Source organism: Microcoleus sp. D2_18a_D3, assembly GCF_036702455.1.
In the GTDB taxonomy this organism is placed as follows: Bacteria; Cyanobacteriota; Cyanobacteriia; order Cyanobacteriales; family Microcoleaceae; genus Microcoleus.
The window spans coordinates 1-57,671 of record NZ_JAUBTK010000029.1 but is presented as its reverse complement, the minus strand read 5'-3'; the positions used below and the strand labels follow the sequence as shown (position 1 = coordinate 57,671).

General features: G+C 46.0%; 55 protein-coding genes (1 of these 55 running past the window's edge). 30 read left to right on the top strand and 25 right to left on the bottom strand.

Annotation, left to right across the window (positions count from 1 at the left end):
* The 3 genes from QUB06_RS15705 to rpsB all read right to left on the bottom strand — a co-directional run.
* A protein-coding gene (locus QUB06_RS15705) for a hypothetical protein (RefSeq protein ID WP_333389688.1) crosses the window boundary here: on the bottom strand, positions 1-294 show its beginning. It extends 642 nt beyond the left edge of the window; 294 of the gene's 936 nt are visible here — the first part of the coding sequence; its start codon is at positions 292-294; its stop codon lies beyond the left edge, outside the window.
* Positions 295-605: 311 nt separating this feature from the next.
* Positions 606-1,265: a translation elongation factor Ts gene (gene tsf, locus QUB06_RS15700; protein WP_333081940.1), complete on the bottom strand. Its 660-nt coding sequence runs from the start codon at positions 1,263-1,265 to the stop codon at positions 606-608.
* Positions 1,266-1,718: 453 nt separating this feature from the next.
* The gene (gene rpsB / locus QUB06_RS15695; RefSeq protein WP_333436048.1) at positions 1,719-2,549 is read right to left on the bottom strand and encodes a 30S ribosomal protein S2; all 831 of its coding nucleotides are present in this window, start codon (positions 2,547-2,549) and stop codon (positions 1,719-1,721) included.
* Between the two features lie 436 nt (positions 2,550-2,985).
* Between rpsB and QUB06_RS15690 the strand changes: the two genes are divergently transcribed.
* From QUB06_RS15690 to QUB06_RS15670, 5 genes are all read left to right on the top strand, one after another.
* Entirely contained in the window at positions 2,986-5,190 is a 2,205-nt protein-coding gene (locus QUB06_RS15690; protein ID WP_333436047.1) for a cation:proton antiporter domain-containing protein, read from the top strand.
* Between the two features lie 158 nt (positions 5,191-5,348).
* A complete protein-coding gene (locus tag QUB06_RS15685; RefSeq protein ID WP_333436046.1) occupies positions 5,349-5,852 on the top strand; it encodes a hypothetical protein in 504 nt (167 codons plus the stop codon).
* A gap of 41 nt (positions 5,853-5,893) precedes the next feature.
* On the top strand, positions 5,894-6,016 hold the full coding sequence (locus tag QUB06_RS15680; protein WP_333436045.1) for a hypothetical protein: 123 nt from the start codon (positions 5,894-5,896) through the stop codon (positions 6,014-6,016).
* Positions 6,017-6,121: 105 nt separating this feature from the next.
* Complete coding sequence (locus QUB06_RS15675) at positions 6,122-6,748, top strand: DUF3038 domain-containing protein (protein WP_333436044.1); 627 nt, start codon at positions 6,122-6,124, stop codon at positions 6,746-6,748.
* 3 nt (positions 6,749-6,751) lie between these two features.
* The gene (locus QUB06_RS15670) at positions 6,752-7,924 is read left to right on the top strand and encodes a DUF4335 domain-containing protein (protein ID WP_333436043.1); all 1,173 of its coding nucleotides are present in this window, start codon (positions 6,752-6,754) and stop codon (positions 7,922-7,924) included.
* A 362-nt stretch (positions 7,925-8,286) separates the two neighbouring features.
* On the opposite strand, the gene QUB06_RS15665 is transcribed toward QUB06_RS15670, so the two are convergent.
* On the bottom strand, positions 8,287-10,326 hold the full coding sequence (locus QUB06_RS15665; RefSeq protein WP_333436042.1) for an abortive infection protein: 2,040 nt from the start codon (positions 10,324-10,326) through the stop codon (positions 8,287-8,289).
* Between the two features lie 44 nt (positions 10,327-10,370).
* The gene (locus tag QUB06_RS15660) at positions 10,371-11,042 is read right to left on the bottom strand and encodes a hypothetical protein (RefSeq protein WP_333108427.1); all 672 of its coding nucleotides are present in this window, start codon (positions 11,040-11,042) and stop codon (positions 10,371-10,373) included.
* Between the two features lie 240 nt (positions 11,043-11,282).
* Here QUB06_RS15660 and QUB06_RS15655 point away from each other — a divergent pair, with 240 nt between their 5' ends.
* Positions 11,283-12,218 (top strand): OmpA family protein, encoded by a 936-nt coding sequence (locus tag QUB06_RS15655; RefSeq protein ID WP_333436041.1) that lies wholly within the window; start codon positions 11,283-11,285, stop codon positions 12,216-12,218.
* A 417-nt stretch (positions 12,219-12,635) separates the two neighbouring features.
* Here the strand turns inward: QUB06_RS15655 and QUB06_RS15650 are convergent, their stop codons facing one another.
* Positions 12,636-13,748, bottom strand: coding sequence for an AI-2E family transporter (locus QUB06_RS15650; protein WP_333436040.1), 1,113 nt, complete (start codon positions 13,746-13,748; stop codon positions 12,636-12,638).
* Between the two features lie 94 nt (positions 13,749-13,842).
* On the opposite strand from QUB06_RS15650, the gene QUB06_RS15645 reads away from it, so the two are divergent.
* Together QUB06_RS15645 and QUB06_RS15640 are read left to right on the top strand one after the other, a co-directional pair.
* The gene (locus tag QUB06_RS15645) at positions 13,843-14,157 is read left to right on the top strand and encodes a helix-turn-helix transcriptional regulator (RefSeq protein WP_333436039.1); all 315 of its coding nucleotides are present in this window, start codon (positions 13,843-13,845) and stop codon (positions 14,155-14,157) included.
* A gap of 24 nt (positions 14,158-14,181) precedes the next feature.
* Positions 14,182-15,138 (top strand): alpha/beta fold hydrolase, encoded by a 957-nt coding sequence (locus tag QUB06_RS15640; protein WP_333436038.1) that lies wholly within the window; start codon positions 14,182-14,184, stop codon positions 15,136-15,138.
* A gap of 40 nt (positions 15,139-15,178) precedes the next feature.
* Here QUB06_RS15640 and QUB06_RS15635 read toward each other — a convergent pair whose 3' ends face one another.
* Both QUB06_RS15635 and QUB06_RS15630 read right to left on the bottom strand, forming a co-directional pair.
* Positions 15,179-15,463 carry a type II toxin-antitoxin system mRNA interferase toxin, RelE/StbE family gene (locus tag QUB06_RS15635; protein ID WP_333436037.1) on the bottom strand — a complete coding sequence of 95 codons (285 nt, stop codon included), beginning with the start codon at positions 15,461-15,463 and terminating at the stop codon, positions 15,179-15,181.
* On the bottom strand, positions 15,460-15,687 hold the full coding sequence (locus tag QUB06_RS15630; protein ID WP_333429534.1) for a hypothetical protein: 228 nt from the start codon (positions 15,685-15,687) through the stop codon (positions 15,460-15,462). Before QUB06_RS15630 ends, QUB06_RS15635 begins: the two co-directional genes overlap by 4 nt.
* A 113-nt stretch (positions 15,688-15,800) precedes the next feature.
* On the opposite strand from QUB06_RS15630, the gene QUB06_RS15625 reads away from it, so the two are divergent.
* Positions 15,801-15,992, top strand: a complete 192-nt coding sequence (locus tag QUB06_RS15625) for a DUF433 domain-containing protein (protein ID WP_333436036.1) — start codon at positions 15,801-15,803, stop codon at positions 15,990-15,992.
* A 50-nt stretch (positions 15,993-16,042) separates the two neighbouring features.
* Here QUB06_RS15625 and cysS read toward each other — a convergent pair whose 3' ends face one another.
* A complete protein-coding gene (gene cysS / locus QUB06_RS15620) occupies positions 16,043-17,599 on the bottom strand; it encodes a cysteine--tRNA ligase (protein WP_333436035.1) in 1,557 nt (518 codons plus the stop codon).
* A 96-nt stretch (positions 17,600-17,695) separates the two neighbouring features.
* On the bottom strand, positions 17,696-17,818 hold the full coding sequence (locus QUB06_RS15615; protein WP_333436034.1) for a hypothetical protein: 123 nt from the start codon (positions 17,816-17,818) through the stop codon (positions 17,696-17,698).
* 203 nt (positions 17,819-18,021) lie between these two features.
* Here QUB06_RS15615 and QUB06_RS15610 point away from each other — a divergent pair, with 203 nt between their 5' ends.
* The 14 genes from QUB06_RS15610 to QUB06_RS15545 all read left to right on the top strand — a co-directional run bounded on the left by QUB06_RS15610 (position 18,022) and on the right by QUB06_RS15545 (position 36,098).
* Positions 18,022-18,297 (top strand): hypothetical protein, encoded by a 276-nt coding sequence (locus tag QUB06_RS15610; RefSeq protein ID WP_333436033.1) that lies wholly within the window; start codon positions 18,022-18,024, stop codon positions 18,295-18,297.
* Positions 18,298-18,382: 85 nt separating this feature from the next.
* Positions 18,383-19,777, top strand: coding sequence for a DUF4912 domain-containing protein (locus QUB06_RS15605; RefSeq protein ID WP_333436032.1), 1,395 nt, complete (start codon positions 18,383-18,385; stop codon positions 19,775-19,777).
* Positions 19,778-20,140: 363 nt separating this feature from the next.
* Positions 20,141-20,275, top strand: coding sequence for a hypothetical protein (locus QUB06_RS15600; RefSeq protein WP_333436031.1), 135 nt, complete (start codon positions 20,141-20,143; stop codon positions 20,273-20,275).
* 181 nt (positions 20,276-20,456) lie between these two features.
* On the top strand, positions 20,457-21,773 hold the full coding sequence (locus tag QUB06_RS15595) for an ABC transporter substrate-binding protein (RefSeq protein ID WP_333436030.1): 1,317 nt from the start codon (positions 20,457-20,459) through the stop codon (positions 21,771-21,773).
* A gap of 224 nt (positions 21,774-21,997) precedes the next feature.
* Positions 21,998-22,906, top strand: a complete 909-nt coding sequence (locus QUB06_RS15590) for a sugar ABC transporter permease (protein WP_333436029.1) — start codon at positions 21,998-22,000, stop codon at positions 22,904-22,906.
* Between the two features lie 71 nt (positions 22,907-22,977).
* Entirely contained in the window at positions 22,978-23,841 is an 864-nt protein-coding gene (locus tag QUB06_RS15585) for a carbohydrate ABC transporter permease (protein WP_333436028.1), read from the top strand.
* 146 nt (positions 23,842-23,987) lie between these two features.
* Positions 23,988-25,070 carry an ABC transporter ATP-binding protein gene (locus QUB06_RS15580; RefSeq protein WP_333436027.1) on the top strand — a complete coding sequence of 361 codons (1,083 nt, stop codon included), beginning with the start codon at positions 23,988-23,990 and terminating at the stop codon, positions 25,068-25,070.
* A 333-nt stretch (positions 25,071-25,403) separates the two neighbouring features.
* Positions 25,404-25,754, top strand: a complete 351-nt coding sequence (locus QUB06_RS15575; protein ID WP_333436026.1) for a hypothetical protein — start codon at positions 25,404-25,406, stop codon at positions 25,752-25,754.
* A gap of 370 nt (positions 25,755-26,124) precedes the next feature.
* Positions 26,125-26,562, top strand: coding sequence for a DUF3574 domain-containing protein (locus QUB06_RS15570; RefSeq protein WP_333436025.1), 438 nt, complete (start codon positions 26,125-26,127; stop codon positions 26,560-26,562).
* A 162-nt stretch (positions 26,563-26,724) separates the two neighbouring features.
* Positions 26,725-26,928: a hypothetical protein gene (locus QUB06_RS15565; RefSeq protein WP_333436024.1), complete on the top strand. Its 204-nt coding sequence runs from the start codon at positions 26,725-26,727 to the stop codon at positions 26,926-26,928.
* Between the two features lie 331 nt (positions 26,929-27,259).
* On the top strand, positions 27,260-27,769 hold the full coding sequence (locus QUB06_RS15560) for a hypothetical protein (protein WP_333436023.1): 510 nt from the start codon (positions 27,260-27,262) through the stop codon (positions 27,767-27,769).
* Positions 27,770-27,988: 219 nt separating this feature from the next.
* On the top strand, positions 27,989-30,013 hold the full coding sequence (locus QUB06_RS15555; protein WP_333436022.1) for an ABC transporter ATP-binding protein: 2,025 nt from the start codon (positions 27,989-27,991) through the stop codon (positions 30,011-30,013).
* Positions 30,014-30,647: 634 nt separating this feature from the next.
* Entirely contained in the window at positions 30,648-34,598 is a 3,951-nt protein-coding gene (locus tag QUB06_RS15550) for a GAF domain-containing protein (protein ID WP_333436021.1), read from the top strand.
* A 201-nt stretch (positions 34,599-34,799) separates the two neighbouring features.
* The gene (locus QUB06_RS15545; protein ID WP_333436020.1) at positions 34,800-36,098 is read left to right on the top strand and encodes a cytochrome P450; all 1,299 of its coding nucleotides are present in this window, start codon (positions 34,800-34,802) and stop codon (positions 36,096-36,098) included.
* Positions 36,099-36,329: 231 nt separating this feature from the next.
* Here QUB06_RS15545 and QUB06_RS15540 read toward each other — a convergent pair whose 3' ends face one another.
* Positions 36,330-36,935: a chorismate lyase gene (locus tag QUB06_RS15540; protein ID WP_190738647.1), complete on the bottom strand. Its 606-nt coding sequence runs from the start codon at positions 36,933-36,935 to the stop codon at positions 36,330-36,332.
* A 210-nt stretch (positions 36,936-37,145) separates the two neighbouring features.
* Here QUB06_RS15540 and tnpB point away from each other — a divergent pair, with 210 nt between their 5' ends.
* Positions 37,146-38,339: an IS200/IS605 family element RNA-guided endonuclease TnpB gene (gene tnpB / locus QUB06_RS15535; RefSeq protein WP_333436019.1), complete on the top strand. Its 1,194-nt coding sequence runs from the start codon at positions 37,146-37,148 to the stop codon at positions 38,337-38,339.
* Here the strand turns inward: tnpB and QUB06_RS15530 are convergent.
* The gene (locus tag QUB06_RS15530) at positions 38,323-38,547 is read right to left on the bottom strand and encodes a hypothetical protein (RefSeq protein ID WP_333436018.1); all 225 of its coding nucleotides are present in this window, start codon (positions 38,545-38,547) and stop codon (positions 38,323-38,325) included. The genes tnpB and QUB06_RS15530 overlap by 17 nt on opposite strands.
* Positions 38,548-38,550: 3 nt before the next feature.
* Here QUB06_RS15530 and QUB06_RS15525 point away from each other — a divergent pair, with 3 nt between their 5' ends.
* Positions 38,551-40,170: an NAD(P)/FAD-dependent oxidoreductase gene (locus QUB06_RS15525; protein ID WP_333436017.1), complete on the top strand. Its 1,620-nt coding sequence runs from the start codon at positions 38,551-38,553 to the stop codon at positions 40,168-40,170.
* Between the two features lie 62 nt (positions 40,171-40,232).
* Here QUB06_RS15525 and QUB06_RS15520 read toward each other — a convergent pair whose 3' ends face one another.
* A complete protein-coding gene (locus QUB06_RS15520) occupies positions 40,233-40,784 on the bottom strand; it encodes an acireductone dioxygenase (RefSeq protein ID WP_333436016.1) in 552 nt (183 codons plus the stop codon).
* A 224-nt stretch (positions 40,785-41,008) separates the two neighbouring features.
* On the opposite strand from QUB06_RS15520, the gene QUB06_RS15515 reads away from it, so the two are divergent.
* From QUB06_RS15515 to QUB06_RS15500, 4 genes are all read left to right on the top strand, one after another.
* The gene (locus QUB06_RS15515) at positions 41,009-41,974 is read left to right on the top strand and encodes a M48 family metallopeptidase (RefSeq protein ID WP_333436059.1); all 966 of its coding nucleotides are present in this window, start codon (positions 41,009-41,011) and stop codon (positions 41,972-41,974) included.
* Positions 41,975-42,199: 225 nt separating this feature from the next.
* Positions 42,200-42,625 carry a DUF4359 domain-containing protein gene (locus tag QUB06_RS15510; protein ID WP_333436015.1) on the top strand — a complete coding sequence of 142 codons (426 nt, stop codon included), beginning with the start codon at positions 42,200-42,202 and terminating at the stop codon, positions 42,623-42,625.
* 227 nt (positions 42,626-42,852) lie between these two features.
* Complete coding sequence (locus QUB06_RS15505) at positions 42,853-43,419, top strand: TerD family protein (RefSeq protein ID WP_333436014.1); 567 nt, start codon at positions 42,853-42,855, stop codon at positions 43,417-43,419.
* A gap of 409 nt (positions 43,420-43,828) precedes the next feature.
* Positions 43,829-45,802, top strand: coding sequence for a TerD family protein (locus QUB06_RS15500; protein ID WP_333436013.1), 1,974 nt, complete (start codon positions 43,829-43,831; stop codon positions 45,800-45,802).
* Between the two features lie 73 nt (positions 45,803-45,875).
* Here QUB06_RS15500 and hpsP read toward each other — a convergent pair whose 3' ends face one another.
* The 8 genes from hpsP to hisH form a co-directional block, all read right to left on the bottom strand.
* Positions 45,876-47,168 carry a hormogonium polysaccharide biosynthesis glycosyltransferase HpsP gene (hpsP, locus tag QUB06_RS15495; RefSeq protein ID WP_333436012.1) on the bottom strand — a complete coding sequence of 431 codons (1,293 nt, stop codon included), beginning with the start codon at positions 47,166-47,168 and terminating at the stop codon, positions 45,876-45,878.
* Positions 47,169-47,215: 47 nt separating this feature from the next.
* Entirely contained in the window at positions 47,216-47,395 is a 180-nt protein-coding gene (locus tag QUB06_RS15490; RefSeq protein WP_333436011.1) for a hypothetical protein, read from the bottom strand.
* A complete protein-coding gene (locus tag QUB06_RS15485; RefSeq protein WP_333097914.1) occupies positions 47,392-47,739 on the bottom strand; it encodes a hypothetical protein in 348 nt (115 codons plus the stop codon). Before QUB06_RS15485 ends, QUB06_RS15490 begins: the two co-directional genes overlap by 4 nt.
* A gap of 44 nt (positions 47,740-47,783) precedes the next feature.
* Positions 47,784-48,953, bottom strand: coding sequence for a hormogonium polysaccharide biosynthesis glycosyltransferase HpsO (gene hpsO, locus QUB06_RS15480; RefSeq protein ID WP_333436010.1), 1,170 nt, complete (start codon positions 48,951-48,953; stop codon positions 47,784-47,786).
* Between the two features lie 129 nt (positions 48,954-49,082).
* Entirely contained in the window at positions 49,083-50,057 is a 975-nt protein-coding gene (hpsN, locus tag QUB06_RS15475) for a hormogonium polysaccharide biosynthesis glycosyltransferase HpsN (protein WP_333436009.1), read from the bottom strand.
* Positions 50,058-50,243: 186 nt separating this feature from the next.
* Positions 50,244-51,704 carry a phosphoglucosamine mutase gene (glmM, locus tag QUB06_RS15470; protein ID WP_333436008.1) on the bottom strand — a complete coding sequence of 487 codons (1,461 nt, stop codon included), beginning with the start codon at positions 51,702-51,704 and terminating at the stop codon, positions 50,244-50,246.
* 256 nt (positions 51,705-51,960) lie between these two features.
* On the bottom strand, positions 51,961-52,503 hold the full coding sequence (gene rsmD / locus QUB06_RS15465; RefSeq protein WP_333436007.1) for a 16S rRNA (guanine(966)-N(2))-methyltransferase RsmD: 543 nt from the start codon (positions 52,501-52,503) through the stop codon (positions 51,961-51,963).
* 163 nt (positions 52,504-52,666) lie between these two features.
* The gene (gene hisH / locus QUB06_RS15460; RefSeq protein WP_333436006.1) at positions 52,667-53,302 is read right to left on the bottom strand and encodes an imidazole glycerol phosphate synthase subunit HisH; all 636 of its coding nucleotides are present in this window, start codon (positions 53,300-53,302) and stop codon (positions 52,667-52,669) included.
* Between hisH and QUB06_RS15455 the strand changes: the two genes are divergently transcribed.
* Complete coding sequence (locus QUB06_RS15455; protein ID WP_445251388.1) at positions 53,292-53,855, top strand: pyroglutamyl-peptidase I family protein; 564 nt, start codon at positions 53,292-53,294, stop codon at positions 53,853-53,855. The two genes, hisH and QUB06_RS15455, sit on opposite strands and share 11 nt — an antisense overlap.
* A 49-nt stretch (positions 53,856-53,904) precedes the next feature.
* Here the strand turns inward: QUB06_RS15455 and QUB06_RS15450 are convergent, their stop codons facing one another.
* The 4 genes from QUB06_RS15450 to lgt form a co-directional block, all read right to left on the bottom strand.
* Entirely contained in the window at positions 53,905-54,387 is a 483-nt protein-coding gene (locus QUB06_RS15450) for a flavin reductase family protein (RefSeq protein ID WP_333436005.1), read from the bottom strand.
* 152 nt (positions 54,388-54,539) lie between these two features.
* Positions 54,540-55,376, bottom strand: coding sequence for a dienelactone hydrolase family protein (locus QUB06_RS15445; protein ID WP_333436004.1), 837 nt, complete (start codon positions 55,374-55,376; stop codon positions 54,540-54,542).
* 196 nt (positions 55,377-55,572) lie between these two features.
* On the bottom strand, positions 55,573-56,379 hold the full coding sequence (gene cobM / locus QUB06_RS15440) for a precorrin-4 C(11)-methyltransferase (protein ID WP_333436003.1): 807 nt from the start codon (positions 56,377-56,379) through the stop codon (positions 55,573-55,575).
* Positions 56,380-56,499: 120 nt separating this feature from the next.
* Positions 56,500-57,393 (bottom strand): prolipoprotein diacylglyceryl transferase, encoded by an 894-nt coding sequence (gene lgt / locus QUB06_RS15435; RefSeq protein ID WP_333436002.1) that lies wholly within the window; start codon positions 57,391-57,393, stop codon positions 56,500-56,502.
* Positions 57,394-57,671: the final 278 nt, after the last annotated feature.

The following is a 57,671-nucleotide window of genomic DNA, read 5'->3' as shown; positions in this document are numbered from 1 at the left end:
TTCATCTGCTTGTGATTCAGTCACCAGCGATCGCAATTTTTCCTCCGACGCCGCAGCCAAAGCCCTTACAGACTGCTGCATTTTTTGCCGCGCCTCGAAGGACAACTTGAGAAACGACTCCGGTACTGCTTGAGTGCAAAGGTGATAGCAAGCCAAAATTAACTGCTGCCGCACCGCTTGTCCCAACGCAGTTAAATAACCTTCGTAGGTACTGCTAAACTCCAACTTCAAGGCTGCTAAAGCCTCTTCGAGTCCTGCCAAATCTTGCTCTATTCGCTCTCTTGGTCGCACCATATCTCTCGTATAAAATTAAAATAGGACTTATATCATTTCCGGTTACACCAGAATGATGTTGACTGTTGACGGTTGACTGTTGACGCCGTGAACAGTGAACAGTGAACAGTGAACTCTAATTTACTATGCCGATGCTAACGGATTTGATATTACGCAAGTTTTCCATTTTTAGGCTGTCTGTAGTAGTAAGGTTTGCAGTGCCCACACTACAAATATAGTCTGTCGATAAGTCCTATAAAAATTAAAAATTAAAAATGCAAAAAATTGATTTTTCACATTTTTAATTTTTAATTCTCTATCTTAATTTGGGATTATTGAACACCCATTTGGGCTGCCACTTCATCGGCAAAGTTAGCTTCTACCTTTTCAATGCCTTCGCCCAAGACAAAACGCACGAATCGGCGCACTTGGATATTTTCTCCAATTTGGGCGATCGTTTGTTTCACCAACTCTTCCACCGAGATATTCTGATCTTTAATAAAAGGCTGATCCATCAAAGATAACTCTTTCATGCGCTTCTCAATCCGCCCTAGAACAATCTTTTCTTTGATGTTTTCCGGCTTGTTGCCCAAGTCATCTTTGCCCATTTCAATTGCCTTTTCTCTTTCGACAACTTCGGCGGGGATATCTTCAACTTTCACGTATTCCACATTCGGGCAAGCTGCAATTTGCATCGCAATATCCCGCACCAACTTTTGGAATTCTTCGCGACGTGCCACAAAATCTGTTTCGCAGTTAACTTCCACGAGCACTCCCACGCGGCCGCCCGTGTGAATGTAGCTACCTACAAGTCCTTCTGAGGCAACTCGTCCACCTTTTTTACCTGCCGAAGCCAGACCTTTTTTCCGCAGCCACTCGATGGATGTTTCCATATTGCCTTCGTTTTCAACGAGGGCTTTTTTGCAGTCCATCATGCCCGCGCCAGTTTTTTCGCGCAGTTCTTTAACAAGTTTTGCAGATATGTCCGCCATCTTCTTTAAGTTCCCAATCAAAATTAGTTATTAGTCATTAGTCATCAGTCATTAGTCATTAGTCATTAGTCATCAGTCATTAGTCATCAGTCATTAGTCACTAATTTTAATGTTAATGATTAGACCAGAGTGAAGAAATACCCAGTCGATCTTAGTACCGACTTTGTAGGTGTAGCGCCAGAATTAATTCTGGCCCTGACACAATGAATGCTTTTGCCAGAGCTCTACTAATGACTTAGACTCGTGCTATAGCAATCCTCGCATCATTTCTGAATTTCTTACTCCCTCCCCAAGGCATCGGGGAGGGCTGGGGTGGGGTAAAAAATTTACGACTCCTGCAAGGATTGCTATATGTACAATTAAAAATTAAAAATATCCAACTAAAAATAATTATTATTTTTAATTTTCAATCTTTAATTTTTAATTTCCTGATGTCAGATTCCGAGGGCAATACTAGCTCTCGGTTTCTTCGCCCTCGGCGTCAGCGGCGTCGTCGGGATCTACATAATCGGGGTCATCCAATTCTTCGATTTCGACATCATATTCAGCGCCTTCGTAACCACCGTCGTAGTCGTAGTCTTCATCAGAGTCGCCGCCCTGCTGACCGTGACGACCTTCGTAGATGGCATCAGCTAACTTGCCGACAATCAGCTTGATCGATCGAATAGCATCGTCATTCGCCGGAATCGCAATGTCAACCAAATCCGGGTCGCAGTTGGTATCCAACAGAGAGACGATCGGAATTCCCAACTTTTGGCATTCCAACACCGCATTATACTCGCGGCGTTGGTCTACCAGCACCACTCCGTCGGGAATCTTCCGCATAGATTTAATCCCGCCCAGATATTTCTGGAGTTTTGCCATTTCTCGGCGCAGTACCGAAGCTTCTTTTTTCGGCAACAAATCGAGGGCGCCGATTTCCTCGCGGCGCTCCAAATCCTTGAGGCGCTCCACGCGAGACTTAATCGTCGTCCAGTTGGTGAGCATTCCCCCCAGCCAGCGCTGGTTGACGTAATAAGCACCGCAGCGTTGAGCTTCTTGGGCTACAATCCCGGCAGCTTGGCGCTTCGTACCCACGAACAAAAACTTTTTGCCTTTTTCTGAGGCAACTCTCATGTACTCGTAGGCGTCTTCCATAAGCTGAGCGGTTTGCACGAGGTCAATGATGTGAACCCCGTTGCGCTCTGTAAAAATGTAGGGAGACATTTTCGGGTTCCACCGACGGGTTTGGTGTCCGAAGTGAACCCCTGACTCTAACATTTGAGCCAAACTGACTACTGGCATTGTATTTTTAACTCCTAATTCGGGTTAATCCTCCACCCGGTCGTATTTCTGAAGGTTTGAGCCCTAGAAACACCCGAAAACCCGGATGTGCGAATTTAAACAACTTTTCTAGTTTATCACAGCGCGCGCTACTTTTTCTGACAATCTGATATCCGTAGGGTTCACTTGGCATCCGGATGTGAGATTTAGGGCGCGGGCTGGGTGCGGGGTACGCACGCTGCGGTTAAAGTTACTTGCAAGCGCTTGTAAAAAACCAAAAATCCAGATGGGAGGTTGCCAAAGCCTTTGTTCGCTTGTGAGAGAATGGCGTTGTTGGTGCGCCTAAGAGTGCCTTCTACCTTCGATCGAGCTGGTATCCATTTTTTTCGATCGGCAATTCAGTCAGCTTTACTACCCTGCCTTCTCGATCCGCAAAAATCCCAAAGCTAAAAACGCCATGCCCATACCCATTCTCGTCCTGCTTGAAGTTCTAATTGTTATCGCACTTTCGAGACTTGTAGGTTTAGGATTTCGAGCGATCAAACAACCTCAAGTCATTGGAGAAATTGTAGCAGGCATTATGCTTGGGCCTTCTCTATTTGGCTTAGTTGCACCTGATTTAGCAACAGCACTTTTTCCCGCCGAGGCCGTTCCATTCCTCAACGTGTTGTCTGAGGTGGGGCTGATATTTTTCATGTTCTTGATTGGGTTGGAACTGAATCCCAAGTACCTCAAAAGCAATTTAGATATAGCGATTTTAACTTCCCACGTCAGCATTCTAGTGCCGTTTTCCCTGGGAAGCTTGCTCGCACTGCTGCTGTATCCCATCGTTTCAAATAATAGCGTTTCCTTTACCGCCTTTGCTTTGTTTTTGGGCGCTGCGATGTCAATTACTGCCTTTCCGGTGCTGGCAAGAATTATTACAGAACACAACTTGCAGAATACAAAATTGGGGACGCTGGCCTTGACTTGCGCTGCGGTAGATGACGTAACGGCGTGGTGTTTGTTAGCGGTGGCGATCGCAGTTACTCGTACTAATTCGATGATCGGTGCTTTGCCGACAATTATTGAGTCTTTAATTTACATCGGTTTCATGCTGACTATAGTCCGCTGGTTCTTGCAGCGACTTTCCAAACAGTACAACCGCACTGGCAGATTAACACAGTTAGTGCTGTCAGGAATTTACATGGGAGTTGTAGCTTCTGCCTTAATTACTGAATTGATCGGCATTCATTTAATCTTCGGTGCATTTTTGCTGGGTGCAGCCATGCCGAAAAATGCGGGATTAACCAGAGAATTAGCAGAAAAAACCGAAGACTTTGTACTAATATTTCTGCTGCCAATATTTTTTGCTTACAGTGGCTTGCGGACTCAAATCGGCTTGCTCAACAGTCCCGAATTGTGGCTGCTGTGCGCCGCAGTTTTGGGAGTGGCAATTATCGGCAAGTACGTCGGCACTTACGTTGCGGCCAGAGTCTGTGGCATCAGCAACCGCGAAGCTTCAGCGCTGGGATGGCTGATGAATACTCGCGGTTTGACTGAACTAATTGTGCTGAATATCGGTCTTTCCTTGGGCGTAGTTTCGCCGCTGCTATTTACGATGTTAGTCATCATGGCTTTAGTGACAACTTTTATGACTTCGCCTCTGTTGGAGTGGACTTATCCAAAACGGTTAATTCGGTTAGATATTTCAGAAGTTAACTCTGAGGATTCAGAATTAGAGGATTTAGAAATGGCTGACAGCAGCGAAGAAACTGCTAATAAATTGCTGCCAACTTATCGAATTTTAGTACCAGTTGCCAATCCCAGCACGCAGAAAGGTTTACTGCGACTAGCGGTAGCGCTGGCGCAGCCTGCTGCTGGTATGGGTGGTGAGGATTTACAGTCGGCGGCGGTTCATCCTCTGAGTTTGATAGAATTAAATGATGACTATGCCTTTGAAAGTACGCCTGCGGAAGCCGATCGCATTATTCAAGAGCGCCGCTCGAAATTATCAGAATTGATTGATAGTTTGGAAGTGCCCGATGCGAGAAAATTCGTACATCCCATCATTCGGGTTACTAATGATGTAGCCAGGGAGACGGCCCAAATCGCGGAGATCGATCGCGCGGATTTGATTTTATTAGGATGGCACAGACCTACTTTTAGCAGCAACCGTTTGGGAGGGCGTGTCGGCCAAATTCTCAGCAACGCTAAGGTGGATGTAGCAATTTTTGTTGACAGAGGCCGGGAAAGGTTGAATAACTTGTTAGTACCTTACGCGGCAAACATTCACGATGATTTTGGTTTAGAATTGGCGCTGAGACTGTTAGTTAATAGCGAGGAACGCCGTTTGACGGTGCTGCGGGTGGCGGTTGACGGGGAAGCTGAAAACAATCTGAGTTACGAGTTTCAGCGAGTGATGGATCAGTTACCGGTTCAGGTGCGATCGCGCATTGAAACTCCGATTGTGGAGGCTGCTGAACCCATTCAAGCAGTGGTGGTGGCTTCTGCTAATGCTGATTTGACTATTGCGGGTACGAGTCGGGAGTGGGGAATTGAGCGCCAAACTTTGGGACAGTATACTGATGAATTGGCTGTGCAGTGTCATTCTTCGCTACTGATTGCGCGGTGTTACGTTAGAGTGCGATCGCACTTGGCATCGGTACTTCCTCAAATGTAGTCAGTTGACAGTTGACAGTTGACTGTTGACTGTTGTTATTGGTTATTGGTTATTGGTTATTGATTATTGGTGACTTGTGAGTTAGTACCAATGCCCAATGCCCAATGCCCAATGCCCAATGCCCAATGCCCAATGCCCAATTATTAATTACCAAGATTATGAATCATTTAAGTCTCAAATCGCTGGCATTTTACGGGATTGCGATCGGCTCAGTTTCACTGCTGTTTAAAGTAGTAACTGCTTACGGGGAAGCAAATTTAAAGGCGGCCCCGGCAATTGCAGGAAATTATCGCTTCGATCCTAAAAGTTTGCCCGAATGTCTGAATTCTGATGTTTTGGTATTGACAATCGAGCAATCGGGTGTTTATTTGAGCGGTAATTTGCGATCGGGCAGCAGGGAGGGCAGGGAAAAAACAGCCGAGGAGAAACCTTATCTATTTGGTAAGTGGGAAACTCAAGGATTGAACTTGTCGGGTGCGGTTCCTAATTTAGCGGGTTGCAGCGACTCCACAGCAACCGGTCAAAACAGTTCTGTTAAAATGCGCGGAATTGTGGAGCAAGAAACCCTCAAGGGAAAAATTAGTCTAACTGATAAGGCGGCGGCTACTGATTTTACGGCTCAAAGAGAAGCGGCGGTGCAACCCCAAAAGCCTGAACATTGATTGATTCCCATAGAAAATAAGAAAGGGGAAAGGGGTAATTCTTGGTCGCTTTCCGATTCTCCCCACGCGAAGCAAGGAATCACAAAGCGGCGGCGGGGGTAGGAGAGTGGGCGATCGAACTCTCGCCGGAGCTCGCCCGCGACGGTCGGTTGCTGCTAAATTAGAAAATATACTTAAAAGTCAATGATAAAAATAAAGTATCCCAGAGAAGTTCTTGGTTGAGAATTTGTCTTGCTCAAGACCCCCCGTGCCCGTATAGTTTGTTTGGAATGGATGTTGCCGTGATCTTAATGCCGTCAGAAACTTCGCTTACCCAGTCAAACCCGTTAATTTTAGACAGTTTGCCAGACTTGTCGCCCTCCGATGGGGGATGTCCCCGCCGAGCCAGATTGCAAATTGACTTGATGTTGCTGGCGATCGAAGCCTTGTATCTCGGAGGTGCCGAAGAAATGCTGGCCGTGTCAAAGGACCTGGAATTGGAATCAATTATCAAAAATCGGGTTGCCCTTTGGCTGATGCGTAATACTAACCCGCTGAGACGCTATACCCAGCGCCGCTCCCTTACCACGGTGGAGGCAAAAGCGCTGGTGGCGATCGCCTGTAATATGGCGCGTAAGTTAACCGCCACAATTCGGCAGTTGCTGCTAGACTCCCAGCAGTTGCGATCGAGAAATATCCCCCTCAACCAGAACCTGCAGCTGGCCGAGTATTTAGAACGCTTTAGAGCTCACTTTCGATCGCGCATGAACCCCAAGCGATCGCTAGTTGCAGCTTACGATTCCGACGAAAAGCTCAACGAACTAGCTTTGAACTTGTTGAGCAAACTGTTATTTTGTACAGGCACAGCCGGAATGCAGCGCTTCTGGGTTAGCCTGTTTGATGGAGAAGTTGAATAAAAAATGACTATTAGGCGTCAGTACAGTCTGCCAAATTGCACCCTAGTTCTAGAAGGGTTGAGCGATGGATCGGCACCCAGCCAGTTAGATATACGGCCGGTGCTTTCCATACTAATGAGCGCTGAATGCTATGTGAAAGGTCTCGGCGAGCCCCTGACGGGGGGGCGGGAGTTTTTTGAAAGCTTGGTCAGGGCCGTCAGCAGCTACGCTCAAGAATTTATGAGCGGAGTGCATTATCCCGATCGCTACGGCCCGAATTTGGGTATGGTGCAGTTGCACAGAATTGACGGGAACTTGCACCGATTGACCGTTCTACCCGCCTCCACAGGCAGCCCAACCCAAATCGATCAAAAAACAGAACAGTCGGCAAAAGTTGATTTGACGACGGTACAGCTATTTGACTTGGTAGAGGCGATCGATCAGTTTTTTGCCGACACGCAGACACTGCCGGAATTGTCGCTGCAATTAACCCCAATTTCCAGGCGTTATATCAAGTCGGCCGAACCTTTGGCGAAGCGGACTTTACCTGCTGTGGTGGGGGTGTCGAGTTTGGCTTTGGCGGCGATGGCGTTTTTCTTGGTGCCGGTGCCGGAAGTCCAGCGCCAGAGAGATCCGGTGCCGCAGCCCAATCCAGCGGGCCAGAATCAAGGGACGCCGAATCCGGGCGGATCGGGTTCGCCTAATCCCAATCCCACGCCCCCTGCGGACGGTTTGCTGCCTGGGACTCAAACTCCCAACGCTGAATCGATTTCGCCGACTCCGATCCCCGCGCCGCAGTCGGACGCTTCACCAAGCCCCACACCGCAGTCGAGCACTTCGCCGGAAAGCACGCCCAGTCCTGTTGCTGAAGGTTTGGCAAGCCCTGATGCTGCAGCCGCGCCAATTACCGATCCAGGGCAAATTGAGCTGTTGAGGGGCAAACTTTCCCAGCAAATTGACGGAGTTGTGAAGGATAAGCCTCCGGTTGATGCGGAGTTGGTTTATCGGGTGAGTGTGGCCCCAGACGGGGCGATTGTCGGTTACAAGCCGGAAAATTCGGCAGCAGTCGATCGATCTGAAACGCCTTTGTCGGAGTTGCTTTACAAACCGGTTGGCACCAGGCCACCTGCGGAACCGCTGGCTGATTTCCGCGTAGTTTTGGCACCAGACGGGACTGTTCAAGTCACTCCTTGGTAATGGTTGATTGTTGACTGTTAACGGTTAAGTGTTGACTGTTAACGGTTGACTGTTAACGGTTGACTGTTGACTGTTGACTGTTGACTGTTGGCAGATACCAAATCCCGCTTAAATCCTCCCTCAATCTCTTAGTCGGCGGAGGCAGACTTGGTTTTTCTAGTAGCGACTTCCTATCCTTTCCGGTTGCATCGGTATTGTTCAAATGTCCAAACAGTCAGTTGTCATATCAATTCCGGTTGTATCGGAATGATGAAACCGCAGAGGACACAGAGGATACAGAGAAAGGGAAGAGAGAGATGAATAATTCCGATGCCAACGGATTTGATATCAATCGCCGAATCATCTACAAATCGATTGCTGATTCAAATGCCTGTTGGTGCGATCGGCTCAATGTTTGGGTCAAATCCTCCAACTTGATTGGTGCGAATTATCCACAAAAATGCTCCCTGTTTTAAGAAAATTTTGGCGATTTCATCTTGGGTGCGCCTGGGCAACATTGTGCGGTAACTAATAGCAGCTTTTATCAGGTTTGCTATACCAACAAAAAAGGTTTTTTTCAGTTCAGAATCTATCCCCGCTAATCTCGAATTTTTGCGCCAATCTGGACGAACAATACCGAGGGGCATTAATACTTTTTCTAAACTCTCTCCTAATGCTACTAGCTGGTGAAATCTTTGGGTTTGTGCGTCGGTAGGATGTGTTTTTAGCCAGTCTTGAATCTGAGGATTTGACTCTATTTCGGAAGTAATTTTTTTAAGTGTCGCGTAAATTGCCTGACTTGAATCTTGGACGCAAGAAGTTGCTGGCGTGACTAAACTTGCGCCGGTGCCGTCTCCGCTGCGGTAGCGGGCCATCATGATATCTAGTTGCTGGTTTAATTCGGTTAAAGGCGACAAGGTGATGCCGTCAAAATCGTAGTCGCAACACACGCAGTCTAATTTACAGATGATATCGCAAACCGGGCGATCGCCCAACCAGCCGCGCTGCAAATCTCCCATGTAGCTTTGCCATTTGCTGGAACCGGCAACAATTCCGTCGGGATTATGGGCGTAAACTTGTTTGTATTCTATGTCAAAACGCAGTTCGCTGGTAAAGCGATCGCGCACTACTTTTGCTACTCCCAAAGCAAAATGTCCGGTGACAATCCCCAGCGGTGCCCGTTCGCCTTTTTTGCCGCCGATACCGCCAAAACTGTGAATCACTATCCCGATATCTCCTTCTTGCCAAGGAGAGATGGAATCGTTTTCTGTAGCCTCATTTGGGGTTAACAATACTCTTTTTGCTTGCCCTTTTTGGGCTGGTGTATTTTCCCAATTTTTGTTGTTTAAATAAGCGAGAGATTTTGTGAGACCGAAATGTGTTTCATCTGGTGTTAATTGGGCAATTTTGCGGGGTTCAATTGCCTGCACTACAAATATACTGTCTTCGTCTCTTTCGCCATAAATGTACCAGCCGTCTGGATTTAATGGGGATTGTTCGATCAGGTGATTGGTAGACCTCGCTACGCCATTTTTGTCTGGCTGTACTTGCGGAATCCGAATGATTTCGGCGGCGCCGTCAAATTGTTGAGATGTTTTGTTGAAATGCCGGACAATAAATTTGTCGCTGTCGCCTTCTTTTCGCTGTAAAATTGTGACTAAGGCGCAGAAACGTCCGATAATTTGTACTGGTTCGCGATCGATCGTGAGTTCCTGGCGATCGCTGCTGCTATAATGAATCGCAATCACCGGTCTTCGCAGCATCACAGTCACGCTGTCTTCGAGTCGGGTGCCTGCTAGAGTTTCTAAAGGGCCGACATTTCGCCAACCGTTCAATCTATCTGGATGGATGTTGCCAGATTTTTGACTTTTTTTAGTTTCTTGTGTAAAGTTTATATCTTGACTGACTGCGTGGACAAAAAACTGTACTTCGCGATTTGTACTCCATTTTAAAAATGCTGTTTTGCCAATAAAGTTTTTATATTTTTTGGGTGCATTTATTACTTCAAAAAACACGGTACCGTAGGGCTGGCGCTGTTCATGTGAGGGCAAAATTAAGCGCCCGTGCCAAAGAGCGATCGGCTTGTATAGATAGGCAACGGATGCTGAATTATCGCAAATTATCTCCGGCTGAAGCGCTGCTGAAATATCGCTTTTGCCTCCAAAAATAGTAGCAGTTATATTCCCGTCACTTTCTACGAATCTGGGCTCTAAAAAAACCTTTTCAGGTTCGGAAATATTAGCGGTTGAATTGCCCGTATTTCTGGTGAACGAGCGTATAAAAAAAGGGCGGTTTGCCTCCAATTTCGCTTGCAACCAATTAATGAAAATCCGAATAAAAATAAAAGCTGTTAGACCGGAAATAACAGCCAGAACTATCAGCGCCAGCGTCAAAATGAATTGGTTGAAAGACTGACCTGACACTAGAAAAATTGTGGGCCATATCCAAGAAAATGCCGCCATAATATCTAAAAACGAGTTTTAGGTTCGATCCAGTCTGTGCTGGCTTGACTGCCGAAAACTAGGGGTTTGTCCTCGGTGACTGCTACGGTTTGCCCTGTCATATCCACTGCACAAAGAGGCCAAGATCGATCGCCCAAATTGCCTGCGCGGAACAGAACTTGTCCGGGACAAACTTGACTCCAACCCAACAATACAGCATGAGTGTAAAGACTGCGAGCGGGAGCAACGGTATAAGTGTAATTATCATTTTTGTCCCAAATGACACCGTAGTCGGACATATCGGAAGAGTTGAAAAGTGCTTCAAATTCGCGGGCGAGAATGCGGGAACCGTCTTGATTCCAAGAAACAGGCACTAAAATGGCGATCGTCCCGGACATATCTGTATCATCGCTAGCATACATCCCACTTTCGGCCAGTGGCGAAGCAGCCGCCACTGTTTGCAGTTCCCCGGTTTTGAGGTTTTCCACAAACATGACACTGCTAACCCGACACCGGGAGAATTCCGGCTGCACTTGCAACTCAATTCGACTGTAAGCCGCGTATTGACCGTTAGTTGATACTAGGGATGGACTGCGATAATAGCGGAGGCCTGTGCCGGCAGTGGAGCTCACTTTAGCATGAGTGGCACTAATCCATTCCCAAGGAACGGGATAAGGGCTATTTAAAGGGTCAGTCATCGGTTTTTTTTCCAAAAGTTTTACTGAATTATCCAACAGATTCAGGCTGGCACGCAACGGACTAGAAACCCGGTTTCTGCCTCGATGCTTCGCCACCAAACCCCAGATTTATATAAACCGGGTTTCTTTTTTAGATTTTAGATTGGAGGCCAAATCTCAAATCTCAAATCTCAAATTTCCAATCGGATAGGTAAGATAGTATCGAAATTAATGTGGTCTGTACACCGAGAGGGATGAAATATGACGCGATCTTTTAACCAAAAACCTTCAATCCCCCCCACTCGCGTCTCCAAGTCGCGGGGAAAAGGTTTGCTTTTACTGTCGCTGATTTTTCGACTGCTGCTGCTGGGGGTGGGCAGCGGTTTTGCGTGGGTTTTGGGGATGGCGATCGCTCAAATTTATCCGTCAGGCGCGACGGAGATGCCGCTGGCAGAGAGATTGCTGCGTGTAACTCAAAATTTGACCTCCAGCCCGAAACGCGCCCCAGCAACGCCAATCCCGGCGCTGCCGCCACCAACCGCTACACCGACTCCCCAGTCAACAGTCAGTCCTGCCCAGAGAGAGAAATTGCTGTCGGATTTGAGACAGTTGCAGGGCGAACTCAACGCGCTGATTGGTCGCACGGCGGCTTTGGAGAGTCAGTTGGGCAGCAGCCGCCCGACGGAAACTTTGGAAAAGCGTTTGCAGTTGATGTCGCGGGAATTGGCGGGGCCGGAAACGGCGGCAAGTCCTGTTCCTGCTTTACCCGCGATCGGCAGCAGCCCGAGTCTGAACCCTGAAACGGTGAATAATGCGCCACAGAATGCCAATAATCCGGTGTTTGGGGGGGATGGGCTGATGGTGACTCTGCCCAGCGATGTTTTGTTTGATGCTGGCAGCATTTCTTTGCGCGCGGGTACTAATGCGATTTTGGACAATTTGGTGGCGGAGTTGAGCAATCACGAGGGGGCAACTGTGCGGGTTGCGGGCCACACTGACGACGCGGGGGAAGCGGCGGATAATCGCAATGTGTCGTTTGCGCGGGCTCAGGCTGTGGTGCAGTATTTGTCGGGTGTACTCGGTCAGAAGTATCATTGGGTGGCGATCGGCTATGGGGAAAGTCGCCCTTCGGTGGATAATAGTTCGGATACTAATCGGCAGCGCAACCGCCGCATTGAAGTGGCAATTAATCCTTAGTTGTTAGTGTTCAGTAATCAGTCATTAGTCGGCAGACTTGTAGATACTGTTGAAGTGTCAATGGTAGCGATCGAATAATTGGAGTCATATCACATCCGGTTGAACCGGAATGATTTAACCGCAGAGGACACAGAGGACGCAGAGGAAGAGAAGAGAGAGATGAATAATTCCGATGCCAACGGATTTGATATCAAACGGCTTCTGGGATGTTAAAATTGCTGTTGTGAATTTAAGATCAAACCTGGCAACTACGGAATTATACCCAAGTACGAGTGTCCCCGCGATCGGTCACGTAAGCGCTGAACTCCGAAAATTATTATTCCGATGCCAACAGAAACGATATAAATTGTATGTTTCAATTCCCTACTCCCCTTCTCCTTTTCTCCACTTCTCCCCTTCTCTTCTTCTCCCCTGCTGTCACGCCGAAGGTGTAAGAGGTGGCAAGTCAGAATTATTTTTAGCCCGATCTATTGCCTCTCGATGTTCACTCCTAAGTTTCGGTTTTAAATACAAGTTCTCAATCAAAGCTGCTACTCCCGCAAACCAAGGTGGCACAATGACGGCTCCAATAATTCCTAATACTTGAACGCCTCCCAAGACAGACAGCAATTGATATAAAGGATGCACCCCAACCGATGAACCAACCAGCAAAGGATCGAGGACGTAAGTTTCTAAATTCTGGATAATTACAAATAACAGTAATACCCACAAAAGTACCCAGCCACCTTTAGCTAATGCTACGATTAATGCTGGTACTGCTCCCAACACTGGGCCGATGAAGGGAATCAAGTTGGTAACACCGGCGATCGCACCCAAGCCTAAAGCAAATTCCGGCATTCCCAAAATGCTCAAACCAGTGGTAATAAATATCCCTAAAATACCCGAAACTAACACTCGCCCGCGAATATAGCTCCCCATTCTTTGACCGATTGGCGCGGCTTGTGCGGCTAATCTTGCGTCCCAAGGTTTAGGGAAAAATTGCACCAAACTTTTGATTAATGTGTCGCTGTCGGCAACCATGTAACCTGAAATAAATAATGCTAAAACTAGGCTGAAGACCCCACCTAGAATGCCTCTCGTTAAACTGTACGATCGCAAAACCAGTTGTTGACTCGATCGAATCAGCCAATTAGTCAGCGATTGAGTGTCCACCAACTGACCCACCAAGGTTGGGGCATCGTCGGTTAGGCGACTCAATACATTAGTTGCCACAGTTCGCAAACTTTCGACATAAACTGGTAACTGCCGCAGCAGCAACTCTATTTGTTCGATGACCGTCGGCCCTATTAACACTACCGTCCCGCTAAATCCGCCGATGAGAGTTAAATAAACCATAATCACCGCCAGCCAGCGGGGAACCCGCATGGTTTCGGCCCAATTAACGATCGGGACGATCGAAGCAGCCAGCACAACTGATATCATCAGAATTACTAGCAGGCTTCGCAATTGCCACAGCAGCACTAGCAGCAAGGACGATGCTACAATTAGCAGCAAGTTAGGTAAAGAAATGGTAATCCGCTGTTCTGACATAATTATTCAGACAAAATTGAGTAATGATATTGTTGTCGATCGTCTCAGCCTTGATTTTATAATAAACGATATGATATAAGTTACAATTAAGATTATGAAAGTGCATTCAAGCAGTGGGAATGTGTTTGCTGACTTAGGGCTCCCCCATCCTGATGAACTATTGATTAAGGCAGAACTAGCTCATCAAATCAGTGAGTTAATCTCCGAACGCCAACTAAGCCAGACTGAAGCAGAAAAGCTCTTAGGAATCGATCGACCCAAAATATCAGCATTGATGCGCGGTAAATTATCCGACTTCTCTACAGAACGCCTATTTAGTTTTCTCAACGCACTCGGCAGCAATGTAGAGATTCGTATTGCCCACTCACAACCAAATGTCCAAGCTCAAACTCGCATTGTCGTATCATAGTACATTAAAAATTAAAAGATTAATATGCAGCCGCAATATTCAACCCAAGATTTGTCCGCCATTTCGTCTATAAAGTCACCAACGCTGTTTTACGAATGGCAAAACTATCGCTGTGCTTATGATGTTTATAACCCAACTACTGCGACAGAAGATAGCATCCCTTTGTTATTAATTCATCCGATAGGAGTTGGTTTGTCAAGAATCTTTTGGCAGAGATTTTGTGAGAGTTGGTACAAAGCAGGGAACACTAATCCGATTTATAATCCCGACCTTTTGGGGTGCGGCGATTGCGAAATGCCGGCTGTGGCTTGCTATCCTGACGATTGGGCTGCACAGTTGCAGTATTTCTTGGAAACTGTAGTCAAAAAACCTGCGATCGTACTCGTGCAAGGTGCTTTACTGTCTGTAGGCTTAGCTTTAGCAAAAATGCAGCAGGAAAGCGGCTCAAATTTAATTCGTGGCTTAGTCCTCGCAGGGCCTCCCGCTTGGGCGGTAATGAACAAACATTCTACCGAAAGACAGCAACGGATTGTCTGGAATTTGTTAAATTCTCCCTTGGGAAACGCTTTTTACCGCTACGCCAGACGCGCTGAGTTTTTGCGTTCTTTTTCAGTGAAACAACTGTTTGGCGATGCGGCAAAAGTTGACAGCGAATGGTTGGATGCTTTGCAGGCTGGGGCGGCAAATCCTGACAGCAGACACGCGGTTTTCTCGTTTTTAGCGGGGTTTTGGCGCCAGGATTATAGCGGTACGATTCAAAAGTTCGATCGACCCGTACTCGTTGTGATGGGAGAAAAAGCCTCAAGCATCAGTCAAGCGGGTAAGGAAGAGAAACCGGATGAAAGATTAGCGCAATATTTAGCAACTTTTCCCAATGCGGAAGGTTTATTAATGCCGGGGCGCAATGTTTTGCCCTATGAATCCACCGCAGAATTTGTCGCGGCTGTTGCGGAGTTTGTGGATAAATTAAAGAAAAATTAAGTCTATTTGTGAAGTTGTTATCTAATAATAACTGACACAGTTAATAGACCTCATCATGTGTCCCGATGTCGAGTAAAACAATGACTTCACTATTTGTTTCCGTATCCTCTTCTATCGAGAACACAATCCGACAATTATAGCCGCAAGAGCAGGACTGAAGACCATCAAGTTTGCCACCTAGTTTATGAGTACCTAGGTTGGGAAAAAATACATCTGCTTCCATTTGTTGAAGAGATTCTTCAATACGTTGCTGGAGGTCAGGATTTCGTTTGACAAACTTGCGAAATGCTCGTTTGAATTTGGGAGTCAGAACCAGTGGTCTCATGTTTCGGGCTCGTCCAAAGACTGGCGTAATGTTGAAATAACATCCTCGGCTGACTGCTGTCGGAATTTGCCTTTACGGAAATCAGCTAAGGTTTGTTGAGCATCCGCAGCTATTTCGGCGCGGATACTCTCGCGGTGACGGTTTTGCAGGATTTTTATCAGCATTTCCTGCTGTTCGTAGGACAGTTGCAAAGCAGTTTCTAGCACTTGGTCGAGGGTATTCATAGAGCTAGGCTATTACCTCTAAGGTTGAACAACTTGCGAAGTTTAGTAAATTGTATCGCTTATTCCAAGACTAGGCTAAACTTCAAGAAAAATGCACTAAACTAGGTCTTGTCATGAGCGATAGCAACATCATTACGATCGAACCAGGTAAACGCGGTGGAAAGCCTTGCATCAGGCGAATGCGAATTACCGTGTATGATGTGTTGGGCTGGCTGGCTGCGGGAATGTCTCAGGCAGAAATTCTGGACGATTTTCCAGAGTTGACGGAGGAAGACATTAGAGCGTGTTTAGAATTCGGCGGTTGAAACCGCTTCTTGTCAAACAAAGTCTGCCTCCGCAGACTATGAATTTAGTTTCAACTGCGATGCCAAATTGTTGTACCATCCTTTTGATCGATCAGAGTAATTCCCTTGTCCTTAAGTTCGTTGCGAATGCGATCGCCCTCAGCAAAATCCCTCGCTTTTCGGGCATCTTTCCGCTGCTGAATCATCACCTCAATTTCCCCATCACTCAAACCATCAACAGCATCACTGCTGTCACCTTCAGGCTGAACCTCTAAACCCAAAACCCCCGCCAAACTCACCAAAGTTACCCATTTTTGCTGCAACAATTCCGGCGAAATTTCTGTTTTGCCTTGATGCACTAAAACATTGCCTTCCTTGCCCAATTCCTTAGCCAATTCAAACAAAACCGTCACAGCGCCGGGAGTATTGAAATCATTGTCCATTGCTGATTGAAATTCCTGCACAGCTTTGCTATCCTGTCCTGTTTTCTCAACGTCCCAATTCAGTTGAGAACCGTAGCGGAGCCCAAACAGCAAACCTTCATTGATGGTATTCCAGCCATTTCGAGCGCTAGCGATCGCCTCTTCGGTAAAATCAATTTGACTGCGATACTGCGCCATCAACACAAACAGCCTCACCGCCATCGGTTCCACCGCTTTTGACTTCTCGCTTTCATTCTTACTCCCCCCCTGCGTAGGGGCGGTGCCCCCGTGCCCGCCCTGGGCTGCGGGGGGGTTAGATTCCAAATCACCCGACCAATTCCCCTCCAACAAATCGCGAATTGTAATAAAATTGTGCAAAGATTTCGACATCTTTTTGCCATTGACAGTCACAAAAGCATTGTGCATCCAATAATTAGCCAGAGACTTGCCAGTCGCGGCTTCAGATTGAGCAATTTCGTTTTCGTGATGCGGAAAAGTTAAATCGGAACCGCCGCAGTGAATGTCAATAGTTTCGCCCAAGCAATCGCGCACCATAGCCGAACATTCAATGTGCCATCCGGGGCGACCTTTTCCCCAAGATGAATCCCAAGCAGGTTCTCCCGGTTTAGCGCTTTTCCACAGGGCAAAATCAGAGGAATCTTGCTTTTTTTGAGCTTCTATTTCTGCGGTTTCCAATCTACCGCTAGCCCCGGCTTGCATTTCTTCTAACTTGCGGCCCGAAAGTTTTCCGTAATCGGCAAACTGCCTCACGTTGTAGTAAACGTCGCCGCCGGAAGCATAGGCATAACCTTTATTTTCTAATTCGTGAATCAGCCGTTTAATGCCGTCCATTGTATGGGTGGCGCGGGGATATTCATCAGCCCTGAGAATATTCAGCTTGTCCATATCTACGAAATATTCCTCGATGAAGCGTTCCGCCACGGCTTCCATTGTTGAATTTGTTTCGCGGGCGCGATCGAGAATTTTGTCGTCAATATCTGTAAAATTCTGCACGTAGCGCACATCGTATCCCCGCCACATCAGATAACGCCGCACCATGTCCCAAACAATATAAGCGCGGGCGTGGCCGACGTGGCAGTAATCGTATACCGTAACGCCGCAGCAATACATCCGCACCTTTCCTGGTTCGAGGGGCTCAAAAGGTGATTCGCGACGGGTCAAGCTGTTGTAAAGCGTTAGAGTCATTCGATTTTAGATTTTAGATTTTAGATTTTACAAGATTTACGCAGAACCTCTATGTGTAGGGTGTGCAGGGCCCACCTTATCTGTATCAGTAGCGCGTCAAACCATTTTTGCGTTCAGGAATGTTGGTTTGTAGTTGCGATCGCCCGTTAGCGAAGCTTGCACAAGAGTATCGCCCAACTGCCAGCCTACCAAATTTTGTACTAAATCTCCTCTATCCATAGTACCGCCCTGGCCGACTCAATCTCACATCTAATTCATGTCAGGGAATGTTGACAATTGTTTCCCTGACGATCCCCACCCACGCCTTATTGTCAAGATTCCCTGACAATATGATCCCCAAACTCACGAAAATGCGTATAACTACCCAGGATTGAGGCAAAAGACCCCTTGACCCGATCGCAAGTTGTCTGCAACATTGAGTCATGACAAAACGATCCCAAAGAAATGGTTGGATTAAGCAGCCCTGGGAGTCGAATAGCGCGTGTGCTGCCAGCACAGCGTTGCTAGCAGCACCGATCGCACTCACAAAATCGATCTTGTCAATCAAGAATCGACAGATAAAGCTTTATTTAGATCGAACGGTGCGCGCAGAAGCCAATAAGTCCAAACCCCCGATCGCATGGGGAAAAGACAAGCTAAAAACAAGCAAGGCTTCAAAGGTTGGAGAGATTTGGAAGCTCGATAATATGTGGATTTAAAAGAGTTTCTAACTCAAAAAGTCAACACATTTGTGTTGAAACGAAAAATCTAACCCGCCATCCCAAATTAGTGGAGAACAAACTCATGGCAAAAGAACGCCCACCATTAGAAGAGATGACTTTGCGACAACTCCGCAGAGTTGCTAGCGAATGTGGAGTCTCTCGCTACAGCCGGATGCGGAAATCGCAACTTCTGGCATCAATTCAAGAAATTCAGCGCACCAAATTTTCATACAGTCCATCTCGCAAACTAGAGGCACAAGAAGCAGTGGAAGCAGCAAAGTTTGAACTCGGTCAAGAAGATAGAACCGGTGGTTCTTTGTCGTCTGTAGATGAAGGTTTAGCAGATTTGCCCAACGGCTACGGCGAAAGCCGGGTTGTTTTAATGCCCCGCGACCCTGAATGGGCCTACACTTACTGGGACATTCCCAACGATCGCAAAGAAGAATTGCGTCGCCAAGGAGGACAGCAACTAGCCCTGCGGATCTACGACGTTACAGATGTTAACCTCGACACTCAAAGCCCGCACAGCATTCAAGAATATCCCTGCGACGAACTGGCGCGGGAATGGTATGTGCCAATCCCCGTCAGCGATCGGGATTATGCGATCGACATCGGCTACCGTTGTGCAGATGGCCGCTGGCTGGTATTAGCTCGATCGGCCGAAGTCCGCGTTCCTCCCGTCTATCCCAGCGACTGGATTGAAGATCAATTCATCACCCTCGACTGGGAAGAAGAATTGCAGGGCAAAACCTTCGCGGAACTGGTTCCTCCGGCCAAGAAACTCGCAAAAGCAGTCAATGGCAATGGTTACAGCACCAGCAACGCCATCTACGAACAAATCTTCGGCATGGCAGAATCTGCAGAATCCCTGCGCGTAGCGGGTTCTGTCTTCGGTTCCATGCAGCACGTCGCCGGTTCCGTCCAGCAAGTCGGCATCCACGAACAAGCTCTCAGTTCCTACGTGTTCCCCTCCGGCGTCGGAATGTGGGCTGCTCCCACCATGTCCGGCCTCACCGCGTCGGGTGTCGGTATGTCCGGCCTCACCGCGTCGGGTGTCGGTATGTCCGGCCTCACCATGTCGGGTGTCGGTATGTCCGGCCTCACCATGTCGGGTGTCGGTATGTCCGGTCTCACCATGTCAGGTTTCGGTATGTCCGGTGTCGGTATGTCGGGAGTTGGCTTCGCCGCCCCGATGCGCCCCCGCCAGTTCTGGTTAGTTGCTGATGCCGAACTGATCGTCTACGGCGCCACCGAGCCCGACGCTACCGTCTACGTAGGCGGACAGCCGATTAAACTCAATGCTGACGGCACTTTCCGCTTCCAGATGTCCTTCCAAGACGGCTTAATCGACTATCCGATTTTTGCAGTAGCAGCAGACGGCGAACAAAACCGCGCCATCCACTTGAAATTCAACCGCGAAACCCCAGAACGGCGCACCAATACCAAGCAGGATGCTGTTGTGGAATGGTTGGGCTAATTGCAAAGGTCGATCGATCAACGGGCGATGATGCAGGTTTGTGCCAATTTTTTAACCATCACAAGCCATAGCCTCAGCCGAGCCTGATTTGTTAAGGTTAATCCCAGACAACAACCCATAACACCCCCTATACACCGTTCTCCTGTTTTGAGGAGCGGTGTTTTTTGTATTTAGGACTTACTTAGAAACCGGGTTTTTATAGTAGAATAGCTCGTCGATCGGGCGAGCAAAAAAAGTTATACCCACTCTTAAAAGTAGGGATAAATATAGATGGGATGCCAGCATCTGTAGGGACTTAGGCTGGGTATAAGTCCCTACTTTGATATTGCACAATTCTCAATTACTTGTTTAGGAACAGGCAAGATGCCTGTTCCACAAGAGATGAATTTCATTGTGGAACAGGCATCTTGCCTGTTCTTGACAATGGTGCAAGATGTGAGTTTCATCCGATTGACAACTGCTATATTAGACAATTTCTCAATATCTCTCTATAGATAGATGTCTACTTAACTCCCCTTCGACAAACTTAAATCAAAATTTGTACTCTTCACTCAAGGATTATTAAGTAAGCTAAAGTTTACTTAAACTTTTATTGCACAAACTCGGTAAATCCAGCGAAACAAAAGAAAGCGAGTTATGAGAGAAAGAAGGCGATCGCACCGCCATTTCTCAAAAGCAAATGCAAAAAATAAATTCCCTGCTGCAACGAAGCCAGAAGCGTCCCCGTCTTTTAGCCTTATTCGCTGCCACATTAGCCGCCGTCTTACTTTTATTTATTCTGCCGGCACTGACTCAACAGCCAGTCGTGATCACCATGTTAATGCAAGGCCAAGACATTACAAACTGGAGACCCTTTGTCAAAGAATTTGAACAGAAAAACCCCGACATTCGCATCAACCTCATAGAAGGGCCTTTTGACACAAACCTCATAGAAAATCTTTACACATCTGCCTTTCTTTTAGGCGAATCGCCCTACGACATCATCAACATGGATATTGTCTGGGTTCCCAAATTTGCAGCCGCAGGTTGGGTAAGGGATTTGACAGACAAAATTCCCCCGGAACAACTTTCCAAATTCATCCAAGGAAACGTCGAAGGCGGGCGGTATCGGGGCAAACTTTACCGAATCCCCCACGCTTCCGATGCCGGAATGCTTTACTACCGCAAAGACATTTTAGAACAAGCGAAAATTCCAGCGCCAAAAACCTTTGAAGAGATGGTAAAAATATCTCAAAACTTGCAAAAACAGGGAAAAGCAACTTGGGGTTATCTGTGGCAAGGTAAACAATACGAGGGAGTATCTGCGATGTTTGTCGAGGTGCTCTCAGGTTTCGGTGGCTTCTGGGCAAACCCTCAAACTTTTGAGGTTGGGTTAGATAAACCCGAGGCAATTAAAGCAGTGGAATTTCTCAAAAAAACGATCGCCTCTGGCATTTCTCCTCCGGGTGTCACCACCTACGGCGAAGAAGAAACCCGGCTGTTGTTTCAAAACGGCAAAGCACTGTTTTTGCGAAACTGGCCGTATGTTTGGAAGCTGGCAAATGCCGAAGGATCGAATGTTAGAGGCAAAATTGCGATCGAGCCAATGCTCAGCAGTGCCGGTCAAACAGGCGGTTCCTGCTTGGGCGGCTGGGGCTGGGGAATTGCCAAAACCTCAAAACATCCAGAACAAGCCTGGAAAGCAATTCAGTATCTTACCAGCGAGGAAACCCAGCGCAAATTTATTTTAGAAACCGGTTTAATTCCCAGTTACAAATCCCTATTTACCAACAAAGAAATAGTCGCCAAATATCCCCACTATCCGCAACTGCTAAAAGTGGTGGAACGGCCAGCTTTGCGCCCCCCCCTGGCACAATACGCTCAAGCTTCTGATATTTTGCAGCGTTATTTGAGTTCAGCTTTTACTGGGAGAATGAGTGCAGAACAAGCAATGAAAGCTGCCGCTAGCGAAACTCGCAATTTATTAGGCAGTTTGAAACAACCCAAAGCTTCGTAAATTGGACATCTTGCCTCTGTCAGAAACAGGCAAGATGCCTGTTCCACAAAGAGTTAGAAACAGGCAAGATGCCTGTTCCACAAAGAGTGAATTTTTTTATTGTGGGGAGTAGGGGTTGGGCATCTTGCCCGCCCGAACAGGCAAGATGCCTGTTCCACAAAAAGTTAATTCAATTGTGCGCCGTTGCTCCTCGCCCGCCCAAAAATAAACTAAAGGTGAACAAGATGCAATTAGACAAGATGCGACAGCGCGAACAAAAAACCGGATGGATATTAGTAGCACCAGCTTTGATAATTCTGATGCTAGTATTTGCTTACCCCATATTGCGTGCTTTTTGGCTGAGTTTATTCACCCAAAACCTCGGTACTGAATTAAAACTGGTTTTTTCCGGTTTTGCTAACTACAGTCGAATGTTAGGCGACGGGCGTTTCTGGCAAACTTTAGGCAACACCACAGTATTTACAGTCGCCTCTGTGGTGCTGGAATTAATTCTCGGTATGGGCATTGCCTTAGTCTTAAATCAATCTTTCGTAGGGCGTGGCATTGTTCGCACAATTTCCCTACTACCTTGGGCGCTACCGACTGCATTGATGGGAGTAGCTTGGGCGTGGATTTTTAACGACCAATACGGCGTAATTAACGACATTTTGAGGCGATTGGGATTGATTCAAAATAGCATTAGCTGGCTGGGAGATCCGACTTTAGCAATGATGGCAGTGATTACAGCGGATGTCTGGAAAACCACGCCCTTTGTCAGCTTGCTTTTGCTAGCGGGATTGCAATCAATTCCCGGTGATTTGTACGAAGCCCACGCGATTGACGGCGCCAGTAGCTGGCAGAGTTTCCGTCAAGTTACTGTGCCCCTGTTGATGCCCCAAATTGTGATTGCTATGCTGTTTAGATTTGCCCAAGCTTTCGGCATTTTTGACTTGATTCAGGTGATGACGGGAGGGGGGCCGGCGGGGGCAACGGAGACGGTTTCTATCTACATTTACAGCACGGTAATGAGGTATTTAGACTTTGGGTACGGGGCGGCTTTGGTGGTGTGTACTTTTTTGCTGTTAGTGGCAGCAGTTGCGATCGCCGCTTACGTGTTATCGAGAGCCCGCACCAATGCAGCCGGAGGAAACTAGGACGATTTTAGATTGGGGATTTTAGATTTTAGATAACCCACAGTTGCACATTTATTTGATTGGTATAAATTATGTCGATCGCCCGCGAACAACCCACCAAAAAAACCTTTAACATCCGGCAATTAATCTTGCCAATTTCAGCGCTCTTAATTGTCGCATATTTCCTCGCACCTATTATCTGGCAGGTGCTAACTTCTTTTAAAGTAAATGCAGATATTTCAGCGATTCCCAACGTCTACATTCCCAAACGAATTACTTTCGAGCATTACCTGTCGCTCTTCCAGCGCCGCCCGTTTGCACTTTACATTTTAAATAGCGCTTTTGTTTCCATTACTTCAACATTGCTGTGTTTAGCAGTAGGCGCTCCTGCAGCTTACGCTTTAGCCCGGTTGCGGCTGTGGGGCGAGAGAATCATCCTGGCAACTGTGACGATTGTAACGCTATTTCCGGCGGTGCTGCTATTTTTGGGACTGTTGGAAATTGTCAAAGCTTTGAATTTAGGCAATAATTATTTAGCATTAATTATTCCTTACACTGCGATCAATCTGCCGCTGACAATATTGGTAATGCGGAGTTTCTTTCAACAATTACCAAAAGATTTGGAAGATGCAGCCAAAGTTGACGGATACAACACTTTCCAAATGTTGTGGCAAATCGTGCTACCGATGACATTTCCGGCGTTAGTCACAACGGGAATTTTGACATTTATTTCAGCTTGGAACGAGTTTATTTTTGCACTAACCTTTATGACTCGCGAATCTCTAAAAACAATCCCCGTCGCCACGGCTCAACTCAGCGGGGTGTCAGTATTTGAGATTCCTTATGGCCCGATCGCCGCAGCTACCGTTTTGGGAACTTTGCCCTTGGTTTTGCTGGTTTTAGTGTTCCAGCGGCGCATTGTTCAGGGTTTAACTGCAGGGGCTGTAAAAGGATAAATAGATTTTAGATTTTAGATTTTAGATTTTAGATTGAACTGGTTCCTAGGCTGTGCCTGGAAACGAGTCAAACAACACAGTCAACAATCAACAGTCAACAGTCAACAGTCAACAGTCAACAGTCAACAGTCAACACTTTAAAAATCATGGCAAAACTGCAACTAAAAAACCTCAATAAAACCTACAGCCCTAAAGTAGTTCCCGTAAAAGACATTAGTTTGGATGTCAGCGAAGGGGAATTTCTGACTTTGCTGGGGCCGTCGGGGTGTGGAAAATCTACGACTCTCAGGTTAATTGCAGGGTTGGAACAGCCGACTAGAGGCGAGATTAGAATTGGCGATCGCGATGTCACTTATCTCAGGCCGGGCGATCGCGATATTGCAATGGTTTTTCAAAGTTACGCGCTGTATCCGCACATGACAGTATACGAGAATATGGCATCGAGCCTCAAACTTCGCAAAATCTCATCCAGCGAAATCAATCGGTTAGTGACTGAAGTTGCAACATCCCTCGGATTGACGGAATTAATCGATCGCAAACCAGGAAAACTATCAGGCGGACAGCGGCAGCGAGTCGCCCTCGGTCGCGCATTAGTGCGCCAACCGGAAGTATTTTTGCTTGACGAACCTTTGAGCAATCTCGACGCATTATTACGGGAAAAAGTTAGGGCAGAACTCAAACAATTGTTTTCCTCCCAAAAAGCTCCTGTAGTTTACGTAACTCACGACCAAACCGAAGCAATGACCCTTTCTACGAAAGTCGCAGTTCTCAACAGCGGCAGCGTGCAGCAGCTAGATCCGCCACACTTAATTTATACCCGTCCTGCAAATCAGTTTGTAGCCGGTTTTGTGGGCAGCCCGCAAATGAATTTGCTCGTGCTTAAATGCCAGGGCAATTTTGCTCAGTTGGGCGATTTTCGAGTTCGACTACCAGATATGCCGACTGTGCCGCCAGAAATTGTGTTGGGAATTCGCCCGGAACACGTCGGCTTTGCAGATGCAGAGGCCGGCAAGATGGCGGCCCCAGAGGCAATTAAAGGTGAGGTTTTTTTAGTGGAAAACTTGGGAATGCAAAATTTAGTTAGCGTCCGAGTTAAAGGTTTGGAGCCAGTAACGGTGCGGGCTTTGCTGCCAAATGACCGCCACTGGAATTCAGAAATTGTAGAGCTGGTTTTTGGGCCTCAGTTGCTGCACTGGTTTGACGTGAAGACGGGCGATCGCTTGCAATAAGAATATGCGCTGCATAGCATCATTGATTAAAAATTCTCTAACCCTGTGCTGAAAAATATTGTTTTTACTTCTAACTAAGTTATGACTTTAGTTAGAGGTAGAACTCTTTGGCTGCTGTTAACGTGATAATCATGTGTGAAAAAACTAATTGGCTGACACATAGGTGGCGTGTTTACCAGATTTAATCGCTAACCTATAACTCTATTTATCTGGTTAATAGCAAGTTGAAGCTAAATTGGCTTCCCCTCGCGTTAGCTGCTGATTTTGGAGCCAGTCTATTAGATGAAAAAATGTTCAAAAATATCACCAATAAACTTAGGGAGTATGACCCAGATGAATTTGATTTCCACAGCCATTGCTCGCATCAGTTCCCTGCTTAAGGGCTTTCAAATCAAGAGTTTTTTGAGTGTTGTCCTAGTCGGTTTTCTGCTGCTAACAACAAATGTTGATTCGGGGCGCAGTAACCAACTTTTTGGCGGGCAAGCCAGCTCAAAGGCTGATCTAAACAATTCTGAAAGACCCCAAACAACGCGGGAATGGAGGCAAGAAGCTCGCGAAACCTCAGACTCTCCGGGCGAACGAGTTCAGAAGATTGGGCAAGAGGCAGGAGCAGCCGTGAAAGAATTCGGGGAGATGTACCAAGACACTGCTAAGAGAAGTGTCCGCGAATTAAAGGATAACTAGCTCCGCCTAAAAAAATATAACACTGAGAAACCTGATTGCTTTAAGGGCGCAGCCAAGAGTGCTCGCCCTTCCCGCTTTCTCAACACCTGAAAAGTTTGACGTTTAAATAGGTTTAGCTACTTAATACAACAGACGCAATCAAGTAGGCGAGCATAAATAAACTAGAACAGACGCTCAAAAACCCAGTTTCTCAGGTGAAACTGGGTTTTTGAGTTGGAAGTATTTTATGTTAAATTAAATCAAATTCGCGTTAAAAACCCGTTGATCAGACTTGGCGGTTAAAACTGAGATATTGCAGTCTTCTCAATCAGCATTTCAAGGGCACGCTAGAAACAACGGCCCACAATATAGAATTTCCGCGTAATTCCTGATGAATAAACATCTTAACAGTCTTTGCTTGACCTGCCTGCTGTTCATCCTGCCTGTTTGTCCTGCGACAATTGCCCACGCTCAACTTCCCGAAACTTCGGAGACTAATGCCAAGCAAACAAATCTCCTCAAAGATGAACTGTATTTTGGCTTAACAAAACCTGGAGGCGAGACCATTTCTGAATCCGAATGGCAGGAGTTTGTCAAGGCGGTTATTACCCCTCGCTTTCGGGAAGGGCTAACCGTATTAGAGGGCTCCGGGCAGTTTCTCAACAGTTCTGGAATTCTGATTAGAGAAAACTCTAAAATAGTTATTTTAATTTATGAAAGTAGTCCGGCAAAGAATCAAGCTATTCATGAAATTATCGAAACTTACAAGCACACTTTCCAGCAGGAGTCAGTGTTGCGGGCAACCAGCGAAGTTAAGGTTTCTTTCTGATCCGGTCATCGAATCAGCGTATTTATGATATTATTTGTGGTAATCAAGGTCATACCCTCAAAGATACGTAGGGTGCGGGTGCAAGAAAAATCATAATTTGTGGGTATCGATCGCACACTGCAAAAAATCGTTATAAAAACCTGCCCGGGAGAAAACAAAAACATGATGAACGACGGCAACCAAAAAGCTGAAGCGCCTGAAAGCGAGGATGCACAAAATTTGTCCGGCATGGCGAAAGCTTTTATTGTGAACGTGGCTTGGTCTTACGCAGAGGCATTGGAGCGAATGAAACGATCGCGAAATCCACAGGAACCCGCGCCGGAATCTCCGACAGAACAAGTCGAACCCGATACTGAAAAAAATTAATGAAAGACTATTAATGCGATCGATTTGCCAAACTATCTGGGAGTGCGCTCGAACGCAATAGCCAATTAGCTGTTTTGAGTGAAGAACAATCTACTCAGAACAGCGAACTGTGCAGCTTAAGCCGAATTTGTATTGGATTTTACAATAAAAAAAAACTGAAAGCCCCGTGACGCTTCAACAAGCTCAGGAAAAGCTTTAGTCGGGGGATGACAACTGCGTTGCAGGTTGGAACCGCAACCTATATCTATCCGTAAAAGGGATTTAAACTAAATAAAGTACGGTTTTACCGCTACAGTGTACAAAACAAATAACCAATTTTTAGATCGGTCTCATGTCTAATTCAAAAATGATTGGTAAAGCGATCGCAGGTAGCCTTTGCTTGGGCATCCTCATTAGCTTCAACGCCTCAGTCGGCCCAGCATCCGCAGCAGCACCAATAATTGCCCAAGAAACAGTAGCCCCGGCCGCTAGCAGCATCGACCAGCAACTCCTAGGCCAATGGCAAGGCACAGCCTCAGGTCAGTCTTTCACCTTCATCTTTGCCCCAGAAGGCAAATTGTTTATGATGGCTAAAGGCCCCGACGGAGCCGCCCGCGCCAAAGAAATGAGGTACAAAGTTAATCTCGGTGAAAAACCGATGCACATTGATGTCGGGCTCAGCAGCACACAAACCGTTGAGACTGTTTTTGAGTTGACTCCCGAAGGTCAAATGCGCCTTCAGTTGGAAGGCACCAATCCCGGACAGGCGAGACCTAATTCCTTAAACGAACAGGCAACCGTGTTTAAAAAGGTCTCCGAGGCCACTGCACTGCCTGCTGACACTCAAATCATCGGTTTTTGAGGAAAATTGCAGGCAGAAGGCTCTCCTGTAGTTCTGAGTTTTGAGTTTTAATTTATAAACAATTTAAAATTCAAAACTCATCCACAGCGAAGCGTTGCGAGGAATGTTAGCTTTCGCCATCTGTTATGCAAAGCAACCTTAAAATTTTCCCACTGCCTTCTGCCTTCCACAGGCCCTGCTACAATCCACTTAATCTCCATTTAACTGCCATAGACCTCCATGAGTGAAACCGTCCTAGAAGTTCGCAACCTGCGGGTTCAATTTCAATCTACAGACGCAGGCGATGCGTCTGCAACCGTCAAAGCGGTTGACGGCATTTCCTTTGAGGTCAAGCGAGGGCAAACTCTGGGCATCGTGGGAGAGTCGGGGTCGGGAAAATCGGTAACATCCCTCGCTGTTATGGGTTTGCTTTCGAGTTCGTCAACGAAAATCGATGGCGAAATTTGGTTTTATTCGACAAAAGACGGCGCTAGCAATGGGCCTGTGAATCTGCTGGAAATGCCGGACAGGGAAAAACAAACATACCGGGGCAGCCAGATTGCGACGATTTTTCAAGAGCCGATGAGTTCGCTAAATCCCGTTTATACGATCGGATTTCAACTCACAGAAGCTATTTGTTTGCACCAACAGGTGTCGCAGACAGAAGCGCGGCGCCAAGCTGCTTCTCTGCTGCAAGAGGTGAAGCTGCTACCGGGCGACGATGAGCTCAGGCAGCGGTGTTTGGCTTTGCGGCAAGAAGCGGTTCGGGAGGACGATCGCGATTTGATGCAGCTCGTCAACGGCCAAAAACAAGCTATGCTCGATCGCTATCCCCACGAACTCTCAGGCGGTCAAATCCAGCGCGTGATGATTGCAATGGCCATTTCTTGCAATCCGACTTTATTAATTGCTGATGAACCTACCACGGCTTTGGACGTAACCGTGCAGGCAACAATCTTAGCTTTGCTGCGGGAGTTGCGGGACTCTAGAGGCATGGCAATGATTTTTATTACCCACGATTTGGGCGTCATTGCTGAAATTGGCGATACGGTGGCGGTGATGTACCGAGGCAAGATTGTTGAGTGCGGTGCGATCGAACAAATTTTCAGCAATCCCCAACATCCTTACACAAAAGGTTTATTAGCTTGCCGCCCAACTCTCGATCGGCAAAGGCGCCGCTTGCCGACAGTTTCCGATTTTATGGATGTCACCACAAATGCTAGCGGCGAATTAGTAATTGTCGAGAAAAATGCCGATTTAGACGGCGACAACAGCGGGGGAAATCCCGCTTTTGCAACAGGAAAACCGCCTCGGCTGCCGAATATTTCCGGCCCTTTGCTAGCTGTTAATAACTTGCGCGTCGGTTTTCCGGTTCAGGGGATGTTTGGCGAAACCAAACGCTTGTTTATGGCGGTAAACGATATTTCTTTTGAGGTTTATCCGGGCGAGACTTTGGGTTTGGTGGGCGAGTCTGGCTGCGGCAAATCAACTTTGGCGAGAGCTTTGCTGCAATTAATTCCGATCGCTAGCGGTAAAGTGTTTTTTGAAGGTCAAGAAATTACGCCTCCTGCGAAAAGTAGTTCGGCCTCGCAGTGGATGGCTAATTATCGGATGAAAAAAGAGTACGATCGCAAATTGCGGTGGCTGCGGCGCGATCTGCAAATTATTTTTCAAGACCCTTTTAGTTCTCTCGATCCGCGCCTAAATGTTGGGGATGCGGTGATGGAACCGATGGTGATTCACCGCTTTGGTAAGAACCAGAAAGAACAGCGCGATCGCGCGGCTTATTTGTTGGAGAGAGTGGGTTTAAACCCCGATTTTATGCGACGCTACCCTCACGAGTTTTCGGGCGGACAGCGGCAGAGAATTTGTATTGCTAGAGCTTTGGCTTTGAATCCTAAGTTTATTATTTGCGATGAGTCGGTTTCGGCATTAGATGTGTCGGTGCAGGCGCAAGTTTTAAATTTGCTGAAGGAGTTGCAAACAGAGTTTGGACTGACTTATATTTTTATTTCTCACGATTTGAGCGTGGTCAAGTTTATGAGCGATCGCGCGATCGTCATGAACAAAGGTAAAATCGAAGAAATTGGCACTGCCGAGCGCATTTACCGCCAACCGCAGCAAGCTTACACGCGGCAACTCATAGCTTCTATTCCTGCGGGGAATTTGGAGCGAATTCGGCAACAGCAATTAGGTCGCAAATCTGCTTTGGGTGCTGTGGCGCCTTGGCCCCCATCGCCTGCTGATGAATCACAACAAAATTGATATCTAGTGTTTTAAACTCGTATCAATTACCAATTGCCAGTTACCAATTACCAATTAGCCCTTACGCGCGAACATAGGAGTGCAACGAAAAACTGCTACCAATATTTTTGTCATTTTATCTTCAGAAATCCGCAGTTTATCTTTATTTTAACTTCATAATTTATTGTCAAATTCAACCTGCTTGAACTTGACTAATATTCCGGGTTGTTCAACCCACAGCCAGGGCGATCCACGCAGTATTTTCCTACATCAAACCCGGTTCTTCCTGGACGAAAAAAGTGGTATAACACGCTACTATAACGCGGTAAGCTGCTTCAGCCTAACCCTACATAATTAGGTTCTGCGTCCAGGATTAGCTAGATTAGGCCAAATGTCCAATGACTAACAGCAATATGTAGCGTAGTATTATAGATAAACTCTCTCTCTGAGTCGGAAAAAGTAGAAAATGCCCACCCCAGCTAAAAAGAGATTGCTCCCTAATTCCGTAAATACACTTAATTATATGGTCGGTTTGCGTAGATTTACGCAAATTTTAAACCGCTAGATTTCGCAAGCTAGGAAAGTTTAACAATATTTAAACAGCTTTATTGTAATTTTGGCTCACCGCACGTAAAACGGGATCAAAAGTAAAAAAATGAAATCTTCTGTTCGTATCGAAGAATCAAAAAGCACTAAATTATCGAACTTACTGCACGTGTTGTGGACAAAAATTACGGCAGCAGTCACCCGAATAGAAAAGGCAGAAGGCAGCAAGGAGTATGAAAAAAAAATTAGCGTAGGGACGATCGCCCCTGGCAATGTATTCTCAATTTTGATAATTGTACTGCTTGTCTTAAACGGGTGGCTCGTAGCTGGCAGCGCTGATAATTTCTACGATAGCCCACTCGCCCTGGGATTTTTGGGAATAGCAAATATTGTCTTTTTGGGGGTATCGGCGCGCTCAAACGCCTCTTGGGCCCTAGCGGGCAACGATCGCCCATCCAGCGAGCCCAACGGGGGCGATCGCTTTTTTAGCCTCTCGCTAGATATGCTGTGCGTCCTTAGTTTTGACGGTTATGTAACACTCATCAACCCAGCAGCAGAAAAAATCCTCGGCTATGCCCCAGGAGAAATGATTGGCCAACTCTTCATTGAATTCGTGCATCCAGACGATCGCGAAATTACTTTAAAAGAAGCTGAAAGTATTGCTGCGGGGAAGAATACCGTTGGGTTTGAAAACCGCTGGCGCTGTCGCAACGGTTCTTACAAGTGGATAGCCTGGACTGCTACCCGTTTCTGCGAGGAAGAATTGATCTATGGTGTCGGCCGCGACATTACCGCTCAAAAACAAGCAGAAGCCGCGCTGCAAGATAGTCAGCGTTTTGTTGAGCGAATTGCCAATACGAGTCCGAATCTTCTCTTTGTTTACGATGAAAGCGAGCAGCGAAATGTCTACACCAACCGCGAGATCACTGACACCCTGGGCTATACGAGCGCCGAAGTTGAAAACATGGGCAGCAATCTACTGCCCACCATCATCCACCCTGACGACTTAGCTAAATTTCCCGGCTATTTTCAGCAATTAGAAAATGCTCCCGACGGCGAAGTTATTGAGTACGAATATCGGGTACGTGACAAAAAAGGCTGTTGGCGCTGGCTAGTCAGCCGGAATATTGTATTTAGCAGAACCGAGGAGGGAAAAATTAAGCAGCGTCTCGGTGCGGCTACGGACATTACAGAGCGCAAAATAGCAGAAGAAGCTTTAGCAGAACAATTGAAACTTTCTTTATTCACGGCAGATGTGGGAATTGTTCTAACTCAAAACCCGAGTTTGCGTACAACTTTGCAATATTGCGCCGATGCAGTTGTGCGCCATTTGGATGTTGCCTTTGCTCGGATTTGGACGTTAAATGAAGAGGGAAATGTATTGCAACTGCAAGCAAGCGCGGGGATATATACTCATATTGACGGCGCTCACAGCCGCATTGCTGTCGGCGAGTTCAAGATTGGTTTAATCGCCCTGGAGCGACAACCTCACATCACTAATTCTGTGCAAGAAGATCCTCGCATCAAGGACAAAAAATGGGCCTCACGAGAAGGAATGGTGGCTTTTGCTGGATATCCGCTAATTGTTGACAATCAGTTGCTGGGAGTAATAGCGATGTTTGCTCGCCAGGAGTTGAACGAATCAACGCTGATTGCTTTGGCATCAAGTGCCGATACGATCGCCCTGGGAATTAAGCGCAAACAAACAGAAGAAGCTCTCGCCAGACAAAAGCAAACTTTGAGGGCAATTATTGACAACGCTCCGATTTGGGTGTGGATGGCAAATGCTAGCGGGCGGATGTTATTAGTTAACAAAACTTTCTGCGAAGATGTGGGTATACCTGAATCAAGATTTTTAGCAGCCTCTCACTATTCCGAAGTTTTGGGCTTAGAACAATCTGCTAACTGCATGGCATCTGACGCGCAAGCGTGGAGCCAAGATATTCCATGTTATACGGAAGAAATTATAGAGCTTACTGATGGTGACTATCACCAGTTTGACACAATTAAAACTAAGGTCAAAGATGATTGTGGTAACGCGATCGGCTTAATCGGTTTGGGTTTGGACCTTACAAAACAAAAAGAAGCTCAAAGACAGTTGCAAAAGTCGGAAGCGAGATTCCGCAAATTAGCGGAGCAGGAAGCGCTGCTGAACCAGCTAGCTAGCAATATCCGCCAATCTCTGGATTTAGATACTATTTTGGCGACAACTGTGCAGCAAATTCGCGAGTTGCTCCTGCTCGATCGCTGTCAGTTTATCTGGTATTTACCCGACGCTTCGCCGCCGGTTTGGAATGTGAGATACGAGGCAAAGAATGCCGATTTGCCCTCGCGTTTGGGTTTATATCCTGTCGAGCCAACTGCTTCTATCGCTGATCGGATTGCCAATTTGGAAATAATTCAGATCGACGATGTTGAGGCATTAACCGATCCAGCCGAACGGGAATTTTTAATGTCTGTAGGGCTCAATTCTCTGCTGGACATTCCCCTTCAAACACAGTCAGGTCAAATTGGCGCGATCCTCTGCGGTTCTTGCAGCGGGGTGCGGCTGTGGAGAGACGAAGAAGTGGAACTGTTAATGGCAGTAGGAACTCAATTGGCGATCGCCATTAATCAAGCCGAACTTTACGAAAAATCTCGCCTCGCCGCCGCCGAATCAAAAGCAGCAGCAATGCAGCAAAAATTGCTCAACCAGCTAGGCAGTCAAATCCGCGCTTCTCTAGATTTAGATACTATCTTGGCAACAACTGTGCGGCAAATTCGCGACTTGCTGCAACTCGATCGCTGCCTGTTTATGTGGTATACGCCCGATGCCGAGACGCCCGCTTGGGATATCGTCCATGAAGCTAAAAATGATGACTTGCTCTCGCTTTTGGGTTATTACCCTGCTGAGGTAACGGGGACGCTGGCGCAAAAGATAGCTAATTTGGAAATGTATCAAATAGATGATGTGGCAACTTTCAGCGATCCAGTAGAAAGGGAATTCTTTTTGCAGGTGGGTTACAAGTCTGTCTTGGATGTGCCGGTTAAGAGTGCAGGGGGTTTAACTGGAGTTGTTGGCTGCACTTCTTGCCGCGAGGTGCACAGGTGGACAAAAGACGAAGTGGAGTTGCTATCGGCAATTTGCGATCAATTGTCGATCGCCATCAGTCAAGCGGAACTCTACACTAAAAGCGTTGATTCAGCCCGGATAGCGCAAGAACAAGCAGCCAAACTCGAAGTAACTCTGTGCGAACTTAAGCTTGCTCAAACTCAGCTCGTGCAGGCCGAAAAAATGTCTAGTCTCGGTCAGATGGTAGCAGGAATTGCCCACGAAATCAATAACCCGGTTAGCTTTATCTTCGGCAATCTTACCTACACAGAAGAATACGCCAGAAACTTGATGCAAGTGGTGCAAATGTATCGAGATGAATACCCGGAACCTTCTCCAGCGATCCAGGAGGAAATAGAAGTTTTAGAACTGGATTTTGTGCTAGAGGACTTGCCTAAAATGCTGTCTTCTATGCAGGTGGGAGCTACTCGCATCCGGGATATCGTGCGGAGTTTGCGGAATTTCTCTCGCCTTGATGAATCTGACATGAAAAAGGTTAACATTCACGAAGGCATCGACAGCACATTGATGATTTTAGAACACCGTCTGAAAGTTCAGCCAGATCGCCCCGCAATTCAACTCGTTAAAGAATACGGACAATTGCCACTGGTGGAGTGCTACGCCGGACTCTTGAATCAGGTGTTTATGAATATTATCGCTAACGCTATTGACGTTTTACAAGAATCGCTTGAAAATCCGGGAATTATCCGCATTCGTACAGAGTTAAAAGGTACTCTCGCTGTGATTAGAATTTCTGATAACGGTGCAGGTATCACCGATCAAGTCAAGCAGCGGATATTTGACCCATTCTATACTACAAAACGGGTCGGTTCAGGAACGGGGATGGGTTTAGCGATTTCCCATTCAATTATTGTCGAAAAACATAAAGGTGAAATTAAGTGTTTCTCTGTGGTGGGAAAAGGCACTGAATTTATAATCGAAATTCCGATTAAAAGGACAGAAACTTAAATGGGTTGGTCGGCAAAAATACTAAGGTGGGTCAGTTGGAAAAACCACAAGTTTTTGTACTAACCTTAAGACTGACGCACCCTACAGGCTACACACAGAGAAAAGTTATTTTACCAGAAATTTGTCTGCTGCGTATTGCCCACCCTCCAACTAAAATTGATATGATATTAAAAATCTAAAATCTAAAATCTAAAATCTAAAATGGCATTACCTCCCGGAAGTTTCGGTTTACCCCTAATTGGCGATACTATCAACTTTTTGCAAGATTCCCAATTTGCCAAAAAACGCCACCAGCAGTACGGGCCCCTTTTCAAAACCAGCATTTTCGGACAGCCTACCGTGTTTGTGTGTGGCCAAGAGGCTAATTTGTTTGTTTTAAGCAATGAAAACCAATATTTTGCTGTGACTTGGCCTGCCAGCACGAAAGCGCTTTTAGGGCCACTTTCCTTGGCGTTGCAAACGGGTGCTAACCACCAAAATCGCCGCAAGTTGTTGTACCAAGCGTTTCAGCCGCGAGCTTTAGCCGGCTATATCGGCGCGATGGAAAATATCACTCAGCGCTATTTGGAAAAATGGGAAAAAATGGAAACCATGACTTGGTATCCTGAACTGAGAAATTATACTTTTGATGTTGCGGGTAAGTTGTTAGTTGGGCTTGATAATGGTTCGGAAACGGCGCTAGGACATTATTTTGAAACGTGGTGCAATGGTTTATTTTCGATTCCTTTAGATGTGCCTTGGAGTCAGTTTGGCAAGGCGAAAAAGTGCCGAAAGCTGCTGTTGGCAGAACTTGAAAAGATTATTATAGATCGCCAGCAAGGAACCCCTAGCGACAAGGATGCTTTGAGTTTGCTGATTTCGGCTCGCGATGACGAGGGAAATAGTTTGAGTTTGGAGGAGTTGAAAGATCAAGTGCTGTTGCTGTTGTTTGCGGGACACGAAACTTTAACTTCGGCGATCGCCTCTTTTTGCCTTCTGCTAGCTCAAAATCCCGATGTGATGGCAAAAGTCCGCGCCGAACAGCAGCAGTTCCCCGCTACCGAACCGCTAACATTGGAACAGCTCAAAGAAATGACTTATTTAGAACAGGTTATGCGAGAAGTGCTGCGGTTGGTTCCACCAGTGGGAGGCGGTTTTCGGCAGGTAATTAATGCTTGCGAGTTCGGCGGCTACGAAATTCCCAAGGGTTGGATGGTACTTTATCAAATCAATCAGACGCATCAGGATAGCGCAGTTTATCCCGAACCCGATCGCTTCGATCCCGATCGATTTAGCTCCGAGCGATCGCCTAAACCTTTCAGCTACGTGCCCTTTGGTGGAGGTTTGCGAGAATGTTTAGGCAAAGAATTTGCCCGGTTAGAGATGAAGTTGTTTGCGGCAAAGATTGTTCGGGAGTTTGAATGGGAGCTTTTACCGGAGCAAGATTTGAATTTGATCACAGTACCGACTCCGCATCCCCGCGACGGTTTGCGAGTGAAATTTCGGCGGAAAAATTCTTAAGAACAGGCAAGATGCCTGTTCCACAATCGGTAAATTTTCTTGTGGGCCGTTGCTTCTAGCCCGCCCTGAAAGCCTTATTGAGAATGGTGCAATATCTCAGTTGAGACTGAGCTCTTGCACCATTCTCAATAAGCTGTTTATGAACAGGCAAGATGCCTGTTCCACAAAGAGTGAATTTTCTTGTGGAACAGGCATCTTGCCTGTTCTTGATAATGGTGCAATATCTGAGTCTCAATCAACATCCAATTGCATCGGCCCCAAATACTTAGTTAAATAAGGAGAAAAAACCTCATAAATCAGAGTCAAGGGCTTACCATGATGCCAAAACAAATAGTGTCGCCCCCAAAAAGGCCCCGACTGTTCAAAAGCTGACTCCAAAGCCACCGAATCACCGCAATAAATGCCCTGCACATCGCGATACAATTCTGTCCGCAGCCGCGCTAAACTGGCCCAAATTGGCAAAGATTTATTTTGTAAATATTCGTCTACGTGGCTTGCTTCCCACCAAGAAGTCGCATAGGCTAAACGCTGTCCCGAAGCAGTCCGCAGCCACACTTGTCGGCGCAGGCGCGGCCCCGGAACCGCGACAATTTGCTCTGGTGCGCCGTCTGCGTCTTCACCCACTAAAGACATATCGATCACATCTACTTCTGTGGGTTCCCCTGTCAGCAGTTGCAGGTGACGGGTGGGAGAACCGTCGCCCAGGAGCAGTATTTGCCACGCCGGTGCGAGCTTGGTGTGGGGCAAACCCTTCTGTACTGCGTCTTCGGCTCCTTGCCACAGGGGGTTGAGAGCGTGCCAGGTGCGGCTGTTTTTGGGTGTGAATGTTGCAGTCAAGGGTCTTTACAAAACTTAATTTTTTGTTTATTATAACGCTTCTTCAATTATCCACTCAAAAATCAAAAATTGCTCGACCGAGGACGATCGCCCATAGGATGCCCGGTTAAATAGTTATCATAAATTTTGGTTTAAAACCCCGTCCTTTTAGGAAGGCTTTACATTGGCCTGATTTTGGTTTACCATACTAAGTATAGTTTGGTAAGTGCAATGTTCAAGGCGTTTAAGTATAGAATCTACCCAACAAGCGAGCAAAGAGACTTACTGGTTAAGTCTTTTGGTTGTTGCCGTTGGTTCTACAATTACAGCCTTAACTTAACAACCGAAACTTACAAAAAGACTGGGAAGGGATTAAGCAGAAATGAAATAATCAAACTGCTCCCACAACTCAAGAAAGAGCATGAATGGTTAACAGAGCCACCTTCCCAAGTTCTGCAACAAGTAGCGGATAATTTGTCGAGTGCTTTTCTCAATTTCTTTGAAAAGAGGGCCAAGTATCCCAATTTCAAGAAGAAGCATCAAAGGCAGTCAATTAGATTTCCTCAAAAGATGAAATTAAGCGGTGACTATTTAACATTGCCTAAACTGGGAAAAGTTTACGGCAAAGTATCCAGAATTCCCGAAGGTGAATTTAAATCTGTCACGGTTTCAATGACTCAATGTGGTGAATTCTATGCTAGTTGTTTGTTTGATGAAGGAAAGGATAAGCCAGAACTGTCTAAGGAAGGTAAAGCGGTAGGCATTGATTTAGGTATTACTCATTTTGCTATTACCTCAGATGGAACCAAACACGGCAATCCTAAGCACTACCGCAAGCATGAGAAAAAGTTGGCTAAGTACCAAAAGAGATTAGCTAAGAAGCAGAAAGGCTCTAACAACCGCAATAAGGCTAGAAAAAGAGTAGCCAAAGTACACCAGAAAATTACTAGATGTCGAGAAGATTTTCTCCACAAACTAAGTCGTAAATTAGTAGACGAAAATCAAGTCATAGTGGTAGAGAATCTAGCAGTAAAAAACCTGGTACGCAATCATAAATTAGCTAAGTCAATAGCTGATTTAGGATGGGGAAAATTTTGTACCATGCTGAAATATAAAGCAGAATGGTCAGGAAAAATATACATAGAAGTAGATAGATTTTTCCCGAGTTCCAAAACTTGTAATCACTGTTGGCATCGAACTAGCGAAATGCCATTGGATATTCGCAGTTGGCAATGTCCTAACTGCGGAACTTTGCACGACCGAGATATCAATGCCGCTAAAAATATCCGAGATGAAGGTTTACGAATGTTAGAGGTAGGGCATACCTCGGTAGCTTCTGGAGAACGAGTAAGACCAAGCAAAGGCACTGCTTTTGTGAGGCATTGTTCTGTGAAGGAAGAATCACCGCTCATGAAAGGACGGTGAGTGTCAAAATACTTCTGTTCGGGATTTTTATTCTTCCTTCTTCCTTCCTTATACTTCTGTTCGGGATTTTTATTCTTCCTTCTTCCTTCTTCCTTCTTCCTTCTTCCTTCCTTCTTCCTCTTTCCTTCCTTCTTCCTTCTTCCTTCTTCCTGACATCCGTTACATCCGTTACATCCGTTACATAATCCGTTGCCGAACTTCCTTCCACTATATGTTACGAATAACCGAAATAAAACTTCCCCTAGATCATCCTCAAGATGCGATCGCCAGCGCGATTCTCAAAAAGCTGCAAATTCCCCCCGAAGAATTGCTCAGCTATTCCATCTTCAAGCGCAGCTACGATGCTCGTAAAAAACCCGAAATCCTCCTTGTCTATATTGTGGATGTAGAGACGACACAGGAAAAGCAACTTCTCCAACGCTTCAAAAAAGATCCTCATGTGATGGTGACGCCAGACACGAATTATCGCTATGTAGCCAAAGCCCCCAGCAATTTGACGATTCGCCCCATTGTGATTGGTACAGGGCCGTGCGGGATGTTTGCGGGTCTGATGCTGGCACAAATGGGGTTTCGCCCCATCCTTTTAGAACGCGGAAAAGCAGTGCGCGATCGCACGGTTGATACCTTTGGATTTTGGAAGAAAAAAGCAGAATTCAACCCAGAATCTAACGCTCAGTTTGGCGAAGGTGGTGCGGGTACTTTTTCGGATGGCAAGCTCTACAGCCAAGTTAAAGATCCTCAGCATTATGGACGGAAGGTGCTGACGGAACTTGTGAATGCAGGAGCTTCACCGGAAATTTTATATATTAATAAACCGCATATTGGCACGTTCAAACTGGTGGGAATTGTCCAAAGTCTACGCGCCCAAATTGAAACATTAGGTGGAGAGATTAGGTTTCAAAGTCGTGTAGAAGATATCCACATCGAAAATGGAAAAGTGCAGGGACTTACCCTCGCCAGCGGAGAATATATTGCTAGTAATTATATAGTTCTGGCGGTGGGACACAGCGCCCGCGATACTTTTGAAATGTTGTTTTCGCGCGGGGTTTACATCGAACCTAAACCTTTTTCCATTGGTTTTCGGGTGGAACATCCCCAAACTATTATCGATCGCTGTCGTTTTGGCGATCGCGCGGGCCATAAGCTTTTGGGTGCCGCCGATTACAAACTGGTTCACCATTGCCAAAACAATCGTTCTGTATATAGTTTCTGTATGTGTCCCGGTGGTTTGGTAGTGGCGGCTGCGTCAGAACCGGGGCGACTTGTTACTAATGGGATGAGTCAATATTCTCGCAATGAACGGAATGCTAACAGCGGGATTGTGGTTGGTATCACGCCGGAGGATTATCCCGGTCATCCCTTAGCCGGAATAGAGTTTCAGCGTCGCTTAGAAGAACGGGCATTTGAGTTAGGAGGTGGCACTTACAACGCCCCTGGGCAGCTTGTGGGGGATTTTTTGGCGAATCGCCCTTCCACGGCGCTAGGCAGTGTCCAGCCGTCTTATACGCCGGGAGTTGTGATGACTGATTTGAGCGAAAGTTTGCCAGATTATGCGATCGCAGCTATCCGCGAAGCACTTCCGGCTTTTGACAAACAGATTAAAGGATTTGCGATGGATGATGCGGTTTTGACTGGGGTGGAAACGCGCACTTCTTCACCAATTCGGATTAAACGCAAGGAAGATTATCAAAGTTTGAATACAGAAGGTCTTTATCCTGCTGGGGAAGGTGCAGGATATGCGGGTGGAATCCTGTCGGCGGGGATTGATGGGATTAAGGTGGCGGAGGCGGTTGCTTTGAGCATATTGCAATCTTCAAACCACAAAATTTGAGGCTGGATTTGAGGGCTTTTAGATGATTTGAAGATTGCCGTCAACCGTCAACTGTCAACTGTTCAAACAGCAGCTAAACGCGATCGAATTTCCGTATCGGTATACTCAGGCGTCCAGCCTTCTTTGGTGGTAAAATAGCGAACCGCTTTAATTTTCCGGGATGCTGTCAAATAAAACCAGTGTTCTGTATTCGCCGGCACGTTGATAAATTCTTCTGGCTGCACTGTGAGTTCGACTTGGCTGCCGTCGGGCCGCACGAAGCCGAAAATGCCTTCCCCTGCTACGATATAGCGGACTTCATCATCGGCGTGGATGTGGCACTTGTTGAATTTGGACAGCAAGGTGTCGAGGTTGGGAATGTCTGGGTGCAGTACAATTAAGTCGCGATCCTGATAGCCTGCACTTTCCGACAACTGTTGAAAGTAACTGTCGAGGGCTTGCAACACTTGCTCTTTTTGATTGTCGTCAAGAGCATCTTTAGCTAACAAATTTTGAATTTCAGCGCTGTCACCTACGGGCCAGCGGTTGAGTTGAATGTTTAAGGAAGCGAGTTCTCGGGTAATGTCGCTTTGTTGAGTGTAGATTGTACCGTTTTCGAGTTGCAGGATAGCCATTTTTGCACGTTCCAATTTTTGGGTGAGGCGATACACAGGCACTGTGAAAGATGTTTGTCGATCGCGCCTGTACCAGAATCACAATTTTAACGCTAATTTGAACAGGCAAGGTGCCTGTTCCACAACAGTTGAATATTTGTCGCGATAATATTATAAGTCAGACGCCAGCTAGCACCAGCAGCGATGGCATTACTGATATCTTAAATGTAACTTTTGCAACAACTATGCCTACTTATACGGGAATTTCTAGCGAAGCATTTCAGCATCCCCTCGATCGCCAAGCTGAGGAAGCGTTACGCAGCGTGCCTGGATTTGACTTAATTGCCAGCAAATTTGTAGAATTTGTCTACGAACGACCGCAATTCGTTTACCTAATGGGAAATAGCATTCAAGTCGGACCTCGCCAATATGCCAGCATTTATCATATATTTCGGGAGTGTGTGCAGGCTTTAGATGTTTTTCCAGAACCGGGTTTGTTTGTTTCTCAGAATCCCTCAGTTAACAGCTATGCCCTGGGAAAAAACCAGCCTTATGTAGTATTAAACACTGGTCTTTTAGACTTGTTGGACGAGGCGGAACTGCGGGTAGTCTTGGCTCACGAGTTGGGACACATTAAATGCGGCCATCCAACTTTAAATCAAATGGCGATGTGGGCGATGAGCGTCGCATCGACAATTGGCGAGATGACTTTCGGTTTGGGAAATATGGTCGGTAGCGGTTTAATTTTCGCTTTTTACGAGTGGCGGCGCAAGGCAGAATTGTCGGCGGATCGGGCGGCTTTGTTGGTGACGGATGACTTAAACAGTGTGATGAAGACGATGATGAAACTTGCGGGAGTTAGCAGTAAATATGCTGACCAATGCAGTTTGCAAGAATTTATCCGCCAGTCTGACAACTATCAAGAGCTCGATCGAGACAATCTCAACCAAGTGTATAAATTTTTACTTTACAACGGCGGTCAGGGCGTGATGCTGAGTCACCCTTTCCCGGTGGAACGCCTGCGCTATTTGCGAGACTGGGCAAGTTCCGAGGAATACCGCCAAATTAAGCTGGGGAACTACAAGCGGGCTGTAGCTGAAGGTGCGGTTGATGTGAAGTCGCAAACGCCTAACAGCGAGACGGAGGCTTTGCGCCGTCAGATTGAAGAGTTACAGCGGGAGATCGAGAGGCAAAAATCAAAGCGAAACTAAGTTTAAATTCCTCGTCCCCAGGCGCCGCCTGGGAACCAGCTAAATGTTTTGTTGAAGATTTACCGGATTTGAGGGAGGGGGAAACGTAAAAGGAAGGTAAACCAGTGAGAGACTTACTCGCAACTGGCCTCCAATCTAAAAACTGTCCCCTCCTTTCGGAAATCTGTTTCTGAGGAGGTGTAGTTTAAATCAAGAGAAGCTTATAAATCAACGGGGCTAAAAAAAATGAATATTGATAACGCAATGAATACTAACAAGCCTACTTCTAATTTTTTCGGCAATGTGGGAAAAGTCGCGATCGCCCTGACTCTTCTGGCCGCCGGCATGGCATTTACAAATCCTGGGAGAGACAAATATCTAACTTATGCTTCCGGCGTACTCCAAACCGAGTTGGAAAGCACTGTGTGCAAAGATTCTCGCGTTCCGAAAGCTTTGAGCGGCATTACAGATACTTTGATCGGCAGTTGCAAGAATTTGCTGACTTCGCAGCGGAACTCGATCGAAAGCTTGCTCGACAATACAACGCAGCGTCAAAATTTAGGTGTGGTCAGTATTTACACAACTGAATTAGGCAAAAAAAGCTATCAAACGGTTGGAGCTTTTGGTAATTTCGTGACGCTGCCACCTAGTTCTGAAAATGCTCAAAATTAGAGTCAAATTAAGTTCAATTGGTGAAACCGGGTTTTGTAGAAAGCCCGGTTTTTGCTTGCGTAATTCTCTCTCAGTAAATCTCAATAAATTCGGACAGCGGTAGCACATATTTTTAATGAGGCCCGCTATTAGAGACCAAATATTAAGTTTTCTTAAAGAAGAAAAGTTATTGTCCCACTTAATATTAACATGAACGCTATAAAGTTTGATGTTTAACAAATAAGCAGATGGCAATGCAATTAAGTAAGGGTGAGAGATTTAATATCTCTAAAGAAGCGCCCGGTTTAAAAAAAATGGCGATCGCCCTAGGTTGGCAGGTGACAGAGGCAGGACAAAGCTACGAGATTGATGTCTCTGCCTTTATGCTAGGTGCTGACGGCAAAATACCTAACGATAAATATTTAATATTTTACAATAATCTGCAATCCGGTGACAGTTCGGTACTGCAAGTGATTCGAGATAAAAACAACCGAAGTCAAGAGAATAAAACGATTTACGGCGTTATCTTAAAAAGAGTTAATCCTGAAATTGAGGAAATAACTTTTGTTGTCACTATTCACGAAGCCGAAAAAATTAATGCAAATTTTAGCAATATAAAAAATGCTTTTATCAAGATTTACAGTTTGGATACAGAAAACGAACTTGTTCGTTATGAATTAAAAGAGAATTTTTCGCGAGAGACGGCTGTAGAATTTGGTCGCTTGTATAGAAAGAATGGAGAGTGGAGATTTCAAGCGGTAGGAACAGGATATCAGGCAGGATTGCAGAGTTTTGTGGATAAGTATTGCAGCTAAAATCGTAATAATATTGCTCCCATTACTCACGACTTGGCAGCGGGAACTGCCGATGATTTGCAGTTTCCGGCTGGGGAGTTGGAGGTGGAGTCAGAACCGGAAGCGGAACAGTCTCGTCTGGAGCTTTTGGTAACTTTGTTACCTTGTTACCTAGTTCTGAACATGCTCAAAAGTAGGGTCAAATTAAGTTCAATTGTAGAAACCGGTTTGGGAGAAAGCCAGGTTTTAAATTACGTAATTGTACTTAAGTAAATCTCAGTAAATTTCAGATACAGGCAGCACATATTTTTAATCAAGCCCGCTATTAAAAGCAAAATATTAAGTTTTATTGAATAGCAAAAATTATCCGGAGACTTAATATTAACATGAACACTATAAAGTTTGATGTTTAACCAATAAGCAGATGGCAATGCAATTAAGTAAGGGTGAGAGATTTAATATTTCTAAAGAAGCGCCCGGTTTGAAAAAAATGGCGATCGCCCTCGGTTGGCAGGCGACAGACGCAGGACAAAGCTACGAAATTGATGTCTCTGCCTTTATGCTAGGTGCTGACGGCAAACTACCTAACGATAAATATTTTATCTTTTACAATAATCTGCAATCCTGTGACGGTTCGGTACTGCAATCGATTCCTGACAAAAATAACCGAGGTCAAGAAAAGAAGACTATTTACGGCGTTATTTTAGAGAAAATTAATGCGGAAATTGAGGAAATAACTTTTGCGGTCACTATTCACGAAGCAGATAAAATTAAGGCAAGTTTTAGCAATATCAAAAATGCTTTTATCAAAATTACCAATTTGGATAGGGGAAGCGAACTGGTTCGCTATGAATTAAAAGATAATTTTTCGCGAGAGACTGCTGTAGAGTTTGGTCGTTTGTATAGAAAAAATGGAGAGTGGAAATTTCAGGCAGTAGGAGAAGGATATCAAGCAGGATTGCAGAGTCTGGTTGACAAGTATAAAAGCGGAAACAGCAATAATATTGCTCCCATTAGTAGGGAGTTGACAGCCGAAACAGCAGCAGATGATTTGCAGTTGCCGGCATGGGAGTTGGAGGTAGAGTCAGAACCGGAAGCGCAACAATCTCGTCAGACTCGAAGGGTACAGCCATCACGAATTAACAATCAAGTTAATAACTCGCGAAGCCGCAAAATACCCGCAGCTTTATTAGCAGGTTTAGGGGTTTTGGTGTTGGGGACAGGTGCAGGGATGAGCGCCTTGATGCGATCGGGAAATGAAACGCTCAAGCAAGCAGAAATACTGGGCGTTGAAACGCAGAATGCAGCGAAAGTCACCGATGTCAATCGGCTCAGAGGTTTCGATAAACGACTTAAAGAAACGATCGCCAGTTTAGAGAAAATTCCTAACTTCCCTGGCTGTGGGTATCAACAAGCTAGAGCTGATTTGCTGAAACTGCGCCCGATATTGGTTCCCGTAGCGCAAAATTTACAGGCCGCAGAAAGTCTAGAAAAAGCTCAACAATTGGCAATGGAAGCTGCTGTGGTTGTGCAAAAACCGCCTCATCCGATGGAAGTTTGGCAGCAGTCGCAAAGTAAATGGCAACAGGCGATCGCACTTTTAGAAGCGATAGATTCACGTACACCTGTTTATAATCTAGCTCAAAATAAGTTATCCCATTACCGCGCTAATCGTGCTGTTATCAGTCAAAGAGTTGCGATCGCTCAAAAAGCTGCAAATTTTAGCAACCAAGGTTCTTTGAAAGTTCAAAAGGGAGATGTTCCGGGGGCGATCGCAAATTTTACTCAGGCTTTAGCGCTGAATCCGAACATACCTCAAGCTTACCTCGGATTGGGAATTGCTACTGGCCAACAGGGAAACAAGCAGCAGGCAATTTACAATTACGATCGAGCGCTACAATTTAATCCTAACTTGGCAGAAGCTTATTTCGGTCGCGGTCAAGCATACTATGAATTGGGAAACAAGCAAAAGGCGATCGGGGATTACGAACAAGCTATTCGCGTTAATCCTAATTATGGTTTGGCTTATTTGGAACGAGGTGCTATTCGCTGTATGTTGGGAACCAAATCGCAAGCAGTAGCAGATTTTAACCACGCTGGAGAACTTTTTTTAAAGCAGGGAGACGGAAATAATTACAAATTAGCACAAAGCTTTATTAATGATTGTCAAGAACCGATTGCAGAGGCTGCAATCTGCGATTATCGAAGGAAGATAGACTCCTTCGGCAGACCCTGCGGTCGCTCTGTTAATGTTCCGATTATAATTAGAAGAAAATCCGCGACTGCTACCTCAAACTCTGAGTCTACTGATGTTAAAAGCAGTAGCAGCGTTGAAAAAATCTCGCCTGCAAATTCGGATAGCAGCACTACAAGAACTCGCAGCAGGCGCAGAAGCAGAAGGTAAACCGCTGTGGCATTAGTCAATATAACAACCGCCAAGACGGTTAGGACGTTGTTAATGGGTGAAACAATTGATTTTATTGCTTCTTCCTTCTTCCTTCTTCCTTCTTCCTTCTTCCTTCTTCTATAGATGATAAAATCTCCTGGTAAGCATCGATGGTTTGCTGGGCGATCGCATCCCAGTTATAATGCTTTTTTGCATACTCTTTGCCGTTCAATCCCCGCCGTTGGCGCTCCTGTGGATTGAGAAGTGCTGATTTGATTGAATTGGCGATCGCCCCTACTTGCAAAGGTTCCACCCAACCAGCTTCTGCTTGCTGTATGTCTTCCGCAATATGTATGCGATCGGAAATGGCGACAGGTACACCCGCGGCCATCGCTTCTGCTACAGCAATGCCAAAGTTTTCGTAATAAGAAGGCAATACAAATAAGTCGGCTTTTGTCAACAGTTCAACTTTTAAATCACCGCTCACAAAGCCAGTTATTGTTGTGTATTTTGCTAAGGTTGAATTCTGAATTGTTACTTTAATTTGTGTTTCATAATCAGCATCTTGGGGATTTGAACCAGCTAAAATAAAGTGAAAGTCTATGCCCGATGCCAAAATACTTTCTAATGCTGGAATTAATAAATAAAGCCCTTTTTTAGGTTCAATTCGCGACATAAATAAGATGATTGGTACTTGAGATTCTCGCAATCTCTGAGGAAACAAACCTGCTGTCACCCCCAATGGAATCACCAAATCCCGTGGCGCAGGCATCTTGCCTGTGAAGTCCAAATCCTGTGGCACAGGCATCTTGCCTGTGCAGTTCAAATCCCGTGGCACGGGCATCTTGCCTGTGCAGTTCAAACCAAATCTTTCTGAGATTTTAGCTTCTTCTTTACTTGTGAAATGAATTGCGGCCGCCCCTGCTAAATTAGGGCGTTCTAAAAGCGTGGCATAAATCTGTTTCAAGCGCTTTTTTTTCTGCAAATCGGCGGGGTCAAGCATACCGCATGGACGCATAATATATGGCAACTTGTGATATCTAGCAATTGTAGCAGCGAGGGTAGTTACTGGTGAGAAAAGAGCGTGAATGTGAGCCAGGTCAAATTGTCGCGCATTTTCATTTAACCACTGCAATAAACTCAGAGAAAACTTATATCTACGCCAGGGAGAACAGCGGAAATAAATAATTTGATAACCGTTTTGTTGTATTGGTTGATTTAAAGGAACATCTAAAGGAAGTTGACCGATATCTCCGTTAGAATCTGTAGTGATAATTGTGACATCAATGTTTGTGGCCGCGAGGGCCGCAGAAAGTCCGAGTACCATTTGACTCGGCCCGCCGTAGACGAGGGAAATGGAGGGGATAATTTGGAGAATCCGCATGGGGGATAGTTATTTAAATCAACATACCAACATCTCCCATTACAAATTTAATTATCTGCAAAAGGCTGCCCGTCTAGCTGTTCAGCTTCTTCTCTTTTTGTGGCTGTAATTTGGGTATTGTGAGCCATTGTCTTGGAAAATTCATACATTTCACTGGCTTTTGCTTCCGCAGCTTTCACAAGTTCAAGGATTTCCAGCAGTAGGCTTTCATCTGGTAATTGTTTCATGGCAATGCTTCTAATCTCTCAACTACTTTGTCAATCATAATTCTCGATTCAGGAGCCATATGTAGCAAGGCTGCTAAATAATCTCCTGCTTTTTGAACATCTTCATCGGGCACACCAGCCATCAATACATTGCCCACAATGTGCTCTGCTTGTAAGCGAACACCTGATACGCAGAATTGAAAATTACTGATCGAAGAAAAGTATTGCATCAGTATTTCATTCTGGGGAAAAAGAGACATTGCTCTTCTAAGTGCAAAAAGTCCCTGCGTTGCTTGGCGCTCAGTATCGTCTAGTACCTGGTAGAGTTCGCTAACCAAAGAGCGTATGTCGGGAGGAATAGACATTTACCACAGTTTTTTTTATTTAACACTTGCATTATAGCTAAAAGTTACAACAATTCTTTGTAGAATTCCAATAACTGCTCAGCTAAAGCTTTATTTGTATAATTGCTCATCGCTCTATGATAACCCCGATCGCCCAACTCTGCCCCCAACTCCCGCCGCTCCATCAATTTCTGCAAACACTCTCGCAACACCCCTGCATTTCCTTCTGGGAATAATAACCCCGCATCGCCGATGACGTGGGGAATTTCCCCGCAGTCGGAACCAATAACCGGAATGTGACAAGCCATCGCTTCAATTAAAACGTGACCAAATTGTTCTTTCCAGCCCACAGTGGTCAAAGTTTGGAATTTATAGCTAGTTTGCGAAGGCAATACCAAACAGTTCATTAAGTTAATGTAAGGGGGAATTTCTTCGTGGGAAACGCTTTCTACCCAGATTATTCGGTCGCTAATTCCCCATTCAATACATTTTTCGGCGAGGTGCGTCCGCAATTGTCCTTGTCCTACTAACAGCCACTTCCAAGAGCTTTTTTTTAACCCTGCCAAGGCTGCAGCTAAAGTCAACAATCCTTTTTCTTCGACAAATCGCCCTACAAATCCTACCACAAAATCGGTCGGTTTAATTCCGAATCTGCGCGATAAATCAGCGTCTTTACCAGTGGGGCGAAACAAAGCTTCATCTACTCCGAGTTGTGGCATTACTTTTACCGCACCTTGATAGCCCCGCTGCCGCAAAATTTTTGCTCCATCTAGGTTGCCTGCAATAATTCCGTCGGTGTGCTGAAGATTGAAATTTTCTAAGACTGAAACGGGCCACTTCAATTGATAAGGCAGATTCCACCAAGTAAATAATATATTTTTTGCTTGCAGTTTTAGCAGTTTATTTAGTAAAATTAACTGAGCGCAAGCGATGGATTTTGCACCTTGTTCAACTTGAATTATCTGCGGTTTATTTTTTTGCAGAACTTCAATTAAATCTGTACCAAAAGTTAGCAATCCTTGATTGTTTTGACTAAAGTTGGAGAGGGGGACTACTTTAAAAGAGCCTTTTTGATAAAATTGCGTTTCTATAATTTTATTTTGTACGCCTCCCGGTTTCCAACGCTGCGGCACTACAACTGTTACTTCAATATCGGGTTCTAGGTTGGCTAATATCTTGAATTTTTCCCGATTAATGTCCACAATATAGGTGTGACTAGCCACGAGAATTCTCATTTATTGGGAATGGGGAATGGGGCATGGGGCATTGGGCATTGGGCATTGGGAATGGGGAATGGGGCATTGGGAATGGGGCATGGGGCATGGGGCATGGGGCATGGGGAATTGGGAATTGGGAATTGGGAATTATTGAGCGTTAATCTTGTCTTGATGGCTATAACTTTGTCCATCATTCCACAGAGATTGAATTACTGTATTTATAGCACTGAGAAAACCCAAGATATAAAAAGCAAATCTAGTTATAATTTTAATGGGCGAGGCGCTTTTATAACAAGGGGGATTTCCCAAAACGTGGCAGTCAAAGAGTTTGGCGAAAAATCGCAGGCATTGAAAGGCTGTTAAATTTTTCAATCCCATGAGGAAATGGTTGTGATAAAATGTGACTTGATACTCGATCGATCGCGTACTGACATCGTGACATCCGCCGCTCTCTTCCCCTAAGTGAACTAAACACGCATTGGGATCGTACCAAATTTTCATGCCAGTCGATCGCAATCTCAAACAAAAATCCGACTCCTCCCGCACCGCACTCCCTGCAAACCGCTCATCAAACCTCAGCCCGCATTCGGCAAAAACCTGCCTGCGAAATGACATATTGCAGCCTCTCGCCGAGAGCACCTGCTGCGGTTTGACTGTATGCACCAAATCGATAAAATACCAGGCAATGCCCGCATCCATAGCTTCTGAGGGCAAATATTCGATCGCCAAATCGCCTCCAGAATTATCCAGTTTCATTCTGTCAAAAACCCTGCCCGCCACACATCCCACATCGGGTTTTTCTAAATAATTGCCAGCGTGAGCCGCCAAAAAACCATCTGGCAATTGTACATCATCATCAATAAATAAAATAATCTCTCCAACTGCGCGCCGCACTGCATAATTTCGAGCAGCCGGCAAACTCGCCCAATCTACTCTAAACCAGCGAATTTTGCCAGCATTTGCCAATTCCTCTAAATAAACTTGAGTTTCCGATTCGTGGGTGCGAGTTTGATCGATTACTAGAACTTCAAAATTCGGGTAATTTTGCCGAATCGCATCCGCCAATGTCTCTCGCAGAGGTTGCTCGCGGTTGTAGGTGGGTATCACAACAGAAATCATCATCACACAATTGAGGGAAAATAAAGTTAAGGGTAGGCAGGATGCCTGCCCCACTCGTTATTTTTGGAGAAGTTGATTAAAACTCGAAATTAATAGTTAGAAATTTTGATTTATGAATTTTGACTTAAAAGATTTCAACTCAAAACTCAAAACTCACAATTCCCAAGTTTTAGCACTTCCCCACTTCCATCAGATAGCGATGTGTTGCTGAACTGCTAAAACTAAATTTTCAGTCCAGAAATTAGCCAATTCGGCGCTGGCAGCTTCCACCATAACTCGGATTAGCGGTTCAGTGCCAGAAGCGCGCACCAAAACCCGTCCCTGTTCTCCCATTGCTGTTGTAGCACGTTCGATCGCACTTTGCATTGCCTCGCACTCGTGCCATTTCAGGCGTTTTTCGCGATCGTCCACCCGAATATTTCGCAACAACTGCGGATAAGTTTGGAAACTGCCACTTACCAATTGTGCCAAAGATTGCCCGGACTGGCGCACCAGCGAAGCCAAATGCAAAGCTGTCAGCAAACCGTCGCCGCTGACACCGTAATGCGGGCAAAGAATGTGTCCCGACTGTTCGCCGCCCAACATCGCACCGGTGCGCTGCATTTCAGCGTGAACGTACTGATCTCCGACGTTGGTTCTAGTTAGTTTGCCGCCCAATTCTTCCCAAGCTCGCTCGAAGCCGAGGTTAGCCATTACAGTAGAAATAATTAAATTGGATGGTAACTGTTGGGAGTCGCGCAACTGCCGGCCCCAAAGATAAAGAATGTAATCGCCGTCAATCGTTCGACCTTGGTTGTCAACACACAAAACTCGATCGGCATCGCCGTCAAAAGCAAATCCCAAATCGGCATTGTGTTCCAAAACTGCCGCTTGCAAACTGTCGAGATGAGTAGAACCGCAGTTAACATTAATACGATCGCCATCAGGAGAGTCGTGCAAACAGATCACATCCGCCCCCATTTGCGCGAACACCGCCGGACCCAAACCCGCGGCCGCCCCCCAAGCCAAATCCAAAACAATCCGCATTCCCTCCAAATTCATCTGTTGCAGCGAATCACAGAGCGAAGTGGCATAATCTTTAACCAACTCAGACCGATGGTAGTGGTGTCCCCAACCCAAGCTAGCAATTGGAACCTTTGCTCCCCGGATTCCCGCTTCGATTTGTTCCTGCAACTGCTGCGACAGCTTGGAGCCGTTTGAGCCGAAAAACTTAATGCCGTTGTCTTCTGGGGGATTGTGAGAAGCCGAAATCATCACTCCGCCGACAGACTCCGAAACGCTTGCCAGATAAGCAACGCAGGGAGTGGGACACAATCCCAAATTCCAAACTTCTAACCCGGCGGCCGTCAAACCCGCTGACAGTGCCATTGCCAGCATATCGCTGGAATTCCTGCTGTCTTGCCCCAAAATCACAGGCCCCTGGTTGGGGGTATTTTGGCGTAGGACTTGTCCAGCCCAGAAGCCCACTTGCAGGGCTAGGGGTGCATTCAGCAATTCTCCAACTTTCCCGCGAATGCCGTCTGTGCCGAAGAGTTTGGTATTTGGCAGGGAGAGGCTATTTCCCAGCAGAATCGTATCCAGTTTGGCTGGCTGTACCGAGTTAACAGCCGGAAACTCGCTGCCACGAGGGCGCGAAGGTGTCTGAACCATATTCACTCCTTTAGGAATATTCACACTCACACTTTGGGTTCATGTTACAACTGAAAGTCTTTATTTTCAGCCTAAACTCCATTTATTTCGTCGATTGCTGAAGCAACTTGCTCTGACAACCTACGCACCAAGCTTAACTTCATCGGAAAAATTTGTATTGTACGCAATGGAAAAACTTTTAGTACCGGGGGCGCCAACGCCAGGAAACCCGGTTTCTTTTTGCCTCCAGGCGTGACGCTGCTGCGGTTTGAGCCTCTCAGCCACTGCGGGTATAGAAGGTTAATGCTGTATTGCCGTATATTTTATGGCGGCAAATTTCTAGGCCGGAAATCGCTTGTGTCGATCGCTCCGGGCTGTGTTCGATCGCGATTTCGCCGAGGAGTGCTAGCATTTCTTGGCTGGCGATCGTGTTTAACACAGGTTCGTACAAGTCGCTGGCGTAGGGCGGATCGAAGTAAATGCGATCGAACTGCTGCCCCGCTAGTGTCGCCAACTTCGCCGTCGCGTTTCCCCGCAATATTTGGAATGTTTGGGACGAGTCTGCTATTTTCTCCCAGTTTTCGCGGATAATCGCACAAGCTTTCGCCGACTGTTCGATGCCAGTGACACTCGCGGCTTGACGACACAAAGCTTCTGCACCCATCGAACCGCTGCCGGTACAAATGTCAAGCCATCTGCAATCTGCGATCGTCCCTTGCCAAATATTAAATAAAGCTTCTCTGACTCGCGAAGGTGTAGGGCGAGTTGCGAGTCCCGGCAGGGTTTTGATTTGGCGATTGCCACAGATTCTTAAACTCATTTAGGAAGAAGGAAGTTCGGCAACGGATTCTGTAACGGATGTAACGGATGTAACTGATTTAACAGATGTCAGGAAGAAGGAAGAACAAAGAAGAAGGAAGAAGACTTTTAAAAATGTCAAACCCGGTTTCGGCAATCTACCGGGTTTTTCAATATTCATGCACCTAAGCGGCGACTTTTTCCCTCACCAGACTGACAAAATTTGACAGCATTTGCAATCCCGTACTCGAAGACTTTTCCGGGTGAAATTGCACGGCCATCAAATTGTCTTTAGCTATAGCCGCCGTCACGTTTTGACTGCCGTGAGTCACCATTGCCGATCGCACTTCCAAATCAACTGGATCGACATAATAAGAATGCACGAAATAAACCCAAGGATCAGACGGTAAATTTTGCCACAGCGGCAAATTCTGCTGAGTAAGTTCCAATTGATTCCATCCCATGTGCGGAATTGTCAAACCCGGTTCCGACCGAAATCGGCGCACCTTTCCCGCAATAACGCCCAATCCCGGTTCTACGCCTTCTTCGGAACTTTCAAACAGAATTTGTAAACCCAAACAAATGCCTAAAAAAGGTTTTCCCGACGCGATCGCCCTTTTTATCGGTTCTATCAAATTGCGCGATCGTAAATTCTGCATTGCCGGGTCAAACGAACCAACTCCCGGCAAAACCACCGCATCAGCCTGCTCGATTATAGCAGGAGAATCTGTAATTTTTGGCACTGCACCCACATTTTCCAAGCCTTTACAGACTGAGTGCAGATTGCCCATGTCATAGTCTACTACTGCAATGACAGACATTGACTTACTTGCCTTATATTATCAATATCAGTATTATTGCACAAATATGACGGCGAAAATCCTGCTAACCTCATTTGATACTTGGCTTCCCCATCAGCAATCCAACTCTTCGGACGACTTATTAGCCAAGATTTCCCAAATCAAATCTTTGCCTGATTCCCTGACTTTTTTGAGGAAACTGCCAGTAGATTTTCAGCTAGCACCTAATTTAGCGATCGCCCAAATCAACCAACTCCAACCCGACACTATTATCTGCTGCGGTATGGCCGAAAGCAGGCAAAAATTAACTATAGAATCTTGCGCTTGCTGCGATCGCGACCTTCGGCAAACATCAGTTAATCTCGAACCGCTAGTCGCTGATTTAGCTGCAACAGAAATCAGTCACGAAGCCGGAAAATTTGTATGCGAAGCCCTCTATTATGCAGTTTTAAAACACCTTGCAGATTCTCAACTTAGCACCAAATGTATTTTCGTACACGTACCAATTTTGACAGAAGAAAATGCCGACAAAATTGTCGCCGATTTTTTATTAATTTTAACTCGCATCCCTTAACAACTGACAACTGACAACTGACAACTGCCAATTGCCAATTGCCAACTTTCTAACCGCCGTAATTCCAACCCGTGCTTTCTAGCAGCAACGGATTGCCTTCTCGGTGGACGCCGGCTGCCAAAACTTCTCCCACATAAACCGTGTGATCCCCGTGTTCCACAGAACCGACAACTTTGCACTCGATGTAACCCAGAGAATCCGAGATAATCGGACAACCAGTTTCCGCGCCCGGATAAAATTCTACATCCTCAAATTTATTGCCAACGCGGCGCTGCTGTTTAAAGAATTTCTGGGCTAAGTCTTTTTGCCCTGCTTCTAGGAAACTCAAAGCAAAGACACCGCTGGCTTTGATCATGGCGTGGGATTTGGAGTCTTGCTTGACGCAGTTGACAACTAACGGAGGGGTAAAGGAAGATTGCATCACCCAGCTAGCGGTGAAACCGTTGACTTCCTCCCCGTCTTTGACACCGCAGATGTACAATCCGTGAGGGATTTTCCGCAAGATGGTCTTTTTAGCTTGTTCGTCTAGCACGGGCTTACCTGTTCGATCGATAATTCTACACCGCTCAGTTTACCAATGTCGGGCCCACAAACCCACCTGTCTTAAGGGCTATTCGCTAATATTGCCTTTTTCCTGCCCAAACTTGACACCAGTTTTAAGTAAAAATTAACAACTCAAAACTATTATGAAACTCCATACTTTTTAAACCAATCTTGCATCCGTTTCCAACCATCCTTAGCTTCTTTTTCCCGGTAACTGGGGCGATAGTCGGCGTTAAAAGCGTGCGGCGCATCTGGATAAAGCACAATTTCGGAACCGCTGCTGCCAGTTTTGAGAACTTCCTGCATTTTCTCGACTGTATCGTTGGGAATTGACTGGTCTTTGCCACCGTAAAGCCCCAATACGGGCACTTTCAAAGTTGCTGCAATGTCGATCGGCTGTTTGGGAGTTAAATCCGTAGAATTGCCAACCACACGCCCGTACCAAGCCACTCCAGCTTTGACTTTCGGGTTGTGAGAAGAGTACAGCCAAACAATTCTGCCACCCCAGCAAAATCCTGTAATTCCCAACTTATTAGTATTGCCTTTTCCTGACTTTTGTGCCCACTCTACGGTAGCATCTAAATCAGACATAACTTGAGCGTCAGGAACTTTCGAGACAACTTTACTAATAATTTCTTGAACCTCGGTGAGTTTAGAAACATCACCTTGACGGGCAAACATTTCTGGGGCGATCGCTAAATAACCTAATTTTGCCAAACGGCGACAAATATCTTGAAGGTGGGCGTGAACTCCGAAGATTTCTTGAATTACTAAAATTACTGGAAAATTGCTGCCGCTGGCTGGCATTGCTCTGTATGCTGGAATTGAGCCGTCTTTTACAGGAATTTTTACCTCACCTGCAACTAAACCAGCAGCATCAGTATTGATAACGGCAGCCGCAAGAGGATGAACTGCTAAGGCAAATCCGGCGCTTAATGCGGTGACAGTGATAAATTGTCTGCGAGTTAAATCAGTCATGGCGATTTTAGATTTTAGATTCTAGATTTTAGATTTTAGATTGGGGAATTGGGAATTGGTAATTGGTAATTGGTTATTTCATAATTTCTCCTTCTTCCTTCTTCCGACATTCATGGGACTGAAATCCGTTACATCCGTTACATCCGTTACAAAATCCGTTGCCGAACTTTCTTTTTCCTGACATCCGTTACATCCGTTACAAAATCCGTTGCCGAACTTCCTTCGATGCTCGGAAAAGCCGATCGTGATCTGGATGGTACAAGCGCGATCGCCCTTCTGCTGATTTTCCTAACGCCGGACTAATCACATACATTGTCGTTCTCAGCAAATTATTTTCGCGCGTAGCAACTGCCATTTTGTCAAGGGGAACTAGCACAATTTTTTCATCCGGCCAGCCCAACCGATAACAAATCGCTACAGGCAAATCCGATGGGTAATGTTCCATCAATTTAGCTTGAGCTTTTTCGACATGGCGGGCGCTCAAATACAGGCACAAACTCGCTTGATGAGCCGCTAAACTCGCCAATTCTTCGCGTTCGGGTACTTCGGTTCTGCCACTAATTCGCGTCAAAATAATTGTCTGCACAACTCCCGGAACCGTCAACTCAATTTTAAGTTTAGCCGCCGCAAGTTGGAAAGCGCTAATTCCCGGGATTACCTCAAAAGCAATTCCCTCGGAAGCCAAAGCTTGCATTTGTTCGCCGACAGCCCCGTAGAGGCAGGGATCGCCCGAATGGAGGCGGACGACGCTTTTTCCGGCCTGCACTCGTTGCACCATCAAAGGTACAATCTCTTCGAGGGTCTTATCCGCAGTTTGGATCACTTCTGCATCCGCGCGCACCCCCTGCAAAATTTGCTCTGGGACTAGGGAATCAGCAAATAATATGACATCGGCTGCAGCCAGTAATTTTTGAGCCTTAACAGTCAACAAATCCGGGTCTCCCGGGCCTGCACCTACAATGTATACCCCTGGAATTAGGGCTTCAATCTCTGTCAAACTCATTGCTGCTAACAAATTTGCTAAATTTACGGACGCTTCCGGATGTACCTATTTTGGTTGGAAGTAATAGATGGTAGATGCACCCTGGTTTTGAACCCTAGAGACTAACCTCTCTGGGGTTTTTTATTGATCCTCTGGGGATTTGTGAGTGATCTTTGCCCGATCGCTATTGGGAGAGACAACATCGGGTAAAGGTCGATCGAGCAGATAAAGCCAAGCTAACCCGCCCAACCCTAACACAATCCCAGTCAAGCTTACCATCTGTGCCGTCCGCAGCGGCCCGAACATCAAACTATCAGTCCGCAACCCTTCAATCCAGACTCTACCGGAACTGTAAGCAGCGATATAGATCAAAAATAAAGCACCCGTTTTCAAGCTAATTTTGCCCTGCAAATCGCGGAAAAATAAACTCAGAAGCAACCCAAATACTGTAAAATTCCACAGGGATTCGTAGAGAAATGTGGGGTGGAAGTATTCAAAATTAGCGTAAGCGGGCGGGCGGCTGTTTGGCGGAATATAGAGTTTCCAAGGCAAATCCGTAGGACTGCCAAAAGCTTCGGAGTTAAAGAAATTTCCCCAGCGTCCGATCGCCTGACCGAGAATTGCCGAAGGCGCGATTAAATCTGCCAATTGCCAAAAAGAAACTCGCTGAATTTTCGCAAAAATTAAAGCTGCGATCGTGCCACCCAAAATCGCCCCGTGAATGGCAATTCCGCCTTTCCAAATCGCAATAATATCTTCAGGCCTCTGGGCGTATTGCTGCCACTCAAAAGCTACGTAATAAATTCGAGCACAGGGAATAGCGCCCAGAACCAGCCAAATTGCCAAATCACCCAACAATTCCGGGTTGACGCGGCGCTTTTCGGCCAAGTATTGGGAGAGACTGACCCCAATCAAGACGGCAGAAGCTATTAACAGCCCGTACCAGCGAATGGCTACGGGGCCAAGTTGAAAGATAATTGGGCCCGGCGATGTAAATTGAAACGCTAAGGGCAGAGCAAGAATATTTAGCACCATAAAAGTTGCATTAATTGTGTTGGAAAGCTGTCAAATTTGCATACCCTTTCACAAACTCCAGAGTTTATTTTAGGTGGCTGCGGTCATTTACACGCAATTTTTGGGGAATTTTGCCAAAAATTAACTTTGTTGGGGACATTTGTGTCTGGAGTTTTCTTTGTGAGTCCACAATAATATCCCCCCTAACCCCCCTTAAAAAGGCTTGTCATTACCAACATTTTTCAAACGACTGGGTTGTAAAATCAGCAGCCCAGCACATATCCATCAATCGACTAAAT

Excerpts from the sequence above, each read along its gene's own strand:
- tsf (WP_333081940.1), bottom strand. The coding sequence starts at position 1,265 with ATGGCGGACATATCTGCAAAACTTGTTAAAGAACTGCGCGAAAAAACT.
- rpsB (WP_333436048.1), bottom strand. The coding sequence starts at position 2,549 with ATGCCAGTAGTCAGTTTGGCTCAAATGTTAGAGTCAGGGGTTCACTTC.
- QUB06_RS15690 (WP_333436047.1), top strand. The coding sequence starts at position 2,986 with ATGCCCATACCCATTCTCGTCCTGCTTGAAGTTCTAATTGTTATCGCA.
- QUB06_RS15685 (WP_333436046.1), top strand. The coding sequence starts at position 5,349 with ATGAATCATTTAAGTCTCAAATCGCTGGCATTTTACGGGATTGCGATC.
- QUB06_RS15675 (WP_333436044.1), top strand. The coding sequence starts at position 6,122 with ATGGATGTTGCCGTGATCTTAATGCCGTCAGAAACTTCGCTTACCCAG.
- QUB06_RS15670 (WP_333436043.1), top strand. The coding sequence starts at position 6,752 with ATGACTATTAGGCGTCAGTACAGTCTGCCAAATTGCACCCTAGTTCTA.
- QUB06_RS15660 (WP_333108427.1), bottom strand. The coding sequence starts at position 11,042 with ATGACTGACCCTTTAAATAGCCCTTATCCCGTTCCTTGGGAATGGATT.
- QUB06_RS15655 (WP_333436041.1), top strand. The coding sequence starts at position 11,283 with ATGACGCGATCTTTTAACCAAAAACCTTCAATCCCCCCCACTCGCGTC.
- QUB06_RS15650 (WP_333436040.1), bottom strand. The coding sequence starts at position 13,748 with ATGTCAGAACAGCGGATTACCATTTCTTTACCTAACTTGCTGCTAATT.
- QUB06_RS15645 (WP_333436039.1), top strand. The coding sequence starts at position 13,843 with ATGAAAGTGCATTCAAGCAGTGGGAATGTGTTTGCTGACTTAGGGCTC.
- QUB06_RS15640 (WP_333436038.1), top strand. The coding sequence starts at position 14,182 with ATGCAGCCGCAATATTCAACCCAAGATTTGTCCGCCATTTCGTCTATA.
- QUB06_RS15635 (WP_333436037.1), bottom strand. The coding sequence starts at position 15,463 with ATGAGACCACTGGTTCTGACTCCCAAATTCAAACGAGCATTTCGCAAG.
- QUB06_RS15630 (WP_333429534.1), bottom strand. The coding sequence starts at position 15,687 with ATGAATACCCTCGACCAAGTGCTAGAAACTGCTTTGCAACTGTCCTAC.
- QUB06_RS15625 (WP_333436036.1), top strand. The coding sequence starts at position 15,801 with ATGAGCGATAGCAACATCATTACGATCGAACCAGGTAAACGCGGTGGA.
- cysS (WP_333436035.1), bottom strand. The coding sequence starts at position 17,599 with ATGACTCTAACGCTTTACAACAGCTTGACCCGTCGCGAATCACCTTTT.
- QUB06_RS15615 (WP_333436034.1), bottom strand. The coding sequence starts at position 17,818 with ATGGATAGAGGAGATTTAGTACAAAATTTGGTAGGCTGGCAGTTGGGC.
- QUB06_RS15610 (WP_333436033.1), top strand. The coding sequence starts at position 18,022 with ATGACAAAACGATCCCAAAGAAATGGTTGGATTAAGCAGCCCTGGGAG.
- QUB06_RS15605 (WP_333436032.1), top strand. The coding sequence starts at position 18,383 with ATGGCAAAAGAACGCCCACCATTAGAAGAGATGACTTTGCGACAACTC.
- QUB06_RS15600 (WP_333436031.1), top strand. The coding sequence starts at position 20,141 with ATGCCTGTTCCACAAGAGATGAATTTCATTGTGGAACAGGCATCTTGC.
- QUB06_RS15595 (WP_333436030.1), top strand. The coding sequence starts at position 20,457 with ATGCAAAAAATAAATTCCCTGCTGCAACGAAGCCAGAAGCGTCCCCGT.
- QUB06_RS15590 (WP_333436029.1), top strand. The coding sequence starts at position 21,998 with ATGCAATTAGACAAGATGCGACAGCGCGAACAAAAAACCGGATGGATA.
- QUB06_RS15585 (WP_333436028.1), top strand. The coding sequence starts at position 22,978 with ATGTCGATCGCCCGCGAACAACCCACCAAAAAAACCTTTAACATCCGG.
- QUB06_RS15580 (WP_333436027.1), top strand. The coding sequence starts at position 23,988 with ATGGCAAAACTGCAACTAAAAAACCTCAATAAAACCTACAGCCCTAAA.
- QUB06_RS15575 (WP_333436026.1), top strand. The coding sequence starts at position 25,404 with ATGAATTTGATTTCCACAGCCATTGCTCGCATCAGTTCCCTGCTTAAG.
- QUB06_RS15570 (WP_333436025.1), top strand. The coding sequence starts at position 26,125 with ATGAATAAACATCTTAACAGTCTTTGCTTGACCTGCCTGCTGTTCATC.
- QUB06_RS15565 (WP_333436024.1), top strand. The coding sequence starts at position 26,725 with ATGATGAACGACGGCAACCAAAAAGCTGAAGCGCCTGAAAGCGAGGAT.
- QUB06_RS15560 (WP_333436023.1), top strand. The coding sequence starts at position 27,260 with ATGTCTAATTCAAAAATGATTGGTAAAGCGATCGCAGGTAGCCTTTGC.
- QUB06_RS15555 (WP_333436022.1), top strand. The coding sequence starts at position 27,989 with ATGAGTGAAACCGTCCTAGAAGTTCGCAACCTGCGGGTTCAATTTCAA.
- QUB06_RS15550 (WP_333436021.1), top strand. The coding sequence starts at position 30,648 with ATGAAATCTTCTGTTCGTATCGAAGAATCAAAAAGCACTAAATTATCG.
- QUB06_RS15545 (WP_333436020.1), top strand. The coding sequence starts at position 34,800 with ATGGCATTACCTCCCGGAAGTTTCGGTTTACCCCTAATTGGCGATACT.
- tnpB (WP_333436019.1), top strand. The coding sequence starts at position 37,146 with ATGTTCAAGGCGTTTAAGTATAGAATCTACCCAACAAGCGAGCAAAGA.
- QUB06_RS15525 (WP_333436017.1), top strand. The coding sequence starts at position 38,551 with ATGTTACGAATAACCGAAATAAAACTTCCCCTAGATCATCCTCAAGAT.
- QUB06_RS15520 (WP_333436016.1), bottom strand. The coding sequence starts at position 40,784 with ATGGCTATCCTGCAACTCGAAAACGGTACAATCTACACTCAACAAAGC.
- QUB06_RS15515 (WP_333436059.1), top strand. The coding sequence starts at position 41,009 with ATGCCTACTTATACGGGAATTTCTAGCGAAGCATTTCAGCATCCCCTC.
- QUB06_RS15510 (WP_333436015.1), top strand. The coding sequence starts at position 42,200 with ATGAATATTGATAACGCAATGAATACTAACAAGCCTACTTCTAATTTT.
- QUB06_RS15505 (WP_333436014.1), top strand. The coding sequence starts at position 42,853 with ATGGCAATGCAATTAAGTAAGGGTGAGAGATTTAATATCTCTAAAGAA.
- QUB06_RS15500 (WP_333436013.1), top strand. The coding sequence starts at position 43,829 with ATGCAATTAAGTAAGGGTGAGAGATTTAATATTTCTAAAGAAGCGCCC.
- hpsP (WP_333436012.1), bottom strand. The coding sequence starts at position 47,168 with ATGCGGATTCTCCAAATTATCCCCTCCATTTCCCTCGTCTACGGCGGG.
- QUB06_RS15490 (WP_333436011.1), bottom strand. The coding sequence starts at position 47,395 with ATGAAACAATTACCAGATGAAAGCCTACTGCTGGAAATCCTTGAACTT.
- QUB06_RS15485 (WP_333097914.1), bottom strand. The coding sequence starts at position 47,739 with ATGTCTATTCCTCCCGACATACGCTCTTTGGTTAGCGAACTCTACCAG.
- hpsO (WP_333436010.1), bottom strand. The coding sequence starts at position 48,953 with ATGAGAATTCTCGTGGCTAGTCACACCTATATTGTGGACATTAATCGG.
- hpsN (WP_333436009.1), bottom strand. The coding sequence starts at position 50,057 with ATGATGATTTCTGTTGTGATACCCACCTACAACCGCGAGCAACCTCTG.
- glmM (WP_333436008.1), bottom strand. The coding sequence starts at position 51,704 with ATGGTTCAGACACCTTCGCGCCCTCGTGGCAGCGAGTTTCCGGCTGTT.
- rsmD (WP_333436007.1), bottom strand. The coding sequence starts at position 52,503 with ATGAGTTTAAGAATCTGTGGCAATCGCCAAATCAAAACCCTGCCGGGA.
- QUB06_RS15455 (WP_445251388.1), top strand. The coding sequence starts at position 53,292 with ATGACAGACATTGACTTACTTGCCTTATATTATCAATATCAGTATTAT.
- hisH (WP_333436006.1), bottom strand. The coding sequence starts at position 53,302 with ATGTCTGTCATTGCAGTAGTAGACTATGACATGGGCAATCTGCACTCA.
- QUB06_RS15445 (WP_333436004.1), bottom strand. The coding sequence starts at position 55,376 with ATGACTGATTTAACTCGCAGACAATTTATCACTGTCACCGCATTAAGC.
- cobM (WP_333436003.1), bottom strand. The coding sequence starts at position 56,379 with ATGAGTTTGACAGAGATTGAAGCCCTAATTCCAGGGGTATACATTGTA.
- lgt (WP_333436002.1), bottom strand. The coding sequence starts at position 57,393 with ATGGTGCTAAATATTCTTGCTCTGCCCTTAGCGTTTCAATTTACATCG.